The sequence below is a fragment of the Comamonas humi genome (genome assembly GCF_054782535.1).
Window position 1 is genome coordinate 222,292 of the sequence record NZ_BAAGSH010000008.1, and the last position, 56,243, is coordinate 278,534.

The 56,243-nt window shown below is 68.6% G+C and carries 46 protein-coding genes, 1 tRNA gene and 2 pseudogenes (2 of these 49 only partly in view); 26 read left to right on the top strand and 23 right to left on the bottom strand.

The genetic code is table 11. The annotated features are described in order from the left end of the window. Positions 1-156: the 3' end of a chromate transporter gene (locus tag ACYVKR_RS10965; RefSeq protein WP_460480927.1), read on the top strand. The gene continues 996 nt to the left of window position 1, outside the view; the window shows 156 of its 1,152 coding nt (coding positions 997-1,152); its start codon lies beyond the left edge, outside the window; the stop codon is at positions 154-156. A 55-nt stretch (positions 157-211) separates the two neighbouring features. Here ACYVKR_RS10965 and ACYVKR_RS10970 read toward each other — a convergent pair whose 3' ends face one another. The 5 genes from ACYVKR_RS10970 to ACYVKR_RS10990 all read right to left on the bottom strand — a co-directional run bounded on the left by ACYVKR_RS10970 (position 212) and on the right by ACYVKR_RS10990 (position 4,659). Further along, entirely contained in the window at positions 212-484 is a 273-nt protein-coding gene (locus tag ACYVKR_RS10970) for a PsiF family protein (protein ID WP_460480928.1), read from the bottom strand. 114 nt (positions 485-598) lie between these two features. Further along, positions 599-1,345 carry an SIMPL domain-containing protein gene (locus tag ACYVKR_RS10975; RefSeq protein ID WP_460480929.1) on the bottom strand — a complete coding sequence of 249 codons (747 nt, stop codon included), beginning with the start codon at positions 1,343-1,345 and terminating at the stop codon, positions 599-601. A 53-nt stretch (positions 1,346-1,398) separates the two neighbouring features. After that, a complete protein-coding gene (locus ACYVKR_RS10980; protein ID WP_460480930.1) occupies positions 1,399-2,391 on the bottom strand; it encodes a Bug family tripartite tricarboxylate transporter substrate binding protein in 993 nt (330 codons plus the stop codon). A gap of 75 nt (positions 2,392-2,466) precedes the next feature. Beyond that, positions 2,467-3,678, bottom strand: coding sequence for a CaiB/BaiF CoA transferase family protein (locus ACYVKR_RS10985; RefSeq protein WP_460480931.1), 1,212 nt, complete (start codon positions 3,676-3,678; stop codon positions 2,467-2,469). A 33-nt stretch (positions 3,679-3,711) separates the two neighbouring features. After that, entirely contained in the window at positions 3,712-4,659 is a 948-nt protein-coding gene (locus ACYVKR_RS10990; protein ID WP_460480932.1) for a hydroxymethylglutaryl-CoA lyase, read from the bottom strand. Between the two features lie 98 nt (positions 4,660-4,757). Between ACYVKR_RS10990 and ACYVKR_RS10995 the strand changes: the two genes are divergently transcribed. From ACYVKR_RS10995 to ACYVKR_RS11020, 6 genes are all read left to right on the top strand, one after another. Next, the gene (locus tag ACYVKR_RS10995) at positions 4,758-5,663 is read left to right on the top strand and encodes a LysR family transcriptional regulator (protein ID WP_460480933.1); all 906 of its coding nucleotides are present in this window, start codon (positions 4,758-4,760) and stop codon (positions 5,661-5,663) included. 291 nt (positions 5,664-5,954) lie between these two features. Then, on the top strand, positions 5,955-7,388 hold the full coding sequence (locus ACYVKR_RS11000; protein WP_460480934.1) for an MdtA/MuxA family multidrug efflux RND transporter periplasmic adaptor subunit: 1,434 nt from the start codon (positions 5,955-5,957) through the stop codon (positions 7,386-7,388). Positions 7,389-7,403: 15 nt separating this feature from the next. After that, positions 7,404-10,520, top strand: coding sequence for an MdtB/MuxB family multidrug efflux RND transporter permease subunit (locus tag ACYVKR_RS11005; protein WP_460480935.1), 3,117 nt, complete (start codon positions 7,404-7,406; stop codon positions 10,518-10,520). Continuing rightward, positions 10,517-13,696, top strand: a complete 3,180-nt coding sequence (locus ACYVKR_RS11010; RefSeq protein ID WP_460480936.1) for an efflux RND transporter permease subunit — start codon at positions 10,517-10,519, stop codon at positions 13,694-13,696. The genes ACYVKR_RS11005 and ACYVKR_RS11010 overlap by 4 nt, the downstream gene beginning before the upstream one ends. Then, positions 13,693-15,126 carry an efflux transporter outer membrane subunit gene (locus tag ACYVKR_RS11015; RefSeq protein ID WP_460480937.1) on the top strand — a complete coding sequence of 478 codons (1,434 nt, stop codon included), beginning with the start codon at positions 13,693-13,695 and terminating at the stop codon, positions 15,124-15,126. Before ACYVKR_RS11010 ends, ACYVKR_RS11015 begins: the two co-directional genes overlap by 4 nt. Positions 15,127-15,266: 140 nt before the next feature. Further along, the gene (locus tag ACYVKR_RS11020) at positions 15,267-15,671 is read left to right on the top strand and encodes a hypothetical protein (protein ID WP_460480998.1); all 405 of its coding nucleotides are present in this window, start codon (positions 15,267-15,269) and stop codon (positions 15,669-15,671) included. Here ACYVKR_RS11020 and ACYVKR_RS11025 read toward each other — a convergent pair. Further along, entirely contained in the window at positions 15,663-16,664 is a 1,002-nt protein-coding gene (locus ACYVKR_RS11025; protein WP_460480939.1) for a DNA/RNA non-specific endonuclease, read from the bottom strand. The genes ACYVKR_RS11020 and ACYVKR_RS11025 overlap by 9 nt on opposite strands. A 247-nt stretch (positions 16,665-16,911) precedes the next feature. Between ACYVKR_RS11025 and ACYVKR_RS11030 the strand changes: the two genes are divergently transcribed. After that, entirely contained in the window at positions 16,912-17,238 is a 327-nt protein-coding gene (locus tag ACYVKR_RS11030; protein ID WP_460480940.1) for a hypothetical protein, read from the top strand. A 221-nt stretch (positions 17,239-17,459) separates the two neighbouring features. Here the strand turns inward: ACYVKR_RS11030 and ACYVKR_RS11035 are convergent. Beyond that, positions 17,460-17,544: transfer RNA gene (locus ACYVKR_RS11035), tRNA-Leu, on the bottom strand. 40 nt (positions 17,545-17,584) lie between these two features. On the opposite strand from ACYVKR_RS11035, the gene cysM reads away from it, so the two are divergent. From cysM to ACYVKR_RS11050, 3 genes are all read left to right on the top strand, one after another. After that, on the top strand, positions 17,585-18,490 hold the full coding sequence (gene cysM, locus ACYVKR_RS11040; protein WP_460480942.1) for a cysteine synthase CysM: 906 nt from the start codon (positions 17,585-17,587) through the stop codon (positions 18,488-18,490). Between the two features lie 69 nt (positions 18,491-18,559). After that, a complete protein-coding gene (locus ACYVKR_RS11045; RefSeq protein WP_460480944.1) occupies positions 18,560-19,120 on the top strand; it encodes an NUDIX domain-containing protein in 561 nt (186 codons plus the stop codon). A 14-nt stretch (positions 19,121-19,134) separates the two neighbouring features. Then, positions 19,135-19,362, top strand: a complete 228-nt coding sequence (locus ACYVKR_RS11050) for a sulfurtransferase TusA family protein (protein ID WP_460480945.1) — start codon at positions 19,135-19,137, stop codon at positions 19,360-19,362. Positions 19,363-19,447: 85 nt separating this feature from the next. Here the strand turns inward: ACYVKR_RS11050 and galU are convergent, their stop codons facing one another. The 3 genes from galU to ACYVKR_RS11065 form a co-directional block, all read right to left on the bottom strand. Further along, positions 19,448-20,338, bottom strand: coding sequence for a UTP--glucose-1-phosphate uridylyltransferase (gene galU, locus ACYVKR_RS11055; protein ID WP_460480946.1), 891 nt, complete (start codon positions 20,336-20,338; stop codon positions 19,448-19,450). Between the two features lie 22 nt (positions 20,339-20,360). Continuing rightward, complete coding sequence (locus ACYVKR_RS11060) at positions 20,361-23,252, bottom strand: valine--tRNA ligase (RefSeq protein WP_460480947.1); 2,892 nt, start codon at positions 23,250-23,252, stop codon at positions 20,361-20,363. Positions 23,253-23,469: 217 nt separating this feature from the next. After that, positions 23,470-24,075, bottom strand: coding sequence for a LysE family translocator (locus tag ACYVKR_RS11065; RefSeq protein WP_460480948.1), 606 nt, complete (start codon positions 24,073-24,075; stop codon positions 23,470-23,472). Positions 24,076-24,211: 136 nt separating this feature from the next. Between ACYVKR_RS11065 and ACYVKR_RS11070 the strand changes: the two genes are divergently transcribed. Further along, positions 24,212-25,171 carry a LysR substrate-binding domain-containing protein gene (locus ACYVKR_RS11070; protein WP_460480949.1) on the top strand — a complete coding sequence of 320 codons (960 nt, stop codon included), beginning with the start codon at positions 24,212-24,214 and terminating at the stop codon, positions 25,169-25,171. Positions 25,172-25,219: 48 nt separating this feature from the next. Next, positions 25,220-25,948: an HAD family hydrolase gene (locus ACYVKR_RS11075; RefSeq protein ID WP_460480950.1), complete on the top strand. Its 729-nt coding sequence runs from the start codon at positions 25,220-25,222 to the stop codon at positions 25,946-25,948. Between the two features lie 9 nt (positions 25,949-25,957). Here ACYVKR_RS11075 and ACYVKR_RS11080 read toward each other — a convergent pair whose 3' ends face one another. Continuing rightward, positions 25,958-26,605 carry an IclR family transcriptional regulator gene (locus tag ACYVKR_RS11080; RefSeq protein ID WP_460480951.1) on the bottom strand — a complete coding sequence of 216 codons (648 nt, stop codon included), beginning with the start codon at positions 26,603-26,605 and terminating at the stop codon, positions 25,958-25,960. 66 nt (positions 26,606-26,671) lie between these two features. Between ACYVKR_RS11080 and ACYVKR_RS11085 the strand changes: the two genes are divergently transcribed. Together ACYVKR_RS11085 and ACYVKR_RS11090 are read left to right on the top strand one after the other, a co-directional pair. After that, a complete protein-coding gene (locus ACYVKR_RS11085) occupies positions 26,672-27,634 on the top strand; it encodes a Bug family tripartite tricarboxylate transporter substrate binding protein (RefSeq protein ID WP_460480952.1) in 963 nt (320 codons plus the stop codon). A 31-nt stretch (positions 27,635-27,665) separates the two neighbouring features. Further along, positions 27,666-28,535 (top strand): TauD/TfdA dioxygenase family protein, encoded by an 870-nt coding sequence (locus ACYVKR_RS11090; protein ID WP_460480953.1) that lies wholly within the window; start codon positions 27,666-27,668, stop codon positions 28,533-28,535. Positions 28,536-28,615: 80 nt separating this feature from the next. Here the strand turns inward: ACYVKR_RS11090 and ACYVKR_RS11095 are convergent, their stop codons facing one another. Then, complete coding sequence (locus ACYVKR_RS11095; protein ID WP_460480954.1) at positions 28,616-29,908, bottom strand: aminotransferase class V-fold PLP-dependent enzyme; 1,293 nt, start codon at positions 29,906-29,908, stop codon at positions 28,616-28,618. Positions 29,909-29,910: 2 nt separating this feature from the next. Next, positions 29,911-30,819, bottom strand: coding sequence for a transporter substrate-binding domain-containing protein (locus tag ACYVKR_RS11100; protein WP_460480955.1), 909 nt, complete (start codon positions 30,817-30,819; stop codon positions 29,911-29,913). 133 nt (positions 30,820-30,952) lie between these two features. Between ACYVKR_RS11100 and ACYVKR_RS11105 the strand changes: the two genes are divergently transcribed. Then, positions 30,953-31,867, top strand: coding sequence for a LysR family transcriptional regulator (locus ACYVKR_RS11105; RefSeq protein ID WP_460480999.1), 915 nt, complete (start codon positions 30,953-30,955; stop codon positions 31,865-31,867). Positions 31,868-31,934: 67 nt separating this feature from the next. Here the strand turns inward: ACYVKR_RS11105 and ACYVKR_RS11110 are convergent, their stop codons facing one another. The 7 genes from ACYVKR_RS11110 to hemC form a co-directional block, all read right to left on the bottom strand. Further along, positions 31,935-32,510, bottom strand: coding sequence for a YceI family protein (locus tag ACYVKR_RS11110; RefSeq protein ID WP_460480957.1), 576 nt, complete (start codon positions 32,508-32,510; stop codon positions 31,935-31,937). Positions 32,511-32,600: 90 nt separating this feature from the next. Further along, positions 32,601-33,164 (bottom strand): YceI family protein, encoded by a 564-nt coding sequence (locus tag ACYVKR_RS11115; protein ID WP_460480958.1) that lies wholly within the window; start codon positions 33,162-33,164, stop codon positions 32,601-32,603. A gap of 39 nt (positions 33,165-33,203) precedes the next feature. Continuing rightward, positions 33,204-33,752, bottom strand: a complete 549-nt coding sequence (locus tag ACYVKR_RS11120) for a cytochrome b (protein ID WP_460480960.1) — start codon at positions 33,750-33,752, stop codon at positions 33,204-33,206. 491 nt (positions 33,753-34,243) lie between these two features. Further along, complete coding sequence (locus ACYVKR_RS11125) at positions 34,244-35,518, bottom strand: heme biosynthesis protein HemY (RefSeq protein WP_460480962.1); 1,275 nt, start codon at positions 35,516-35,518, stop codon at positions 34,244-34,246. A gap of 13 nt (positions 35,519-35,531) precedes the next feature. Beyond that, on the bottom strand, positions 35,532-36,647 hold the full coding sequence (locus ACYVKR_RS11130; RefSeq protein ID WP_460480964.1) for a uroporphyrinogen-III C-methyltransferase: 1,116 nt from the start codon (positions 36,645-36,647) through the stop codon (positions 35,532-35,534). Further along, a complete protein-coding gene (locus ACYVKR_RS11135; protein ID WP_460480966.1) occupies positions 36,644-37,447 on the bottom strand; it encodes a uroporphyrinogen-III synthase in 804 nt (267 codons plus the stop codon). The genes ACYVKR_RS11130 and ACYVKR_RS11135 overlap by 4 nt, the downstream gene beginning before the upstream one ends. A gap of 389 nt (positions 37,448-37,836) precedes the next feature. After that, the gene (gene hemC, locus ACYVKR_RS11140) at positions 37,837-38,760 is read right to left on the bottom strand and encodes a hydroxymethylbilane synthase (protein ID WP_460480968.1); all 924 of its coding nucleotides are present in this window, start codon (positions 38,758-38,760) and stop codon (positions 37,837-37,839) included. Between the two features lie 160 nt (positions 38,761-38,920). Here hemC and ppc point away from each other — a divergent pair, with 160 nt between their 5' ends. From ppc to ACYVKR_RS11170, 6 genes are all read left to right on the top strand, one after another. Next, positions 38,921-41,803 (top strand): phosphoenolpyruvate carboxylase, encoded by a 2,883-nt coding sequence (gene ppc / locus ACYVKR_RS11145; protein WP_460480970.1) that lies wholly within the window; start codon positions 38,921-38,923, stop codon positions 41,801-41,803. Between the two features lie 259 nt (positions 41,804-42,062). Further along, positions 42,063-43,388, top strand: coding sequence for an MFS transporter (locus ACYVKR_RS11150; protein ID WP_460480971.1), 1,326 nt, complete (start codon positions 42,063-42,065; stop codon positions 43,386-43,388). A 16-nt stretch (positions 43,389-43,404) separates the two neighbouring features. Then, positions 43,405-45,954, top strand: a complete 2,550-nt coding sequence (gene nirB / locus ACYVKR_RS11155) for a nitrite reductase large subunit NirB (RefSeq protein ID WP_460480972.1) — start codon at positions 43,405-43,407, stop codon at positions 45,952-45,954. Between the two features lie 49 nt (positions 45,955-46,003). Beyond that, complete coding sequence (nirD, locus tag ACYVKR_RS11160; RefSeq protein WP_460480973.1) at positions 46,004-46,336, top strand: nitrite reductase (NAD(P)H) small subunit; 333 nt, start codon at positions 46,004-46,006, stop codon at positions 46,334-46,336. Then, positions 46,333-47,562, top strand: coding sequence for an NAD(P)/FAD-dependent oxidoreductase (locus ACYVKR_RS11165; RefSeq protein WP_460480974.1), 1,230 nt, complete (start codon positions 46,333-46,335; stop codon positions 47,560-47,562). The genes nirD and ACYVKR_RS11165 overlap by 4 nt, the downstream gene beginning before the upstream one ends. A 12-nt stretch (positions 47,563-47,574) precedes the next feature. Continuing rightward, positions 47,575-50,316 (top strand): molybdopterin-dependent oxidoreductase, encoded by a 2,742-nt coding sequence (locus tag ACYVKR_RS11170; RefSeq protein ID WP_460480975.1) that lies wholly within the window; start codon positions 47,575-47,577, stop codon positions 50,314-50,316. A 164-nt stretch (positions 50,317-50,480) separates the two neighbouring features. On the opposite strand, the gene ACYVKR_RS11175 is transcribed toward ACYVKR_RS11170, so the two are convergent. Together ACYVKR_RS11175 and ACYVKR_RS11180 are read right to left on the bottom strand one after the other, a co-directional pair. Continuing rightward, complete coding sequence (locus tag ACYVKR_RS11175; RefSeq protein WP_460480976.1) at positions 50,481-50,801, bottom strand: Rieske (2Fe-2S) protein; 321 nt, start codon at positions 50,799-50,801, stop codon at positions 50,481-50,483. Between the two features lie 282 nt (positions 50,802-51,083). Further along, the gene (locus tag ACYVKR_RS11180; protein WP_460480977.1) at positions 51,084-51,272 is read right to left on the bottom strand and encodes an acyl-CoA dehydrogenase C-terminal domain-containing protein; all 189 of its coding nucleotides are present in this window, start codon (positions 51,270-51,272) and stop codon (positions 51,084-51,086) included. A gap of 154 nt (positions 51,273-51,426) precedes the next feature. Here ACYVKR_RS11180 and ACYVKR_RS11185 point away from each other — a divergent pair. The 3 genes and pseudogenes from ACYVKR_RS11185 to ACYVKR_RS11195 all read left to right on the top strand — a co-directional run. Next, positions 51,427-51,531: pseudogene (locus ACYVKR_RS11185) on the top strand (FAD-linked oxidase C-terminal domain-containing protein); the annotation flags it as partial. Between the two features lie 522 nt (positions 51,532-52,053). Then, the gene (locus ACYVKR_RS11190; RefSeq protein WP_460480978.1) at positions 52,054-53,088 is read left to right on the top strand and encodes an ornithine cyclodeaminase family protein; all 1,035 of its coding nucleotides are present in this window, start codon (positions 52,054-52,056) and stop codon (positions 53,086-53,088) included. Positions 53,089-53,221: 133 nt separating this feature from the next. Further along, entirely contained in the window at positions 53,222-54,772 is a 1,551-nt protein-coding gene (locus ACYVKR_RS11195) for a SulP family inorganic anion transporter (protein WP_460480979.1), read from the top strand. A 73-nt stretch (positions 54,773-54,845) separates the two neighbouring features. Here ACYVKR_RS11195 and ACYVKR_RS11200 read toward each other — a convergent pair. Beyond that, positions 54,846-55,286, bottom strand: a pseudogene (locus ACYVKR_RS11200) (putative quinol monooxygenase); the annotation flags it as partial. Between the two features lie 254 nt (positions 55,287-55,540). On the opposite strand from ACYVKR_RS11200, the gene ACYVKR_RS11205 reads away from it, so the two are divergent. Beyond that, positions 55,541-56,243 carry the 5' portion of a D-alanine--D-alanine ligase family protein gene (locus ACYVKR_RS11205; RefSeq protein WP_460480980.1) on the top strand. The gene runs 323 nt beyond the window's last position, so the window shows 703 of its 1,026 coding nt (coding positions 1-703); the start codon lies at positions 55,541-55,543; its stop codon lies beyond the right edge, outside the window.

The following is a 56,243-nucleotide window of genomic DNA, read 5'->3' on the forward strand; positions in this document are numbered from 1 at the left end:
GTGGTCGTCATCGGCCAGCGGTCCATTTCGGATTGGATCACCGCAACCTTGGCTATTGCGACCGCTGCCATCCTGTGGCGCTTCAAGAAGCTGCCCGAACCGGTCATCGTGGCGGCGGCGGCCGTCATCGGGTTGCTCGTGCACCCGCTGGTGTAGGCGCAAAAAAAGCGCTGCGGATCGCGCAGCGCTTCGGGATGCGGGGGGCGAGGGATTACTTCTTCAGGCACTCGCTCATGAAGGACTTGCGCTCGTCGCCCTTTTTGCCGGTCGCGTCGGCGTTGCAGGCCTTCATGCGTTCCTGCTGGCGCTTCTTGCCGTCGGACAGGCAGGAGCTCATGAATTGTTTGCGCTCGTCGCCCTTCTTGCCGGTGGCCTCGGTGTTGCAGGTCTTCATCAGATTCTGCTGGGCAGACGGGGCCTTGTCGGCGGCAAACGACAGGCTGGTGGCGAAGGCCAGCGCGGTGACAGCAAGCAGTTTTTTCATGGTGATGCTATGGGTTGGCGCCGAAGACCAGCGCGAGCCGATTGAAGCATAGATTGCCCCCGATTTCCAGAGGATGCAATGCAAACGATGTGTGCGCTGGTGAAGCGGGATTCCTCACTTCAGCAGGCGCACCGAACCCGAGACGCTGACCGAGACCTCGGTCTTGCCGGGCTCGAGCGTGACGGGGGCCGGCGCGGACTTGCTGCTGATGCCGGCATCTGCGGCTGCGGAGTACATGGCCACGCGCGGCATGGCGTTGTTGCTCTGCTGCAGCGCCACGTTGTCGTAGCTGAAGCGTGCAAAGCCCATGGCCGCGGCGGTCACCTTGGCCTTGGCCTCGAACTCCTGCACGGCGGTGGCGATCAGCTGGTCCTGCGCCTTCTTGCGCGCGGCGGTGGACAGTGTGAAGCCCGAGCCCGACAGGCGCGCCTTGTCCATCAGGTCGGACATGGCCTGCGCGACCTGCGCGGTGTCGGTGGATTCGATGCGCATCGTGAAGTGCGTGCGCCAGTTGGTGATCTTGCCGTTCTTGTCGTAGCTGGGGCTGGTGAACAGGCTGTCGGTGCTCACCTGCAGCTGCGGGTACTTCTTGGCCACGGCGGTCAGCTCGGCCAGCGCGGCGCGGCCGGTCTGCTGGGCCTGGGCCTGGTCGCGCGATTCCTTCTCGACGCTGAAGGTGGCCCAGGCCGTGTCCTCGGGCACGCGCTGCGATGCGGCGGCCTCCAGGTTCAGCGTGGGGCCGTCCTTGCTGCGCGGGGCCTCGTTGGCGTTCTGCGCCAGCGCGGTGGCGGACAGCGCCAGCGCGGCGAAGCCGGTCAGGGCGGTGCGGGAAAGGCGAAAAGGCAGACGGGCCAGGGTCATGGGGATCACTCCAGATCAATCAAGCCCGCATGGTAGCCCTTAGAACCTGTTCTTCAATCGATCTCGATGTGGGCCGCCTTCACCAGGGCCTCCATGCGTTGCTTTTCGTTGCGCATGAAGCTCGCGGTTTCCGCCGGCGGGCTGACGCGGATCTCGTAGCCCTGGGCCTGCAGCGCGCTGCGCGCCTCGGGCATGGCGATGCCCTGCTGGAAGCCCTGGTACAGCCGCTGCAGCTCGGCGGCGGGCAGGCCCGCCGGGGCCACGGCGGCGATCCAGCCGTCGAGCAGGTACTGCGGCAGCCCCTGCTCGGCGATGGTGGGCACCTCGGGCAGTCCTGCGGCACGCTGGCCGCTGGTGACGCCCAGCGCGCGCAGCGCACCGGCCTTGATGTGGGCCTGCGCGGGCGCGACGGCCACCACGCCGAGCTGCACCTGGCCGCTGAGCAGGTCGTTCATCAGCTGGCCCATGCCGCGGTAGGGGATGTGGCGGATCTGCAGGCCGGCCTGCTCGACGAACATGGCCGCGCCCAGGTGCAGGATGGTGCCGTTGCCGGACGAGCCGTAGTTCAGCTCGCCGGGGTGCGCCCTGGCATAGGCGACCAGCTCCTGCACTGTGCGCGCCGGCACCTTGGGATGTGCGACCAGCACGAAGGGCGTGGTGCCGATCACGGTGATGGGCGTGATGTCCTTGAGCGCGTCGAACGGGATGTTCTTGTACAGGCTGGGGTTGACCACGTGGTTGTTGCTGACGATGGCGATGGTGGAGCCGTCGCGGGGCGCGCGCACCAGCTGGGCCGTGCCGGTGATGCCGCCGGCGCCGGGCAGGTTCTCGATCACCAGCGGCTGGCCCAGCGCCTTGCCCAGGCTGCTGCTGATGGCGCGGATGGCGCCATCGGCGCCCGAGCCGGCCGACAGCGGCAGGATCACGCGCAGCGGCTTGTCGTGCGCCGGCGCCTGGGCGAATGCCAATCCAGGCGGCAGCGCGCCCAGCGCCAGCGCGGAGCCCAGCAGGCGGCGGCGCGTGAGGGTGGTCGGATCGATTGGCATGGTTTTGTCTCCTTTTGGCTTGTGGCGCTTATGGGGTAAGCGCAAGCAGCTATTGATTTATGAGTGATCTGGCATTCAGCCGGCCACGGCCTGCTGCTCGCGCAGCTGCGCGATCTCGTCCGCGCCATAGCCCAGCGTGGCCAGCAGGGCCTCGGTGTGCTCGCCCAGGCGCGGCGGGTGCTGGCGCACGCCCAGGCGCTGGCCGTCCATGCGCAGCGGCAGCAGCGTGGTGCGGGCGGATGCGCCGGCGCGCTCGCCATCGGTGAGGGTGATGTCGGCCAGGCCGCCGGTGGCGTTCAGGTGCGGGTCGTCGAAGAGCTGCTCGGGCTTGTTGATCGGCGCGTAGGGCAGGCCGTTGTCCTCGAAGATCTTCGCCACCTTCTTGCTGCTGTAGTGCAGCAGGCGCTCGCGCAGCAGCGGCAGCAGCCGGGGGCGGGCGCGCACGCGGTCGTTGTTGGTGGCGAAGCCCGGGTCGTACTGCAGGTCGGCCCAGCCGAAGGCCAGGCACAGCGTGTTCCACTGCGCGTCGCTGACGGCGGCGAGGAACATCTGCTCGCCGTCCTTGAGCGTGAACACGTCGTACACCGCCCACGACGAGATGCGCTCGGGCATGGGCGCGGCGGCCTGGCCGGTCACGGCGTACTGCATCATGTGCTGGCCGACGAGGAAGACGTTGTTCTCGAACAGCGCCGAGTCCACCTCCTGGCCGCGGCCGGTGGCGGCGCGCTGCATCAGCGCGGCCATGGCACCGATGGCGCCGAACATGCCGCCCATGATGTCGTTGACGCTGGTGCCCGCGCGCAGCGGGTCGCCCGGCCGCCCGGTCATGTAGGCCAGGCCGCCCATCATCTGCACCACTTCGTCCAGCGCCGTGCGGTGCTCGTACGGGCCGGGCAGGAAGCCGGTGTGGTTCACATAGATCAGCCGCTCGTTGAGCTGCGACAGCGCCTCGTAGCCCAGGCCGTATTTCTTCATCACGCCGGGCTTGAAGTTCTGCGCCACCACGTCGGCGCTGCTGGCCAGGCGGATCGCGACCTCGAGCCCGCGCGGGTGCCGCAGGTCGAGCGCGATGCTTTTCTTGTTGCGGTTGAACATCGGGAAGAAGCCCGCGCCCGCGCCTAGCAGGTGGCGGGTGCGGTCGCCGTCGACCGGCTCGACCTTGATGACTTCGGCGCCCAGGTCGGCCAGCACCATGCCGCAGGTGGGGCCCATGACCATGTGGGTGAACTCGACGACGCGGATGCCGGCCAGCGGCAGCGGGGGGGAAGAGGATTCGGCAGTGCTCATGGGGTGTTCAGATCAAAGGAGATGGGTGATGGTTCAGGCGCAGGCGGCGGTGGCTGGGGCCTGGATGGGCCCGGCCTTCCACAGCGCGCCGTTCAGCGCCTCGCCGGGCAGCCAGCCCTGCAGGCGCTGGCGCAGCCGCAGCAGCGCGGGGATGTCGATGGCGGTGGCGGCGCCCATGCGCTCCAGCATATAGGCCAGGTCTTCGGTCGCCACGTTGCCGCTGGCGCCGGGCGCATGCGGGCAGCCGCCCATGCCGCCCAGGCAGGCGTCGAAGCCGCGCACGCCGGCCTGCCAGGCCGCATAGGCATTGGCCAGGCCCATGCCACGCGTGTCGTGGAAGTGTGCGTAGCGCAGCCGCTCGCCCACCAGGCGCAGCGCCTGCTCGAACAAACGGCTGACGCCGGCCGGATCGGCATGGCCCACGGTGTCAGCCAGGCTCACGCGGTCGGCGCCGGCGTCGAGCAGGGCTTGCAGCAGGCGCAGCACCTCGGCCGGCGCCACCGCGCCCTGCAAGGTGCAGCCGAAGGCCGTGCCCACGCCGCCCTCGATCAGCGTGCGGCTGCCGGCGGCGTCGCGCGCGGCGCGCATGCGCGCCACCTCGGCCACCACCTCGTCGGGCGTCTTGCGCAGGTTGGCCAGGCTGTGGGCGTGGCTGGCCGACAGCGGCACGACCATGGCGTGGGCCTGGGCGTCCAGCGCGCGCTCGGCGCCCTTGAGGTTGGGTACCAGCACCGAGGCCACCAGGCCCGGCAGGCGCCGCGCATGGGCCAGCACCTGCGCGGTGTCGGCCAGCTGGGGCAGCAGGCGGGCCGGCACCATCGAGCCGACCTCGATCTCGCGCATGCCGGCGGCGTAGGCGGCGTCGATCCAGGCGCACTTGGCCTCGGTGGGCAGCGTGGCGGCGATGCTCTGCAGGCCGTCGCGCAGGCCGACCTCGCGGACGGTGGCGTGGGGTGCACAGGGCGGTTGGTGGGGATTCATGGGGGCTCCGTGGTGCGATGGCTGGATTTTAGAATTTTCATTACGTCATCGATAATCAATCTGGGAAGCTATATCGTTCCAGATTGGAAATTCTTGCAATGCATGACCTGAGCCTGTTGAACCTGCGACTGTTCGCCGAGGTGTGCGAGCAGCGCAGCATTGCGCGGGTGGCGCAGTCCGAGGCGCTGGTGGCCTCGGCCATCAGCAAGCGCCTGGGGCAGCTGGAGCACCAGATGGGCGCGCCGCTGTTCGTGCGCGAGCGCCGCGGCCTGCGCCCGACGGCCGCCGGCGAGACCCTGCTGGAGCACGCCCGCACCATGCTGGCCGCGGCCCAGCGCATGCAGCAGGAGATGGCGGCCTATTCCAAGGGCGTGCAGGGCCAGGTGCGGGTGCTGGTGACGGCCTCGGTGATGGCCGAGTCGCTGGCCGAGGACGTGGCGCGCTTCCTGCAACTGCCGGCGCACGCCAACATCCGCGTGACGCTGGAGGAGTGCGTCAGCCCCGACGTGGTGCGCGGCGTGCGCGAGGGCCGCGCGGCCATGGGCATCTGCTGGGACGCGGCCGACCTCTCGGGCCTGCAGACCCGGCCCTACCGCAGCGACCACCTCGCGGTGGCCGCGCATGCCAGCCACCCGGTGGCGCAACTGGCCGAGGTGCACTTCGCCGACGTGCTGGAGTATGAGCATGTGAGCATGCCCGCGCTCAGCGCCGTGCAGATTTTGCTGACCCGCGCCGCGGCGCAGGAGGGTAAGAGCCTGCGCCACCGCGTGCACGTCAGCAACTTCGATGCGGCGCTGCGCGTGGTGCAGGCCAACCTGGCGATTAGCGTGGTGCCGCGCGAGGTGGCCAGCTCGTTCGCCGCGCAGGGCGAGGTGCGCGTGGTGCCGCTGGCCGACGCCTGGGCGCGGCGCCGCTTTGCGATCAGCTACCGCGACGAGTCGCTGCTGCCGCTGGCGGCAAAGGCGCTGCTGGCGCACCTGTCGGGGCCGTATGCGCAGGATTGAGATGCTATGGATTTGAGAGCTTCTGGCGCTTGATTGGCGGTTATCTTCAATAAAAACATATTGAATATCAATATCCAGAAAGCGCGAATAGCTCTTAAAACAGTAGCGGCAGGATGCCTCCAACCGGCGCCGTGATTTACTGTTTTTTTGCACAGCGGGCGATCAAGGGCAACATGCTTTGCATAGCATCCGTCAATCGACAGCCCGGCCGAGGGAGCTTTGCCGCAGCGCCGGCCGCATTGCGGCTACAGTGGCAGCAACCGGGCTCGCCGGACGCCAAGTGGATCGACCATGAACGAATCGAATAACAATCCTTCCCCGCCATCTCCTGCCACTTCCGCCACTCCAGGCCCTGCGGCCCTCTCGCGCCGCCGCCGCTGGCTGGGCTCGCTGGTGGCCGTGGCCGTGGTGGCCGCGCTCGCGGGCGGTGCCTGGTACCTGGTGCAGCGCGGCAAGGCGCCCGCCGGCGGCGCGGGCCGGCCGGCCGGCATGGCCGGTCCGGGCGGGCCTGGCGGCCCCGGCGCCATGCGCGGCGGCATGCAGGTCACCGTCGGCCAGGCGCTGGTGCGGCGCCAGACGCTGCCGCTCACGCTGAACGCCATGGGCACCGTGGTGCCGGTCACCACGGTGACGCTGACCTCGCAGGTCTCGGGCGTGCTCAGCGAGGTGCTGTTCACCGAAGGCCAGATGGTCAAGAAGGGCCAGAAGCTGGCGCAGATCGACCCGCGCCCCTTCGAGCAGGCGCTGATGCAGGCGCGCGGCACGCTGGCGCGCGACCAGGCCCAGCTCGACGCGGCGCGGGTCACGCTCAAGCGCTACCAGACGCTGTGGTCGCAGGACTCCATCGCCCGCCAGGACCTGGACACCCAGGCCGCGCTGGCCAAGCAGCTCGAAGGCACGGTGCTGAGCGACCAGGCGCAGGTCAAGAGCGCCGAGCTGAACCTGGGCTACACGCGCATCAGCGCGCCGGTGGACGGGCGCATCGGCCTGCGCACCATCGACCCGGGTAACTACGTCTCCACCGGCGGCACCACGGGCATCGCAGTCATCACCCAGGTGGTGCCGATCAACGTGAGCTTCACCGTGCCGCAGGACCAGATCCCGGCGGTGCTGGAGGCGCAGAAGGCCGAGAGCGCCGGCGGCGGACTGAAGGTGCAGGCGCTGGACCGCGCCGGCCTCAAGACCCTGGCCACCGGCGCCTTCAGCACGCTGGACAACCAGGTGGACACGACCACCGGCACCGTCAAGGCCAAGGCGCGCTTCGGCAATGCCGACGGTGCGCTGTTCCCCAACCAGTTCGTCAATGTGCGGCTCACGCTCAAGGACGAAAGCGCGCTGGTGGTGCCGGTCACCGCGATCCGCACCGGCGGCAACGGCGACTATGTCTACGTCATCAACGAGGACCGCACGGTGACGCAGCGCACCGTGATCCGCGGCCTGTCCACAGTGGAGTGGGTGACGATCGCCAGCGGCCTCAAGGAAGGCGAGCGCGTGGTGACCGAGGGCGCCGACCGCCTCAAGGACGGCGCCAGCGTGCAGCTGCAGGGCGAGACGCCGACCATGGGCGCCGCGCCCGGCGCGGGTGGCCGTGGCGGCCACGGCGGCAGGGGCCGCCGCGGGCAGGGCGGCGACGGCGCTGCGCCGGCTGCCGGGGCTGCTCCGGCAGCAACACCTGCCACGCCAGCCGCACCCGCCGCGCCCGCTGCCGCCGGCGCGGCGCAGTGATGCGGGGTTGACGCCATGAGTCCGTCCCGTCCGTTCATCGAGCGGCCCGTCGCCACCGCGCTGCTGATGCTGGCCATCGTGCTGGCCGGCCTGGTGGGTTTCCGGCTGCTGCCGCTGTCGGCGCTGCCCGAGGTCGACTACCCGACCATCCAGGTGCAGACCCTGTACCCCGGCGCCAGCCCCGAGGTGATGAGCCGCACCGTCAGCGCGCCGCTGGAGCGCCAGTTCGGCCAGATGGCCGGGCTCGACCGCATGGCCTCGACCAGCGCCTCGGGCGTGTCCATCGTCACGCTGCAGTTCCAGCTTGGCCTGTCGCTGGACGTGGCCGAACAGGAGGTGCAGGCTGCCATCAACGCCAGCAGCGCGCTGCTGCCCACCGACCTGCCGGCGCCGCCGGTCTACGCCAAGGTCAACCCGGCCGACGCGCCGGTGCTCACGCTCGCGGTCAGCTCCAAGGAGATGCCGCTGACCGAGGTGCAGAACATCGTCAACACCCGGCTGGCGCAGAAGATGAGCCAGGTCGGCGGCGTGGGCCTGGTCACGCTCGACGGCGGCCAGAAGCCCGCCATGCGCATCCAGGCCAACACGCAGGCGCTGGCGGCCAACGGCATCAGCCTAGGCACGCTGCGCACCGCGATCAGCGCGGCCAACGCCAACAGCGCCAAGGGCAGCTTCGACGGGCCCAAGCGTGCGTACTCCATCAACTCCAACGACCAGCTGCTGACGGTGGACGACTACCTGAACCTGATCGTGGCCTGGCGCAACGGCGCGCCCGTCAAGCTCTCGAACGTGGCCCGCGTGGTGGCCAGCGCCGAGAACAACCGCCTGGGCGCCTGGGCGAACGAGACGCCGGCGATCATCATCAACGTGCACCGCCAGCCCGGCGCCAACGTGATCGCCACGGTCGATGCGATCAAGGCGCGGCTGCCCGAGCTGCAGGCCTCGCTGCCGGCGTCCATCAGTGTGCAGGTGCTGACCGACCGCACCAGCGGCATCCGCGCCTCGGTCGAGCACGTGGGCATGGAGCTGGCGCTGGCCGTGGCGATGGTGGTGCTGGTGATCTTCTTCTTCCTGCACAGCCTGCGGGCCACGGTGATCGCCAGCCTGGCCGTGCCGATCTCGCTGATCGGCACCGTGGGCGCCATGTACCTGCTGGGCTACAGCCTGAACAACCTGAGCCTGATGGCGCTGACCATCGCCACCGGCTTCGTGGTGGACGACGCCATCGTGATGATCGAGAACATCGCCCGCTACATCGAGGAGGGCGAGACCCCGTTCGCCGCCGCCATCAAGGGCGCCACGCAGATCGGCTTCACCATCATCTCGCTGACGATCTCGCTGATCGCGGTGCTGATCCCGCTGCTGTTCATGGGCGACGTGGTGGGGCGGCTGTTCCGCGAGTTCGCGGTCACGCTGGCCATCACCATCCTGATCTCGGCCGTGGTCTCGCTCACGCTGGTGCCGATGATGTCGGCGCGCTGGCTCAAGCACGAGCCCAGCGCGCAGGAGGCGCGCGGCTGGGCCGGCGCGGTGCAGCGCGGCTTCGACAAGGTGATCCACCGCTACGACGGCAGCCTGCAATGGGTGCTGCGCCACCAGGGCCTGACGCTGCTCGTGGCGCTGGCCACGCTGGTGCTGACGGGGCTGCTGTACCTGGCCATCCCCAAGGGCCTGTTCCCCACGCAGGACACGGGCCAGCTGCAGGCGCAGATCGAGGCCGCGCAGGAAGTCTCGTTCGCCCGCATGAGCGTGCTGCAGCAGCAGGCGGCGCAGGCCATCCTGCAGGACAAGGACGTGGAGTCGCTCAGTTCGGTGGTGGGCGTGGACGCGGCCAACAACACCATGCTGAACATGGGCAGCATGCGCATCAACCTCAGGCGCCCGCACGACCCGCAGGACGAGGTGATGCAGCGCCTGCGCGAGCAGGTGGGCCAGGTGGCGGGCGTGACCCTCTACCTGCAGCCGGTGCAGGACCTGACCATCGATTCCGAGTCCGGCCCCACGGAGTACCGGCTCTCGCTGGGCGGCGTGAACACCGCCGAGGTCAACGGCTGGGCGCGCAAGCTGGCCGACAAGCTGCAGGAGGTGCCCGAGGTGCGCCACGCCACCACCGACGCCGGCCGCCAGGGCCTGTCGGCCTACGTGGACGTGAACCGCGACACCGCCTCGCGCCTGGGCGTGACGGCCAGCAGCATCGACGACACGCTCTACAGCGCCTTCGGCCAGCGCATCGTCTCCACCATCTTCACCGAGACCAACCAGTACCGCGTGATCCTGGAGGCGCAGCAGGAGCTGCTGTCCAGCGTGCAGACGCTGGGCGACCTGCCTGTTGCCAGTTCCTCGAGCACCGCCGGCTCCACGGCCACGCCGCTGTCGGCGCTGGCCACGGTGCGCGAGCAGATGGCGCCGCTGCAGATTACCCGCGTGGCGCAGTACCCGGCGGCCACGCTGGGCTTCGACACCGCGCCCGGCGTCTCGCTGGGCCGGGCGGTGGACGCGATCAAGCAGGCGGCGCAGGAGATCGACATGCCCAGGTCGCTGACCATGGAGTTCCTCGGCGCGGCCGGCGCCTACCAGAAGTCGCTCTCCAGCCAGCTGCTGCTCATCCTGGCGGCGCTGGTCTGCGTCTACATCGTGCTGGGCGTGCTGTACGAGAGCTACATCCACCCGATGACCATCCTGTCGACGCTGCCGTCGGCGGGCGTGGGCGCGCTGCTGGCGCTGATGGTCAGCGGCAACGACCTGGGGGTGATAGGCATCATCGGCATCATCCTTTTGATCGGCATCGTCAAGAAGAACGCGATCATGATGATCGACTTCGCCATCGACGCCGAGCGGCACCAGGGCATGGCGCCGCAGCCCGCCATCCACCAGGCGGCGCTGCTGCGGTTCCGCCCCATCCTGATGACCACGCTGGCCGCGCTGTTCGCCGCGCTGCCGCTGATGTTCGGCTGGGGCGAGGGCGCCGAGCTGCGCCGCCCGCTGGGCCTGGCCATCTTCGGCGGCCTGCTGCTGAGCCAGCTGCTCACGCTCTACACCACGCCGGTGATCTACCTGATGTTCGACCGCATGGGCCGGCGCCTGCGCCGTGACCGCGGCGCGGCCGGCACCGGCGCGGAGGCGGGCGCATGAACCTCTCGCGCCCCTTCGTCGAGCGGCCGGTGGCCACGGTGCTGCTGACCCTGGGCATCGCGTTGGCGGGCATCATGGCCTTCTTCGTGCTGCCGGTGGCGCCGCTGCCGCAGGTGGACTACCCGGTGATCTCGGTGCAGGCCAGCCTCTCGGGCGCGAGCCCGCAGAACATGGCCTCTAGCGTGGCCACGCCGCTGGAGCGGCACCTGGGGGTGATCGCCGGCGTCAACGAGATGACGTCGAACAGCTCCACCGGCTCGGCGCGGGTCACGCTGCAGTTCGACCTGAACCGCGACATCAACGGCGCCGCGCGCGAGGTGCAGGCGGCGATCAACGCCTCGCTCACCGACCTGCCGGGCAACCTGCGCACCAACCCCACCTACCGCAAGATCAACCCGTCGGACTCGCCGGTCATCATCCTCGCGCTGACCTCGCCGACGCGCTCGCCGGGCGAGATCTACGACGAGGTCTCGAACGTGGTGAGCCAGCGCATCTCGCAGGTGGACGGCGTGGGCGACGTGGAGATCGGCGGCGGTTCGCTGCCCGCGGTGCGGGTCGAGCTGCTGCCCCAGGCGCTCAGCCACTACGGCGTGGCCACCGAGGACGTGCGCGCCGCGATCCAGGCCGCCAACGCCAACCGGCCCAAGGGCGCGATCGAGAACCAGGGCAACCGGCTGCAGATCTACACGCCCGCGCCCGAGCGCCGCGCCGACTGGTACAACGGCCTGGTCGTGGCCTGGCGCAACAACGCCGCCGTGCGCCTGGGCGACGTGGCCCGGGTGATCGACGGCGCGGCCGACGTGCACACCATGGGCCTGTTCAACGGCCAGCCCGCCATCCTGGTGCTCATCACCCGGCAGCCGGGCGCGAACATCATCAAGACCGTGGACAACGTGCGCGCGCTATTGCCCGAGCTGCAGGCCCAGTTGCCCAAGGACGTGAAGGTCTCCGTCGCGTCGGACAGCACCAACTCCATCCGCTCGTCGCTGCACGAGATCGAGACCACGCTGATGATCTCGGTCGTGCTGGTGGTGCTGGTGGTGGGCGCCTTCATCCGCAAGGCGCGGGCCACGGTGATACCGGCCGTGGCCACGGTGGTGTCGCTGCTGGGCACCTTCGGCGTGATGTACCTGCTGGGCTTCTCGCTCAACAACCTGAGCCTGATGGCGCTCACCGTGGCCACCGGCTTCGTGGTGGACGACGCCATCGTGGTGCTGGAGAACACCAGCCGCCACATCGAGCAGGGCATGGACAAGATGGCCGCCGCGCTGCTGGGCGCGCGCGAGGTGGGCTTCACCGTGCTGTCGATCAGCCTGTCGCTGGTGGCGGTGTTCATCCCGCTGCTGTTCATGGACGGGCAGGTGGGCCGGCTGTTCAAGGAGTTCGCGGTCACGCTGTCGGTGGCGGTGCTGATCTCGCTGGTCATCTCGCTGACCACCACGCCGATGATGTGCGCCTGGTTCCTGCGCAGCGAGGACGCGCGCGAGACGGCGCCGCAGGGCCGGCTGGCGCGCGCGCTCGAAGGCAGCTTCGCCTGGACGCTCAAGGTCTACGAGGCCAGCCTCGACTGGGCGCTGCACAGCAAGGCCGTGGTGATGGCCGTGCTGCTGGCCGTGGTGGCGATGAACGTCTACCTCTTCGTGCACATCCCCAAGGGCTTCTTTCCGCAGCAGGACAACGGCCAGCTCATCGTCGGCATGCGCGCGGACCAGAGCATCTCGTCCACCGCCATGTCCGGCAAGCTGAAGGAGGCGCTGGCCATCGTGCAGAACGACCCGGCGGTGGACACGGTGGTCGGCTTCTCGGGCGGCAGCCGCTCGGGCGGGGGCTTTGCCTTCATCAACCTCAAGCCGGTGGGCCAGCGCACGGCCGGCACGCTGGAGGTGGTGGCGCGCCTGAGGCCCCAGCTGGCGCAGATCACCGGGCTGCGCGTGTTCCTCAACCCGGTGCAGGACCTGCGCATGGGCGGGCGCTCGTCCAACTCCACCTACCAGTACACGCTCAAGAGCGACAACACCGCCGACCTGAAGAAATGGGCGACCACGCTCGCCGAGCGACTGAAGACCGAGCCGCTGCTGCAGGACGTTGACACCGACCAGCAGGAGAACGGCGTGGAGACCTATGTCGAGGTCGACAAGCAGGCCGCCGCGCGGCTGGGCGTGTCGTCCGCCGCGATCGACAACGCGCTCTACAACGCCTTCGGCCAGCGCTCGGTGGCCACCATCTACAGCGACCTGAACCAGTACTCCGTCATCATGGAATGGGCGCCCGAATACACGCGCGGGCCGCCGGCGCTGGCCGACATCTTCGTGCCCGCCAACCTGGCCGGCACCGTGGGCACGGCCGCCAACCCGGGGCAGAAGAACTCGTCCACCGGCCAGGTCATCAGCACCACGGCCAGCACCATGGTGCCGCTGTCGGCCTTCGCCACCGTCAGGGAAAGGGCCGCGGCCACGTCGGTCAACCACCAGGGCGGCGAGCTGGCGACCACGATCTCGTTCAACCTCGACGAGGGCGTGTCGCTGGGCGATGCGCGCGAGGTCATTGCCCGGGCCGAGGCCGACATCGCCATGCCCATCAACGTGCGCGGCAGCTTCCAGGGCACGGCGCTGAGCTTCCAGCAGTCGCAGAACCAGCAGTTCTATTTGATCCTCGCGGCCATCGTGGTGATCTACATCGTGCTCGGCATCCTGTACGAGAGCCTGGTGCACCCCATCACCGTGCTGACCACGCTGCCATCGGCCGGCGTGGGCGCGGTGCTGGCGCTGCTGCTGTTCAACATGCAGTTCACCGTGATCGCGCTGATCGGCGTGTTCCTTCTGATCGGCATCGTCAAGAAGAACGCCATCCTCATCATCGACTTCGCGCTCGAGGCCGAGCGCGCGCGCGGCCTCACGGCCACCGAGGCGGTGCGCGAGGCCTGCGTGCTGCGCTTTCGTCCCATTCTGATGACCACGCTGGCCGCCGCCTTGGGCGCGCTGCCGCTGGCCATCGGCTTCGGCCAGGGCTCGGAGCTGCGCCAGCCGCTGGGCGTGGCCATCATTGGCGGCCTGCTGGCCAGCCAGGTGCTGACGCTGCTGACCACGCCGGTGGTCTATGTGCTGCTGGACAAGCTGCGCCGCCGCTCGCCCAACGAGCGTCTGCTGAGCCGCGCCGGCGAGGGATTGACGACATGAAGAAAAACGACCATCTGACATCGATGCGCACACAGTGCTCCGTACTATGTGCCGCGTTGGCCTGCGCCGGGCTGCTGGCCGCCTGCTCAGTGGCGCCGCCGTACCAGCCGCCGGCCATCGACGTGCCCGCGAGCTTCAAGGAAGCGGGCGCCTCGTGGAACGCGGCCCGGCCCGCCGATGCCATCGACCGCGGCGCCTGGTGGGAGATCTTCGGCGACGCCACGCTCAACGGCCTGGCGCAGCAGGTGCAGATCTCGAACCAGAACATCGCTGCCGCCGTGGCGGCAGTCGACCAGGCCCGGGCGCTGGTGCGCGTGCAGGCGGGCGGCCGGCTGCCCTCGCTGGGCCTGTCGGTGGGCGCGAGCCGCGAGGGCGGTGGCGACACGGCCCGCGGCACCAGCACCTCGCTGGGCCTGAACGCCGCCTGGGACGCCGACCTGTGGGGCCGGCTGCGCGAAGGCGTGAACAGCGCCGAGCGCAGCGCTCAGGTCAGCGAGGCCGACCTCGCCGCGGCGCGCCTGTCGGCCGTGGGCACGCTGGTGCAGAACTACTTCCGGCTGCGCGAGGCAGATGCCGAGCTGGGCGTGCTGGCCGCAACGGTGGAGGCCTACCAGCGCAGCCTGCAGATCACGCAGAACCGCTACGACTCGGGCATCGCCGCCAAGACCGACGTGCTGCAGGCCCAGACCCAGCTGGCCAGCACCCGGGCCAGCCTGGAGGCCATGCGCCAGACGCGCCGCACCTACGAGCATGCGATCGCCATGCTCACCGGCCAGCCGCCCGCCGGCTTTGCGCTGGCGGCCACGCCGTGGGCGGTGGCGGTGCCCGAGGTGCCGGCGGTGCTGCCGTCCACGCTGCTCGAGCGCCGGCCCGACATCGCCGGCGCCGAGCGCGCCGTGGCGGCGGCCAATGCGCAGATCGGCGTGGCGCGCGCCGCCTACTACCCCAGCCTGTCGCTCAGCGGCTCGCTGGGCCAATCGGGCAGCAACCTGGGCGATCTGTTCAGCGCCTCGGGCCTGCTGTGGTCGCTGGGCGCCTCGGTGGCGCAGACGCTGTTCAACGGCGGCGCGACCACGGCGCAGGTCGATGCCGCGCGGGCCGCGCATGCGCAGAAGACGGCCGTCTACCGCCAGACCGTGCTGGCCGCGTTCCAGGCCGTGGAGGACGCGCTGGGCCAGGTGCAGGCGCTGGGCGCCCAGCAGCCGCAGCTGCAGCAGGCGCTGGAGGCGGCCGACAAGGTGGAGCAGCAGATGCTCAACCGCTACAAGGAAGGCATCGTGCAATACACTGACGTGGTCACCGCCCAGGTCACCGCGCTCAACGCCCGGCGCTCGCTGCTGCAACTGCAGATGAACCAGCAGATCGCCGCGGCCAACCTGGTGCAGCAGATCGGCGGCGGCTGGCATGCGCCCTGGCTGGCTCAAAAATAGGAGCTTGCAGCGCTTGCCATGAAAGCATTTCAATATGATTTATATCTGAAATCCTTATGTGGAAAGCGCCAACAGCTCTCTTTTTGGAAGCGACTGCTTGGTACCGAGCTTGCCTAGAATGGGTGCTGCCCATGTCCGCTGTGTCCGCACCCTCCTTTCCCATCCGAACCGAATGCCCGCCCGGCGCCTGCGTCTGCGAGCGCGATGCGCTGATCGCCACGCCGGGCGGCGACACGCGCATCCTGCGCCTCACGCGCGAGGAGGAAAAGCGCCTGGTGCAGCGGCTCGAGAACATCGCCAGCCTGGCCGACCTGCGCCACATGGAGCAGCGCCTGTTCGAGCAGCTCGGTGTGCGCCTGACCATCCGCATGAGCCCGCACGAGGTGCGCAGCCTGCGCGGCATCACCATCCTCGTGCACGAGCAGCCCGGCCTGTGCCGCAAGACGCGCCAGGCCATCCCCGAGGCCATCAAGAAGGCCATGGCCGAGCACCCCGAGATCGCCTACGGGCTGCTCGACGAGAGCGGGCTGTTTTCCCTAGAGTGACGGCTGCAGCTGCGGCAGCAGGTTCCAGCCCGTACGCTTGACGAAGGCCGCATAGTCCAGCGGCTTGCCGAGCTGGGCGCCGGCGTCGTTGTTCAGCACCCAGCCCCAGGCGCGGCGCTGCTGCTCGTCATACACCAGCTTGAAGATGTGGCTGGGCACCCAGACGCGGTTGCTGCCGATGGTGCGCAGCGTGCCCTCGTGCAGCGGGCCGGTGTAGACATAGACATTGCCCGGCGCGCGGCGCGCGTACTTGCGCACGTCCGACTCCAGCTTGGCCCAGACGGTGCGGTTCTGCGTCGAGTCCTGCGGCACCATGTTCGACAGCGCGAACGACTGCGCCATGGCGTTGGGCGTGTGCTGGTCGGCCGCGGGCGCCATGTGGCCGCGGTCGTAGCCGCTGCGCTCGTAGTCGCTCAGCTCGGCCTTGTGCGCCGAGCGCAGCCGGGCGTCGGCATAGAAGAAATCGGTGCGGGCCAGGTTGCCGGCCTCGTCCAGCCGGCTGCGGTTGAGCCGCTCCACCACCACCATCGGCGTCTTGCTCAGGCCCGAGTACAGCACCGCAAAGCCTTCGGAGCACAGCGCGCTGGCCTGCCAGTCGTTGCCAACGTCGGCGAGGCGCAGCGGTTGGCCCGTGGGGAACTGCTGGGCGCACTGGCGGAAGTCGGGCGAGGCGGCGGCAGTGGCCGGCGGCGGCTTGCGGGCCGGCGCCTGCACGGTGCTGGCGGGCGGCGCGGCGGCGCCCGCATGCGGCGCCTTGCCGGCAGCCTGGCGCAGCTTGTCGAGCGACTGCCACACCGATGCGGTCTGCTTGTGCCACCAGTCCTGCACCTGGGTGGCGGGGCCCGACAGCGTGCCCGCGCCCAGCAGGGCGCCATAGACGAAGGTGGCCAGCTTGTGGGTGGCGATGCGCCCCAGGCGGGCGCCAAAGGCGCTGGAGGAAGAGGTTTTGCGGGAGGAGGATTTCGACGACTTGGAGGAGGGCCTGGTTGCCATGGATACGGGTCACACGAAAGCACGATGGGGCGAGCCCCGTTGCGGGGCCGCCAGGGCGGCACCATTGTCCGCGAGCGTAACCGTTGCTTTTCGTAAAAATCTCTTTTTTTATAGCATCAGGCAATGGCCGCTCATGAGCCGGCGCGCATATCGAGGGTGATACCGGTGGGAGCCTCGGTGCAAAGCTTTGAAACAGAGGCTGGCCGGATATGCGCTAGGCTCGGGCAATCCACCCCACACCATGCCCATGAAAATTCCCTCGCTTGCCTCCCTGCTGCTTTTCCCCCTGACCCTGTGCGTGCTGCCGCTGGCGGCCCATGCGGATGACGATGACCACCGGGGCCACCGCCGCCACAAGCACCACGGCCACAAGGAGGTCTACTGGGACGGCCAGTGCAAGGTCGAGCGCAAGTGGAAGGGCAATGGCGAGTACAAGGAAAAGCGCAAGTGCCGCGACCGGCCCGTGGGCTACTACCAGCCTGCGCCGGTCTACCACCAGCCGGCACCGGTCTACATGGTGCCCAGGCCCGATCCGGCGATCGTCATCAGCCCGCAGATCGTGATCCGGCCCTGATCCCTGCAAAACGGCCCGCGGATGCGGGCCGTTTTGGCGTGCGGGCGCGGTGCCAGTGGGGTTGTTTCGCCCGCGTCACGGCGCTGCGGCAATCGCCACTAGAATCCTGCCAATCGCCGGCAACGGGCTGGCGGCACGCAACCCGGCACGATGACAGCTTCCCTTCACCACCGCGCAAGAAAAAAGCCGTCAAGTCTTGGAAACTTGACGGCTTTGCACTTTGGTGCCCGGGGCCGGAATCGAACCGGCACGCCTTGCGGCGGCGGATTTTGAGTCCGCTGCGTCTACCAATTTCACCACCCGGGCAGGGTATCTCGCAAACAGCGATTATGGCACAGATTACTCTATGAAAAGTTACCCCCATATCGACGACGCCATCGGCAATACCCCGCTGGTCGCACTGCAGCGCATCGGCACCGACTACAACACCGCCCACGGCAACGTGGTGCTGGCCAAGCTCGAGGGCAACAACCCCGCGGGCTCGGTGAAGGACCGCCCGGCGCTGTCGATGATCGTGCGCGCCGAGGAGCGCGGCGAGATCAAGCCCGGCGACACGCTGATCGAGGCCACCTCGGGCAACACCGGCATCGCGCTGGCGATGGCCGCGGCCATCAAGGGCTACCGCATGGTGCTGATCATGCCCGAGGATCTGTCGATCGAGCGCGCCCAGACCATGAAGGCCTTCGGTGCCGAGCTGATCCTCACGCCCCGCAGCGGCGGCATGGAATACGCGCGCGACCTGGCCGACAAGATGGTGGCCGACGGCAAGGGCAAGGTGCTGGACCAGTTCGCCAACCCCGACAACCCGCGCATCCACTACGAGACCACCGGCCCCGAGCTGTGGGCGCAGACCGGCGGCGAGATCACGCACTTCGTCAGCGCCATGGGCACGACCGGCACCATCACCGGCGTGGCGCGCTTCCTCAAGGAGAAGAACCCGGCGGTGAAGATCATCGGCGCACAGCCCACCGAGGGCTCGCGCATTCCCGGCATCCGCAAGTGGCCCGAGGAATACCTGCCCAAGATCTACGAGCCCGCGCTGGTCGACGAGCTGGTCTACGTGGGCCAGGGCGACGCCGAGGACATGTGCCGCCGCATGGCGCGCGAGGAGGGCATCTTCGCCGGCATCTCCGCCGCCGGCGCCTGCTTTGTCGCGCAGGAGATTGCGCGCCGCGAGCGCAACGCCACCATCGTGTTCGTGGTCTGCGACCGGGGTGACCGCTACCTGTCCACCGGCGTGTTCCCACTTTGAAGATTTGAATGAAACCGGGCTGCAGCGCTTGTGTAGCAAGCGCTGATGGCTATTAAAAGGCGAGCATCCATGCATTATGAGACCCAGTTCTGCACCCACTGCGCCACGCCGCTGGCCTGGGTGACGGCGGCCGAGGACGGTGGCGACGTCGAGCGCCTGCGCTGCCCAGCCTGCGGCTGGACGCACTGGAACAACCCGACGCCGGTGCTGGCGGCCATCGTCGAGGTCGACGGCAAGGTGCTGCTGGCGCGCAATGCGGCCTGGCCGCCGACCATGTTCGCGCTGATCACCGGCTTCATGGAGGCGGGCGAGTCGCCCGTCGAGGGCATCGCCCGCGAGGTCAAGGAGGAGACCAACCTCGACGTGGTTTCCTGCGACATCGTCGGCGCCTACGAGTTCGTGCGCATGAACCAGGTCATCATCGCCTACCATGTGGTGGCGCAGGGCGAGGTGCGGCTGTCGCCCGAACTGCTGGACTGGCGGCTGTACGAGCTCGATGAGCTCAAGTGCTGGCCGGCCGGCACCGGCTATGCGCTGGCCGACTGGCTCAAGAGCCGCGGCCACGAGCCGGTGTTCTTCACCGCCGAGGAAAACGCCGCGCGCCGCGCGGGCCTGGGCCTGACCAACTGAAGCGGTATGCAAGCATGCAAGTAGACAAGGAAATCGACACCCGCGGCCTGAACTGCCCGCTGCCCATCCTGAAGGCCAAGAAGGCCCTGGCCGAGATGCAGAGCGGCCAGCTGCTGAAGGTGGTGGCCACCGACACCGGCTCGACGCGCGACTTCCAGGCCTTTGCCAAGCAGACCGGCAACGAGCTGGTGGCGCAGAGCACCGAGGGCGCGGAGTTCATCCACATCCTGCGCCGCCGCTGAATCTGCTATTGATTGGAGAGCTGTTAGCGCAAAAAAGGCCTGCATCTGCAGGCCTTTTGTATTGGAAATCCGCGCGGGATAAGCGCTAGATGCTCAGGTTTTTGAGGTACTCGCGGAAGCTGTCGCCCACGTCCGGGTGCTGCAGCGCGAGTTCGACCGTGGCTTGCAGGAAGCCTTCCTTGCTGCCGCAGTCGTAGCGCTTGCCGCTGTACTGGAAGGCGTAGACGGTCTCGTGGCGCAGCAGGCGCTCGATGCCGTCGGTGAGCTGGATCTCGCCGCCCACGCCGATGGGCTGGTTGCGGATCTCCTCGAAGATGCGCGGCGTGAGCACGTAGCGGCCGGCCACGCCCATGCGCGAGGGCGCCTTCTCGGGCGCGGGCTTTTCCACGATCTCGTCGATGCGCATCAGCGGGCCGCCGGCCGCCTCGCCCTTGACGATGCCGTAGCGCTTGGTCTGCTCCTGCGGCACTTCCTGCACGGCCAGCAGCGAGCGGCCTTGGCGGTGGAAGGCGTCGACCATCTGGCGCATGATGCCGGGGCCGCCGTTCTCGCCCACCATCAGGTCGTCGGCCAGCAGCACGGCGAAGGGCTCGTTGCCCACCAGCGGCTCGGCGCACAGCACCGCATGGCCCAGGCCCAGCGAGCGCGGCTGGCGGATGAAGGCGCAGTTCATGTCGATGGGTGCCACCGAGCGCACCAGGTCCAGCATGGCCTGCTTGCCGGCCTGCTCCAGCTCGTTCTCCAGCTCGTAGGCGGTGTCGAAATGGTCTTCGATGGCGCGCTTGCTGCGGCCGGTGACGAAGATCATGTCGCGGATGCCGGCCTCGTAGGCTTCTTCGACGGCGTACTGGATCAGCGGCTTGTCCACCACCGGCAGCATCTCCTTCGGAGACGCCTTGGTCGCGGGCAGGAAGCGCGTGCCGAGGCCGGCGACGGGGAAGACAGCTTTGCGGATGCGGGTGTTGGTGGTGCTCATGCGGTGGTTTTAACCCAAACGTTTACCCCAAACGGGCGAGTTGCTCCTGGATGCGGGACAGCGTGGCGCCGAACTCGGCGACGCGCTTCTTCTCCTGCTCGATCACGGCCGGCGGGGCCTTGGCCACGAAGGCTTCGTTCGAGAGCTTGGCATTCGCCTTGGTGATCTCGCCCGACAGGCGCGTGGCTTCCTTGCCCAGGCGCAGCTTCTCGGCGGCCACGTCGACCTCGACGAACAGCGCCAGGCGGATGTCGCCGACCACGTTCACCGGGGCGTTCTGCGCGGCGGCGGCCCAGGCGGCCTCGTCGTCGAAGACCTTGACCTCGCTGAGCTTGGCCAGGTTCTGCAGCACGGCGGCATTGGCGCGCAAGAAGTCGGCGTCGCCGGCGTTGCCGGCCACGGCCAGCAGCGGCAGGCGCTGGGCGGGCGAGACGCCCATCTCGCCGCGCAGCGTGCGGCAGGCGTCCACCATCTGCTTGATGCGGCCCACGTAGGCGATGGAGGCTTCGTCGATCTTGGCGGGCTGGGCCTCGGGGTAGCGGGCGATGGCGATGGACTCGCCCTTCAGTCCGGCCACCGGCGCCACCTGCTGCCACAGGGCTTCGGTCACGAACGGGATGATCGGATGGGCCAGGCGCAGGATGGCTTCCAGCGTGCGGATCAGCGTGCGGCGCGTGCCGCGCTGCTGCGCTTCGTTGCCGGTCTGGATCTGCACCTTGGCGATTTCCAGGTACCAGTCGCAGAACTCGTTCCAGACGAAGTCGTAGATGGCGTTGGCCACGTTGTCCAGGCGGTACTCGGCAAAGCCCTTGGCGACTTCGGCCTCGACCTTCTGCAGCTGCGAGGCGATCCAGCGGTCGGGCTGGCTGAAGTGCATGTAGCCCGCGAATTCGCCGCCGGGCTGGCACTGCTCCTTGGTGTGCTCCTTGAGGCCGCAGTCGTAGCCTTCGCAGTTCATCAGCACGAAGCGCGAGGCGTTCCAGAGCTTGTTGCAGAAGTTGCGGTAGCCCTCGCAGCGCTTGCTGTCGAAGTTGATGCTGCGGCCCAGCGACGCCAGCGCGGCAAAGGTGAAGCGCAGCGCATCGGCGCCGTAGGCGGGAATGCCTTCGGGGAATTCCTTTTGCGTGTTCTTGCGCACGGTGGGCGCGGTCTCGGGGCGGCGCAGGCCCTGGGTGCGCTTGTCGAGCAGCGGCTCGAGCGCAATGCCGTCGATCAGGTCCACGGGGTCGAGCACGTTGCCTTCGGACTTGGACATCTTCTTGCCCTGCGCATCGCGCACCAGGCCGTGGATGTATACGTGCTTGAACGGCACGCGGCCGGTGAAGTGCGTGGTCATCATGATCATCCGGGCGACCCAGAAGAAGATGATGTCGTAGCCCGTGACCAGCACCGAGGAGGGCAGGTAGAGGTTGTAGTCGTCGGCCGCGGCGTCGGTCTGGTTGGGCCAGCCCATGGTGCTGAAGGGCACTAGCGCCGACGAGTACCAGGTGTCGAGCACGTCCTCGTCGCGGCGCAACTGCTTGCCTGGAGCCTTGGCCTGGGCCTCGGCTTCGTTGCGGGCGACGATGCAGTTGCCGTCCTCGTCGTACCAGGCCGGGATCTGGTGGCCCCACCACAGCTGGCGCGAGATGCACCAGTCCTGGATGTTGTTCATCCACTGGTTGTAGGTGTTGACCCAGTTCTCGGGCACGAAGGTGACCTGGCCCGAGGCCACGGCGTCGATGGCCTTCTGCGCGATGGACTTGCCGGTGGCATCACCTTCGCCGACCTTGCTCATGGCCACGAACCACTGGTCGGTGAGCATGGGCTCGATCACCTGGCCGGTGCGGGTGCAGATGGGCACCATGAGCTTGTGCTTCTTGACCTCGACCAGCAGGCCCAGCGCCTCCAGGTCGGCCACGATGGCCTTGCGGGCCACGAAGCGGTCCATGCCGCGGTATTTCTCGGGCGCGTTGTCGCTGATGGTGGCGGTGAGCGTCAGCACCACCTCCAGCGGCAGCTTGTGGCGCTGGCCCACGGCGTAGTCGTTGTTGTCGTGCGCGGGCGTGACCTTGACCACGCCGGTGCCGAACTCGCGGTCCACATACTCGTCGGCAATGATGGGGATCTGGCGGCCCACCAGCGGCAGCGTCACGGTCTGGCCGATCAGGTGCTTGTAGCGCTCGTCCTCGGGGTGGACCATCACGGCCACGTCGCCCAGCATGGTCTCGGGGCGGGTGGTGGCCACGACCAGCTGGCCGGCGCCGCTGGTCAATGGGTAGGCGATGTGCCACAGCGAGCCGTCCTTTTCCTCGTTTTCCACTTCGAGGTCGGACACGGCGGACTGCAGCACCGGGTCCCAGTTCACCAGGCGCTTGCCGCGGTAGATCAGGCCCTGCTCGTAGAGCTTGACGAAGGTGTCGGTCACCACGGCGGACAGCTTGTCGTCCATGGTGAAGTATTCGCGGCTCCAGTCCACGGTGTCGCCCATGCGGCGCATCTGCGTGGTGATGGTGTTGCCGCTCTTTTCCTTCCACTCCCAGACCTTCTTCACGAAGTCGGGGCGGCCCAGGTCGTAGCGGCTCTGGCCCTGCTCCTGCAGCTGGCGCTCGACCACGATCTGCGTGGCGATGCCGGCGTGGTCGGTGCCGGGCACCCAGACCGTGTTGTTGCCCTTCATGCGGTGGTAGCGCGTGAGGGAGTCCATGATGGTCTGGTTGAACGCATGGCCCATGTGCAGCGTGCCGGTCACGTTGGGCGGCGGCAGCTGGATGCAGAAGCTGGGCTGGGCCGCATCGGGCTGGCCCGTGCCGCGCACGCCGGCGCGGCCGTAGCCGCGCTTTTCCCACTCGGGGCCCCAGTGGGCTTCGAGGGCGGCGGGTTCGAAGGATTTGGACAGGCTCTCCAGGCCGGGTTGTGCAGGGGTGTCGCTCATGGTGTTGTTGTCAATGAAAACGGCATCCCGCAGGATGCCGCCAATGATCGGTGTGTCGAGACGGATTGCACGATTTTAGCCCGGCGCCACTGCTGACCGGTGCGGGAGGGATTCATCAAAAATATAGCTGCTTCCGCTCGATTTATATGAATCTTGATGTGAAAACAGTCTGAAATCGTTATGGAGAAAGCGCGGGCAGCTCATTTTTTGATAACGGCTATCCCACGGCCAGCGCGCCGCCCAGCCCCACCAGCACCACGCCTATGCAGCGGTTGAGCAGCACCTGGCGCTGCAGCAGCCGGGTGCGCAGGCGCGCATCCGACAGGAACAGCGCCACCAGGCCGAACCACAGCCCGTGCGCGCCCGACATGAACAGGCCGTAGCCGATCTGCCGCGCCAACCCGGTGGCCGGGCCGACGACCTGGGCATAGACGCTGACGACGAACAGCGTGGTCTTCGGGTTCAGCGCATTGGTGAGCAGGCCGGCCCGGAAGGCCCGCGCCGCGGGCAGGGCGGCGGGCGCGCCCCCGCCCGTGCTCGGGTGCGGCCGGCTTTGGAAGGTCTGCCAGCCCACATAGACCAGGTAGGCCGCGCCCGCCAGCCGGATGGCGCCGAACCAGCCCGGCGAGCTGCGCAGCAGCAGCGCTACGCCGAGCATCGAATACAGCACATGCAGCTGCACGCCGGCGGCAATGCCCGCCGCGGTGAACAGGCCGGCCCGCCGGCCATGCAGCAGGCTGTTGCGCGTGACCATCGCAAAGTCCGCACCGGGGCTGATGACGGCCAGCACCGTGATCGCCGCCACCGCAAGGATTTCAAACATGGGAAAAGCTTTCTGAAAATTCACCGATCAACCTGCCGCCCCGGCATTCAGGGCAGCGCCGGGATGCATTCTTTCGAGAAAGCGCGCCGCTGAAAATCGATTTATGCTGCTCGCCATGCGTGAAGAAAACTCACTGATGGATGGGCCCGCCAGCCGGCGCCTGCCGCCGCTCAACGCGCTGCGCGCCTTCGAGGCCGCGGCCCGCCACGGCAGCCTGGTGCACGCCGCGGCCGAGCTGCACGTGACGCACGGCGCGGTGAGCCGGCAGGTGCGGCAGCTGGAGGCGCACCTGGGCCTGGCGCTGTTCGAGCGGCGCAACCGCGCCATCTTTTTGACGCGGCAGGGCTCGGAGCTGCTGGTCGCCTGCTCGGAGGCGCTGGCCCGGCTGGCCGAGGCCGTGGCGCGGCTGCGCGCGTCCGAGGCCGACGCGCCGCTGGTGCTGTCGTGCGAGCCGACGATCGCCATGCGCTGGCTGATCCCGCGGCTGCCGGCCTTCCATGCGCGCTTTGCCGGGCGGCAGCTGCACCTGCTCGCGGCCGGCGGCCCGGTGGACTTTGCGCGCGACCGCATCGACGTGGCGCTGCGGCGCAACGACTTCGCCTGGGCCGCGGACTGCCATGTGGAGCGCGTGGGCCCCGAGCTGATGGGGCCGGTGTGCCAGCCCGCCCTGGCCGCGCAGCTGCGCCCACCCCAGCGCGGCAAGGCCGCCGATGCGCCCCGGGCCCTGCATGCGCGCACCCGGCCGCTGGCCTGGAAACAATGGCTGGCGGCGCACCCGGCCGCGCTGCGCCTGGGCCCGCCCCAGCATTTCGAGCACTTCTACCTGTGCCTGCAGGCCGCGGGCGCCGGCCTGGGCGTGGCCCTGGGCTCGGCCTACATGGTGGAGGACGACTGCCGCGATGGCCGGCTCGCGGCGCCCTTCGGCTTTGCCGGCGACGGCTCGGAGTACGTGCTGCTGTCGCCCACGCCCATCGCGGCCGATGCGCGCCGCACGGCGCTGCTGGACTGGCTGCGGGACGAGATGGCGCAGACCCGGGCGCGGATGGCGGAGCAGGGTGCCGCCGTGGCGCTTGACCGGCCCGGCGTGGCTGATTAAAAACCCAGGACCTCGATCCGAGCTGCCCCGCTGAAGGAAGACCTCTCCATGACCGCACCCTCCGCCCTCGCGCAAGACATCGCCGCCACCGTGCAGGTGCTGGCCTTCGATACCTTCGGCACCGTGGTGGACTGGCACGGCTCCATCGTGCGCGAGATGCAAGCGCAGCATCCGGCCGTGGACGCAGACGCCTTCGCCCGCGCCTGGCGCGCCGGCTACCAGCCGGCGATGGCGCGGGTGCGCAGCGGCGCCCAGGGCTGGACGGCCATCGACGCGCTGCACCGCCAGATCCTCGACGAGATCCTGCCGCGCTTCGACCTGGGCCACCTGGGCGAGGCCGAGCGGGTGCAGCTCAACCGCGTGTGGCACCGGCTGGCGCCGTGGAGCGACAGCGTGCCGGGGCTGGCGCGGCTCAAGCGCCGCTTCACCATCACCACGCTGTCGAACGGCAACATCGGTTTGCTCACCAACATGGCCAAGCGCGCCGGCCTGCCGTGGGACTGCATCCTGAGCGCCGAGGTCTTCCGCGCCTACAAGCCCGACCCGGCGACCTACCTGGGCGTGGCGCGGGTGTTCGACCTGCCGCCCGCGCAGGCGATGCTGGTGGCCGCGCACCACGACGATCTGGAGGCCGCGCGGGCCTGCGGGCTGCGCACCGCCTACATCGAGCGGCCGCTGGAGTTCGGCAGCGCGCACCCCAAGGATGTGTCGCCGCGCGCGGGCAACGAGCTGCACGCGCGGGATTTCGAGGCGCTGGCTGACCAGCTCGGGTGCTGAAGGCGGAGCTCAGACCGCCGCGGCGTTCATGATGCGCGCGATGTCCTTCGCCGTGGCGTGCAGGTCGGCGATCAGCGCTTCTTCCTGCTCTGGCGTGGGAATGTCGGTGACGGTGCTGGAGATGCCCACCGTCATCTGGCGGCCGGCCATGTCGGGGATGGACACCGCCAGCGAGAGCTGCTGGCTTTCGGCGTAGGTGCGCCGGGCCGATGCGCCGGGCGCCAGGCCCAGCGCGCCGGCCAGGGCGCTGTCGGGCGGCAGCACGCTGCCTACGCGCAGGTTCATCACGACGAGGCGGCGGCGCTCGGCCGCCGCCATCGCGCGGCCCACGATGATCACGCCCTCGGGGTGGCGCTCGCCCAGGTTGGACGTGCCCGATACCTGGTCCGCCAGGGCCTGCAGGCGCTGCTGCACGATATCGGACACGCCCAGGCTTTCCATCGCGGCAAAGCCGATCTCCAGCACCGGCGGCGCGAGCTGCCAGCGCCCCTCCAGCTTGCGCACATAACCTTCCTCTTCCAGCGTCTGCAGAAAGCGCAGCACCGTCGGGTGCGGCAGGTCGACCGCGCGCGACAGCTCGGCCAGCGTGGGGCGCCCCTGGCTGCGGAAGGCCCGCAGGATGGCTAGACAGCGTTGGATGGATCGATTATTCTGCATATGTTCACTGTATGAAATATATGTTCACTAGATGAACATATCAAGAAAAACCTGACAGGAGACCCCATGAGACTGGCTGCAATGCTGCTGGCGCTGGCTGCGCTGGCGCCCCTCGCCACCCACGCGGAGACCTGGCCCGCCCGGCCGGTGCGCTGGGTGGTGCCGTACCCGCCGGGCGGCTCGACCGACATTCTCGCCCGCCTGGTGGGGCAAAAGCTCGGCGAGCGGCTGGGGCAGCCGGTGGTGGTCGAGAACAAGCCCGGCGCCGGCGGCAACATCGGCACCGAGTACGTGGCCAAGCAGCCGGCCGATGGCTACACCATCCTGATGGGCAACATCGGCCCGATCTCGATCAATCCCACGCTCTACGGCAACCTGCCGTACCAGCCGCTGCGCGACCTGGCGCCGGTGACGCTGCTGATGGAGGTGCCCAACCTGCTGGTGGCCAACCCGGCGCTGCCGGTGCGCACCGTCGGCGAGCTGACCGCGTACGCGAAAGCCAAATCCACGCTGAGCTACGCCACGCCGGGCGCGGGCACCTCGCTGCACCTGGCGGGCGAGCTGTTTGCGCACCGCGCGCAGCTCACGCTCACCCAGGTGGCCTACAAGGGCAGCGCGCCGGGCCTGAACGACACCATGGCGGGCCATGTGCCCATCATGTTCGACAACATGCCGTCGGCGCTGCCGCTGGTCAAGGCCGGCAAGCTGCGGGCCCTGGCCATCACCAGCGCGCAGCGCTCGGCCGAGCTGCCCGACGTGCCCACCATGCAGGAGGCGGGCGTGCCCGACTACCAGATCGCCGGCTGGTTCGGCGTGCTGGTGCCGGCGGCCACGCCGGCCCCGGTGGTCGAGCGGCTGAACCGCGAGCTGCAGCAGATCCTCCGCGAGCCTCATGTCAAGCAGCGCATCGCCGAGATGGGCGGCATGGTTTCCGAATCCGGCCCGCAGGCCTTCAAGGCCTTCATCCAGTCCGAAACCCTCAAGTGGAGCGCGCTGATCCAGAGCGCCCACATCACCTTGCAGCAGTGAGCGCTGCACCCCTACCTACCAGGAGAACCCCATGGAAAAAGCCAGTTTTCTGGAAATCCGCCCCATCGCCGGCGCGCTCGGCGCCGAGATCTTCGGGCTCGACCTGTCGCAGCCCCTGTCCGACGCCGACTTCGCCCAGGTGCAGCAGGCCCTGCACGACCACCAGGTCATCTTCTTCCGCGACCAGGCGCTGACGCCCGAGCAGCACAAGGCCTTCAGCCAGCGCTTCGGCGGGCTGCTCGAGGTGCCCTTCATCCGCGCGCTGGACGGCCACCCCGAGATACTGCCGGTGATGCGGGGCAAGGAGCAGAAGACCAAGCGCAACTTCGGCGGCCTGTGGCACACGGACATGAGCTACACCGCCGAGCCCCCGCTGGGCTCGGCGCTCTACGCCCGCGTGATCCCGCCCTATGGCGGCGACACGATGTGGGCCAGCATGTACGCGGCCTACGATGGCCTCTCCGACAAGCTCAAGGAGGTGCTGCAGAGCCTGCGCGCCATCCACAGCCCGGCGCGCTCCTACGGCGCCAACGGCGCGGTGGTCAACAACGGCGACCCGGCCCACAAGATGGACGTGCGCACCGACGAACGCGCCTCGGCCGAGATCTCGCACCCGGTGGTGCGGGTGCACCCCGCCACCGGGCGCAAGGCGCTGTATGTGAACCGCACCTACACGGTGCGCTTCGAGGGCATGACCGAGGAAGAGAGCGCCCCTTTGCTCGACTATTTGTTCGAGCAGGCCGCGCGGCCCGAGTACACCTGCCGCTTCCGCTGGCAGGCGGGCTCGCTGGCGCTGTGGGACAACCGCTGCACCCAGCACCTGGCGATGAACGACTACGACGATTTCGACCGCGAGCTGCACCGCACCACCATTGCAGGCGATGCGCCTATCGCCGCCTGATCTCGTGGCTTGATTGCTATAAAAATAATAGCTTCTAGCGCTTGATACATAAGCGCTAGAAGCTATTTTTATATAAATCGCTAGGCCGGCGCGAAAGCCTGGGCGATCTCCTGCGTCACGCGCAGGAAGCGCTCCATCTCGGCCGGCGTGTGGCAGTGCAGCGGCGACACCCGCACCGCGCCCTCGAGGCCGAAGGATTCGAGCATGCGCTTTGAATAGATGCTGCTGGCCACGCGCTCGTAGACCGTGACGCCGCGCTTGCCATACTCCACCACGGCCTGCGCGCAGTCCAGGTGCTCGAAGCCCATGGCCAGGATCAGGTCGCGCTTGGCGAGGTCGGGGTGGTCGAGGAACACCTTGACGCCCGGCATGGTGCGCAGGCCCGGCACCTGCGCCGTGCCGTCCAGCAGCGTGGCGAGCAGGGCGCGCTCGTGCAGCTCGATGTGCGTGATGCCGGCCTCGAACTGTGCGCGGCGCTCCGTGGCAGCGCTGAAATGGCCGCCCAGCCAGCACACGTAGTCCACGATGTCGCTCAGCACCGCGAACTGCCACGGCGCGGCGCTGCCCAGGTCCCAGTAGCCGGCGGGCTTGCCGGCCAGCTTGTGGTGCGGCAGCGCGGCGGCGCGCTCCGACATCCACGACAGGCCCGAGCCCCGGCAGCCGAAGAACTTGTAGGGCGCGAGGTTGATGCCGTCCACCGGCGTCTTCTGCAGGTCGATCAGGCCGTGCGGCGCGTGCTGCACCGCGTCCACCAGGATGTAGAGGTCGGGCTTGATGGCGCGGGCGCGGCGCACCACGGCCTCGATGTCGAGCTTGGCGCCCGAGATGTTCGACGCGTGGATCACGTTGAGCAGGCTGGTGTTCTCGTCGACCAGCGCCACGATGGCGTCCACGTCCACGCCGCCGGTGGCCGGGTTGCTCGGCGCCACGCGCAGCTCGCGGCCCAGGCGTTCGGCATACAGGCGCATGGCGTCGAAGGCCGAGGGGTGCTCCAGCACGGTGGTGACCATGTTGGTGCCCGGCACGTGCTCGGCCACCGCGCGCACCATGTCGAACATGGCGCCCGACGCGGTGAGCGAGGCATAGATGCTCCCGCCGCGCGTGTTCAGGATGGTTCGCAGGTCTTCGCAGCCGCGGGCCTGGATGCCCTGCAGCTCGACCGCGGTGGCGTGGATGCGCTCGGTGTTGTCGGGCACGGCATCGACCTGGGCGAAGCGCTCGACCGCCGACTTCAGGCGGAACGAGCCGCCCGCGTTGTCGAAATACAGCCGCTCGCGGCCGTGGTGGTCGTGCTCGACGCCGAGAAAGCGCGCGCGCACCTCGCGCATCAGCGCCTCGGGAAAGGCCAGGCCCTGCGGGTATTGCGATGCCATGCTCAGACGCCCTTGTTGTTGGGGTTCTTGAAGATCTCGCGCACCGCGTCCGTCATCGGGAAGTGCAGGTTCGCGTTCTTCGGCGGGATGGGCGACAGGAACCACTTGGCGTAGAGCTGCTCGATGGCGCCGGACTTCATCAGGCCGGTGACGGTCTCATCCACCAGCGCCTTGAACTCGGGGTCGTTCTTGCGCAGCATGATGCCGTAGGGCTCCTGGCGCAGCGACTCCTGCGTGAGGATCTGGTAGTCGCCCGGGTTGGGCGCGCTGGCGATCATGCCGGCGAGCTGCACGTCGTCGAGCACATAGGCGTCGGCGCGGCCGGTGGACAGCAGCAGGAAGCCGTCCGAGGTGTCCTTGCCCGCGAGCTCCTTGACCTCGATGGCGCCGCTCTTGCGCGCGCCGCGCAGCAGCTGGATCGAGGTGCTGCCTGAGACCGTGGCCACGGTCTTGCCGTTCAGGTCGGCGAAGGCGTGGATGCCGGCGTTCTTCTTCACCGCGGCGGTGATGTTGGCGACGAAGTGGCTGGGCGCGAAGTCGACCTGCTGCTGGCGCTGGGTGGTGTTGGTCGTGGTGGCGCAGTCGAGGTCCACGGTGCCGTTCTGCAGCAGCGGAATGCGGTTGGTCGAGTTGAGCATGGTGTAGCGCACCTCGATCTTGGGCAGGCCCAGCTTGGCCTTCACCGCGTCGACGATCTTCAGGCAGATGTCGGTGGTGAAGCCGATCGGCGCGCTGCTGGCGTCGAGCTTGTACGAGAACGGGATCTGGCTGTCGCGCGCGCCGATCTCGATGACGCCGCTGTCCTTGATCTTGCGCAGCGTGCCGCCATCCTGCGCGGCGGCGGTGCCGCACAGCGCGGCGAGGGCGAGTCCAATGCCAAGGGGGAGGGCGAGGGGCTTGGAGAAGTGCATGGTGGGATCCTCGAAAGCTGGGGTCTGGGAGGGGAGTGCAGGCCTATCTTCGGCGGCGCGACGAATTTCTAAAAGCGATTTTTTTCGATGGAATAAGATGAGGAAAAGTGTTTTGTAGCAAGATGAGGCCATGATGACCTTCAAGCAGCTCGAAGCGCTGTACTGGATCGCGCAGCTCGGCGGCTTTGCCCCCGCGGCCAACCACCTGCACACCTCGCAGTCCGCCATCTCCAAGCGGGTGCACGAGCTGGAGCAGCTGTTCGACACCGAGCTGTTCGACCGCAGCCTGCGCACGGCGCGCCTGACCGACAAGGGCGAGGAGATGTTCGTGCTGGCGAAGAAGCTGCTGGAGCAGCGCGACGCCGCCATCGAGCAGTTCGGCAAGCCCGGCGTGGTGGAGCGCCGCGTGCGCCTGGGCGTGACCGAGCTGACGGCGATGACCTGGCTGCCGCGGCTGGTCAGCCTGATCCGCCGCCACTACCCCAAGGTGATCCTGGAGCCCGACGTGGACGACAGCCTGCAGCTGCGCGACAAGCTGCTGGCCGACGCGCTGGACCTCGCCATCGTGCCCGAGACCTTCGCCGACGCGCGCATGCCGCACCGAGTGATCGGGCAGGTGCAGAGCGCGTGGATGTGCAAGCCCGGCGTGGTGCAGGGTGGGGCGCTGCGGCTGCATGAGCTGGCGCAGCACCGCATGCTGGTGCAGGGCGGCAACTCGGGCACGGGCCGCGCCTACGACGCGTGGATGAAGGAGCAGGGCGTGCAGCCCGCCGAGGTGATCGTGGTGAGCAACTTGGTGGCGCTGACGGGCTTCACCGTGTCGGGCCTGGGTGTGAGCTACCTGCCGCGCGACTGCCTGTCGCCGCTGGTGGCCGCCGGCATGCTCGAGGTGCTGCAGGTCACGCCGCCGCTGCCCGTGGTGCGCTACGTGGCCATGCACAAGGGCGAGCGGCGCAGCGCGCTCACCTCGTCGCTGGTGATGCTGGCGCAGGAGTGCTGCGACTTCAGCCGCATGTTCCAGGCCCAGCCTGCGGCGGGCGCGGAATGAAAAACGGCCGGTGCCTGCGGAACAGGCACCGGCCGCGGTTTTCTATCTCCGGGCGGGGGCGGAAGGCTTACTGCTTCACGGCCTCGATCTGCAGCACCAGGCGCACCTGCTTGGGGAAGCCATAGCCCGTGCCGTAGTCCACGCCCCACTGGGTGCGGTCGATGGTGGCCTCGAAGTCGCCGCCGCAGACTTCGCGCTTTTGCAGCATCGGGCTGTCGTAGCAGTTGAAGCGGTTGGCCTTGAAGCTCACGGGATGGGTCTGGTCCTTGATGGTCAGCTGGCCGGTCACTTCCTTGAGCTTGTCGCCGTCGAACACGAACTTGTCGGACACGAACTTGGACGCGGGGAATTTCTCGGCGTTGAAGATGTCCGCGCTCTGCAGGTGCTTGTTGAAGGCGGGCGTGCCCGAGTTCACCGAGGTCATGTCCAGCGACACTTCCACCTTGCCGGCCTTGCCGGCCTTGTCGAACTCGACGGTGCCGCTCTTCTTGTCGAAGCGGGCGCGGTTGGTCGTGGTGCCGAAGTGCTCGATCTCGAAGGTGGCGAAGGTGTGGGTCGGGTCGATCGCATAGGTCGCCGGGGCGGCGTGGGCGGCGGTGGCGAGCAGGCCGGCGGCGGCAAAGGCAAGAGCGGTGATGCGCATGGAAATCCTCCAGGGTTGGTTTGAATCAAAAATGAGAGCTTTCAGCGCTTGCTGTACAAGCGCTGGAGGCCAAAAACACTAAAACTTGGTTCAGAGCTTGCCCACGCCGGTCAGCGCGAGCTTGAAGGTCACGTTCACCTCGTCGGCGACCATCGAGGTGTCGCCCCAGTCGCCTTCGCCGATCTTGAACTGCAGGCGCTTGAGCGGCAGCGTGCCGGTGGCCGTGGTGGTGGCGCCCGATTGCGTCAGCTGCACGGGCAGGCTCACGTTCTGCGACTGGCCCTTGATGCTGAGCTTGCCATCGACCTGGTACTTGCCGCCGCCCAGCGCCTTGACGGCGGTGGAGTCGAACGTGGCCTGCGGGAACTTGGCGACGTTGAACCATTCGGCCTTGGGCAGCTCGGCGTCGGTCTCCTTCGAGCCCAGCGTGGCGCTGCCGGTATCGATGCTGAAGCGGATGCTGCTGGCCTCGGGCTTGGCCGTGTCGAAGTTCAGCTTGGCGTCGAACTTCTTGAACTGGCCCTGCAGCGGCACGCCCATCTGCTTGGCGGTGAAGCCGACGGTGCTTTGCGCCGGCACCAGGGCCTGGGCTGCGTGGGCGGTGCCGCCCGCGAAGGCGGCGGCGATCAGGGCGGAGGAGAGAAGGGCTTTCATGCGAGGACTCCAGAGAAAACAGGGAACAGGTGCGGCGGCTCAGCGGGGCAGCATGCGCGAGATCAGGCCGTCGCGGTCGATCAGCTGGTGCTTGAAGGCCGCGGCCACATGCAGCACCACCAGCGCGGCCAGCGCATAGGCCGCATAGCCGTGCCAGGGCTTGAGGGCCTCGGCCAGCTCGGGGCTCTTGGCCACGAAGTCGGGCAGCGGCAGCACGCCGAACAGCACGATGGGAAAGCCGGCCGCCGAGCTGTAGGCCCAGCCCAGCAGCGGGATGGCGAAGAACAGCGCGTACATCAGGTGGTGCACGCCGGCGTGCGCGGCCTGCTGCCAGCCGGGCATGGCCTGCAGCATCTTGGCCGGCAGCTCCGGCGGGCGGTGCGTGACGCGCCACAGCAGCCGCGCGACGGTGAGCAGCAGGATGGTCATGCCGGCCCACTTATGCCAGTTGAAGTACTTGAGGCGTGCCGGCGACAGCGGCAGCCCCGTCATGTACAGGCCAAAGAAGAAGATGCCCACCAGGGCCAGCGCCAGCACCCAGTGGAAGGCCATGGCCGTGCGCGTGTAGCGTTGCAATGCAGCTGTCATGAAGCTTGTTCTAAGAAGGATTGGGCCGCAGTGTAGGCAAGCCAGGCTGCGGCAGGTTTCAGCCGGGTTGACGGCTCTGTTCAAAGGAATTGAATGGAGAGGGCCTGCCTGGAAAAGTTCCACGCGCTTACAGCTATTGCAACCCGGGGCCGAGCGCAGCGACGGCCCGACCTGCCTCCCCACCCTTCTGGCTGTGCCTGTGGCGGGGCGTTTGCGGGGTGGGCATGCGCGTCGGAGCGCGCATGCTTCGTCATCTGACTCGCCGGGGTTGTCCGAGCGCAGCGCCTTCGGCGCGGAGTCGAGTTCCACGGCGCACCCCGCAAACGTCACGCCACAGGTTGCCCCGCTGCCGTGCAGCGGGGTCGCAGACAGTCGGGGCGTGTTCTTTGCCTACTTTCTTACACGAGTAAGAAAGTAGGTCGCCCGCCGGGGCGAGTCCCGGCCTCTGAACTCAAAAGAGGAAAGTAGCTAACCAGCCGGCTCGACGGGTTTCATGCGTCATGCGCCAACGCCGCCTGCTTCCACGCCCGAGCCGCCGCTTCCGCATCCCCCCGCTCCTCGGCCAGCTGCGCCAGCAGCCGCCAGGCATGGGCGCGCAGTTGCTCGTCCTGCAGCGCCGGCGCCGCCTCGCCCAGCCAGTGGCTGGCCTTGCCCCAGAGCTGGTGGCGCAGGCAGGCCACGCCCGCGAGGTACTGCAGGCTCACATCGTTCGGGCGCTTGTGCTGGGCGGCCTCGATGCGGGCCAGCCATTCGGCGTCGGGCGTGTGGAAGCTCTCCGCCAGCGCCTGCAGCAGGCGCCGCAGCTGCAGCGCCGGCAGGTTGCCGCTGCCGGTGTAGCGCTCCCACGCGGGTAGCAGCCATTCGCGCGCGGTGGTGGCCGAGCCCTGGAGCGCCAGCAGGCGCCGCGCCGCGTGGATGCCCACTTCCGGCATCTGACGCTCGCCGGCATCGAGCTGGCGCCAGGCCTGCTGCAGTTGCTCGGGATCGTGCGCGTCGTCGATCAGCGCGGTGGCCATGCTGCGCACGATGCTCTGCGCGGCCGAGGCCGAGAAGGCGCGGTGCTTGGCCAGCAGGCGCGCGGTGTCGAGCGCCGCCTTGGTGCTCTTCATCGCCTGGGCGGCCTTGAGCTTGAGGCGCAGCGCCAGCGTGCGCCGCGCCGCACCCTGGGGGAGCTGGCCGAGGTGGTCCAGCGCGGCGGCGGCGTCGCGGTCATCCAGCGCCCATTGCGCGGCCACCAGCTGGGCGCCTTCGCGCAGCTCGGGCTGGCCTTTGGCCTGCTGGGCTTCCTGCAGGGCCAACTGCCAGTGCTCGTCGCGCTGGGCCTGGTCCTGCAGCGCCTGCGAGCTGTGGGCGGCCAGCACATGGGCCAGCACGCGCAATTCCAGCCCGTGGGGAATGTCGTCGCCGGCTTCGCGCAGGGCCTTTTCCTGCGCCAGCGCCGACAGCGCGGCCTTGCGGGCGCGCACGAAGCGGCCGGCCTGCAGCTGCGTCATGCCCTGCAGCGCGGCGGCGTGCATGGCGCGCTCCTTCTGCAGCATGCGCCAGCGCCGCGCCTGGCGCGGCAGCTCGAACATGGCCGAGAGCCCGCGCAGCCCGCCATACACCAGCGCAAAGCCGAGCAGCAGCAGCAGCGCCACCAGGTTCAGCGACAGATCGATGCGGTAGGGCGGCCAGTACAGCGTGACCGTGCCCTGGTTGCTGCCGGCAAACAGGGCGGCGGCCACCGCGATGGCGAAGAGGGCTATCAACCACAGGGCTGCGCGCATGCTGTCGGGCCCCTTATCTGCCGGCGGCGGCGGTGGTCAGCGCCGCCAGGGTGTCGTCGGCGCGGGGCGGGTCCACGTCGCGCATGGCGAGCTGCACCTGCTGCAGCAGCGAGGCCACGTTCTGCGTGCGGCGCGAGGTGGCGTCGAAGTAGCGGTTGACCAGCTGGGTCGCGGCCGAGAGGTCGTTGCGCGAGGCCTGGGTCTGCCGCGCCAGCAGGCCCAGGCGCGCATTCAGCAGCGTGAGCTTGAGGTTCTCGCGCAGGAAGAAGGCCTGGTCGGGCGAGACCAGCGCGGCGTCGGGGTAGTCGATGCGGCGCACGCGCACCAGCCGGCGGGCCTCGTCGCGCGTGGCTTCCCAGGTGGTGGCCAGCGCGGACTGCCACCACGGCCGGGAGGCCTCGGCTTCGCTGCTCTCGCCGTCCTTGGCGGGCGCGGCGGTGCGCCGGGCGTTGACGCGGCGGGTGGCGCTGGCCTGGGCCACGTCGTTTTGCAGCGGCAGCTCGTCGGCCTGGCGGATCAGGTCGTCCAGCCGCGCCAGGATGCCGGAGGTGTCCAGCGTCTTGGTGGTGGCGATGCGGTCCAGGTCGCGGGCGATGGCGTGCGACAGCGGCGCCAGGCTGGGCTGGGAGGCGCGGCTGATGCGCAGCTGCGCGGCCTTGAGGCTGCTGACCAGCGGATCGGCGCTGCCGGTGAGCTGGGCCTGCTGCAGCGCAAAGCGCACGGCGCTCTCGGTCTCGACGACGAGGTTGTCGTCGCGGCTGCGCGACAGGCTCTGCAGCAGGGCATCGAGCTGGCCGCGCTGCAGCGCGACCTCGCCCACGCGGGCTTCCATCACCGACATGCGCGAGGACATGTCGCGCGCCACGTCTTCGGCCTGGCGCGCGATGGTGCGCGCCTCGACGGCCTGGCCGTGCGAATCGGCGCTCTGGCGCGCCAGTTGCTGCTGGATGTTGTTCAGGCGCTGCCACAGCAGCGCGCTGCTGACGATGGCCACCGTGGTGGCCACGCCGAGCACCAGCGAGGTCCACAACCAGGGGGATCGGTTGGCGGTCGCCGCGGCATCCGTGGCGGGGACGGATTCGGTAGGGGGAGGTGGTGGAGCAGTGTGGGATTGCTCGGGCGGCGTCATGCCATGGATTCTAGCGACGCCAGGACGTCCGCCAGCGCTGGCCGGCATGGCTGTACAGAGTGGAATCCCGCATCCAGGGCCGCCTGCACAATGCGCGGATGGGTGGCGAGCGCCTGGGCGCGGGCCAGTTGCGCGGCATCGAATCTGTGGCGTAAATGCATCACTGCCTCGGAGCTGCTGAAAATCCAGCAGCAGTCCGGTGCCAGGGCCGAAGCCGCCTGCGCGTGCAGCGCCTCGGTCCAGGTGGGGCCGGCGCGCTCGTAGGCGACGACGAAATCCACCGTGGCGCCGGCCTGGCGCAACTGGTCGGCCAGCCACTCGCGGCCCCGGCCCTGGGCGCTGCCGGCCGATTCGGCATCGGTGCCGCGCACGATCAGCACGCGGCTGCCGGGCACCACCTGCGGGCGCACGCGTTGCCACAGGGTTTCGGACTCGAACTGCGCGGCGCCGGCATCGGGCATGTCGATCAGGGCCGGCGGCACGCCGAGGCGCTGCAGCGTGGCGGCCGTGCCGGGGCCGGGTGCCCATACTCTGGTTTTGATAGCTGCTGGCGCTTGTGCAGCAAGCGCTGGATGCCAATTTTGATCAAAGAAATGCGCCGCGGCATTGCCGCTGACCACCATGATGGCGCTGTACTGCTGCCATCGGGCCTGCGCCTGCCGCAGCGCGGGCGACGGCGCGGCGCGGATGCCGATCAGCGGCAGCGCCTCGGCACCCAGGCCGTGCGCGCGCAGGTCGCCGACCCAGCGGTCGGCTTCGGGCTGGGGGCGGGTGACGAGGATGCGGCGGGGAGGGGTCATGGTTCGTATTTAAAGCAGCCTGCCCGTATTGGCAAGGCCGAGCGCAGCGATGGCCCGGCCGGTCTCCACCCCTTCTGGCTGCGCCTGGGGCGTGGCGTTTGCGGGGTGGCATGCGCGTCGGAGCGCGCATGCTTCGTGAACTGACTCGCCGGGGATGTCCGAGCGGAGCGCCTTGGCGCGGAGTCGAGTTCCACGGCGCACCCCGCAAACGTCACGACACAGGTTGCCCCAACGCCTTGGCGTTGGGGTCGCAGACAGTTGGGGCGCCTTTTCTTTGCTTACTTTCTTTTGGCGAAGCAAAAGAAAGTAAGTGCGCCGCCGGGCGCATATCCCGGCCTCTGTCCATCAAGCAAGCGCAGCTTGGAAAAAGAAGCACCTCCAAGCCAACGCTAGTTACCCCGCACCTGTGCCCCCCGGCCCTGCAGCAACTGCGCCACCCGCTGCCCCAGCAGGTCCGCGCTTTCCAGATCGGTGACCACCGCTGCCAGCTCGGCGCGGATCAGCGGCGCCTGTGGCGCGTTCTCGTCGCCCCAGGCAGCCTGCAGGTGCAGCTCGCCGCCCTGCCAGACGCCGTGCGCGGCCAGCGGCATCGAGCAGCTGCCGCCCATGCAGCGGCTGATGGCGCGCTCGGCCGTTACCGTCTGCCAGGTGCGGGCGTGGGCCAGCGGGGCCAGGATCTGCACCAAGTCGGGGCGGTCGGCGCGGATCTCGATGCCCAACGCGCCCTGGCCGGCGGCGGGCAGCATGGTGTCGGCGGGGAAGACGTGGCGGATGCGGTCCTGCAGCCCCAAGCGTTTCAGGCCCGCGGCCGCCAGCACGATGCCGTCGTACTGGCCTTCGTCGAGCTTGCGCAGCCGGGTGTTGACGTTGCCGCGTAGCGGCTCGATCTTCAGGTCGGGGCGCAGCGCCTGCAGCAGCACCTGGCGGCGCAGGCTGGAGGTGCCCACCACCGCGCCCGGGGGCAGGTCGGCCAGCGAGGCGTAGCGCGGCGACACCCAGGCGTCATGCGGGTCCTCGCGCTCCATCACGCAGGCCAGCGCAAAGCCTTCGGGTAGTTCCATCGGCACGTCCTTGAGCGAATGCACGGCCAGGTCGGCCCGGCCGTCCTCCAGCGCGGCCTCCAGCTCCTTCACGAACAGGCCCTTGCCGCCCACCTTGGACAGCGTGCGGTCCAGGATCTGGTCGCCGCGCGTCGTCATGCCCAGGATGCTGACCGCATGGCCGCGCGCCTGCAGCAGCGCCTGGACGTGTTCGGCCTGCCACATGGCAAGACTGCTTTCGCGCGTGGCGATGACGATGGGGCGTGCGGACATGGAATGGGATACCGATAGTGATATGAAGAATAGATAACTGGCCACATGAAAAGGCCGGCGCCGATGCTAGCATGTGCGGCTTGCCACCGTGCCCATGCCTGCTGCAGCGCCGTGGGGCACGCGCCCGGCATCGCATTCACCATCCAGCGGAGTTTTGTTGATGAAGACAGCCCAGCGCAAGCCTGCCAGCAACCGAGCCAAGGCGGCGGATTCGAGCGAGCCCCCGGTGGCTCCCGCCACGCCGCGCAAGGGGAGCAAAGAGGACAAGGACCAGCCCCTGATCGACGATATCCGCCTGCTGGGCCGCATCCTGGGCGACGTGATCCGCGAGCAGGAGGGCCAGGCTGCGTTCGACCTGATTGAGCAGGTGCGCACGCTGTCGGTGGCCTTCCGCCGCAACGACGACCAGGACGCCGACAAGTCGCTCAAGAAGCTGCTCAAGGGCCTGTCGGGCGACCAGACGGTGAGCGTGATCCGCGCCTTCACCTATTTCTCGCACCTCGCCAACCTCGCCGAGGACCGCCACCACATCCGCCGCCGCGAAGTGCACGACCGTGCCGGCAACACGCAGGAGGGCAGCATCGAGGTGGCGCTGGCCCGGCTGCGCTGGGCGGGCATCCCGACCAAGACCGTGGTCGACACGCTGACCCATGCCTGGCTGTCGCCGGTGCTCACCGCCCACCCCACCGAGGTGCAGCGCAAGAGCATCCTCGACGCCGAGCGCAACATCGCCCAGCTGCTGACCGTGCGCGACGACCTGCTGCAGCGCGCGCAGCTCTTCAAGGCGGCCCGCGACACGCTCACGCCCCGGCAACTGGCCGACAACGAGGCCCACCTGCGCGCCCATGTCACCCAGCTGTGGCAGACGCGGCTGCTGCGCTTCTCCAAGCTGAAGGTGGAGGACGAGATCGACAACGCGCTGTCGTACTACGAGGCCACCTTCCTCACCGAGATTCCCAAGCTCTACGCGGCGCTGGAGCGCGACCTGGGCGAGCGCGACCTGGCCAGCTTCCTGCGCATGGGCCAGTGGATCGGCGGCGACCGCGACGGCAACCCCAACGTCACCGCCGCCAGCCTGCAGACCGCGATGCGCAGCCAGGCCGACCTGGTGCTGCGCTACTACCTCAAGCAGGTGCACTACCTGGGCGGCGAGCTGTCCATGTCGCAGCGGCTGGCGGGCGTGACGCCCGAGCTGCAGGCGCTGGCCGCGCGCTCGCCCGACACCAGCGAGCACCGCGAGGACGAGCCCTACCGCCGCGCGCTGGTGGGCATCTACGCCCGGCTGGCCGCCACCCTCAAGCAACTGACCGGTGGCGACGCGGCGCGCCACGCGGTGGCGCCGCAGAACCCCTACGGCGGCGCCGGCGAGCTGCTGGCCGACCTGCGGGTGATCGAGGATTCGCTGCGCGACAACCACGGCAAGGTGCTGCTGGACCAGCGCCTGTCGGCGCTGATCCGTGCGGTGCAGGTGTTCGGCTTCCACCTGGCGACCATCGATCTGCGCCAGAACTCCGATGCGCACGAGGCCGTGGTGGCCGAGCTGCTGGCCACGGCCGGCGTCGAGGCCGACTACAGCGCGCAGACCGAGGAGGCCAAGCGCGCGCTGCTGCTGCGCCAGCTGTGCGATGCCCGGCCGCTGCGCGTGCCCGGCGTGGCCTACAGCGCGCTGGCGCAGAGCGAGATCGCGATCTTCGAGGAGGCGCGCCGCGTGGTGCAGACCTACGGCCGCGACGCGATCCGCCACTACATCATCAGCCACACCGAGGCGGTGAGCGACCTGCTCGAGGTGCTGCTGCTGCAAAAGGAAGTGGGCCTGCTGGGCGGCCACATCGACGACGGCAAGTCCACCGCCGCGCTCATCGTCAGCCCGCTGTTCGAGACCATCGAGGACTTGGCGCAGTCCGCGGCCATCATGCGCGACTACTACGGCCTGCCGCACATCGCGGCGCTGGTGGCGCGCAGCGGCGGCGAGCAGGACATCATGCTCGGCTACAGCGACAGCAACAAGGACGGCGGCATCTTCACCAGCAACTGGGAGCTGTACCAGGCCGAGATCGCGCTGGTGGAGCTGTTCGACAAGCTCAGCATCAAGCAGCCCGTGCGCCTGCGCCTGTTCCACGGCCGCGGCGGCACGGTGGGCCGTGGCGGCGGCCCGAGCTACCAGGCCATCCTGGCGCAGCCGCCGGGCACGGTGCGCGGCCAGATCCGCCTGACCGAGCAGGGCGAGGTCATCGCCTCCAAGTACGCCAACCCCGAGATCGGCCGCCGCAACCTCGAGACCCTGGTGGCCGCCACGCTCGAGGCCACGCTGCTGCAGCCCACCAAGCCGGCCACGCCGGCCTTCCTGGCGGCGGCGGCCACGCTGTCGCAGGCCAGCATGGCCGCGTACCGCGAGTTGGTGTACGAGACCAAGGGCTTCGAGGAGTACTTCTTCAGCTCCACGCCGATCCGCGAGATTGCCGAGCTGAACATCGGCTCGCGCCCGGCCTCGCGCAAGGCCAACCAGCGCATCGAGGACCTGCGCGCCATCCCCTGGGGCTTCAGCTGGGGCCAGTGCCGGCTCACGCTGCCGGGCTGGTACGGCTTCGGCACGGCGGTGCAGGCCTTCGTGCAGGCCGAGGGCAAGACGCCCGGCACGCAGTGGGCGCTGCTGCAGCGCATGTACCGCCAGTGGCCGTTCTTCCGCACGCTGCTGTCCAACATGGACATGGTGCTGGCCAAGAGCGACCTGGCCCTGGCCTCGCGCTACAGCGAGCTGGTGGCCGACACCCGGCTGCGCAAGCGGGTGTTCCAGTCCATCGAGGAAGAGTGGCAGCGCACCGCCGATGCGCTGTCCCAGATCACCGGCGAGGCCCAGCGCCTGGCGCACAACCCGGCGCTGGAGCGCTCGATGCGCCACCGCTTCCCCTACATCGACCCGCTGCACCACCTGCAGGTCGAGCTGATCCGTCGCTGGCGCAGCGGCCAGGCCGATGAGCGGGTGAAGACCGGCATCCACATCACCATCAACGGCATCGCCGCCGCGCTGCGCAACACCGGCTGATCCGGCCGCTGCCTCGCCACAGAACGCCTCGCCCCCGCGAGGCGTTTTTATTTGGTGCGTTGCACCATCGTTGGACATCCCGCGCCATCCCGGTGCCGGCCGCGTGCCGGCGCAGTGCGCGGCCAGGGCTGGCGAAAGCCCAGCCGATGATGGTATTTGATTGATTAATTTGAAAAAAATGAATTGGCACATGTTTTGCTTTTGACGGCTTGCCATGGTGAATGGCCCTTTCGGGCCCGCCGCAACCACAGAGGCAGACATGACCGGCAAAGCCACCCGTATCGACCTGTTCAGCCTGCGCACGCCGCAGATGCGCGCCTTCCACCTCACGTGGCTGGCGTTCTTCGTTTGTTTCTACGCCTGGTTCGCCTGCGCGCCGCTGATGCCGGTGCTCAAGGGCGAGTTCCATCTCACGCCGGCGCAGATCGCCAACATCAACATCGCCGCGGTGGCGGTGACCATCCTGGTGCGGCTCATCGTCGGCCCGCTGTGCGACCGCTACGGTCCGCGCAAGACCTACACCGGCCTGCTGGTGCTGGGCGCCATTCCCGTGCTGGGCGTGGCGCTGGCGCAGAGCTACGAGGCCTTTTTGTTCTTCCGCCTGGCGATCGGCGCCATCGGCGCGAGCTTCGTCATCACGCAGTACCACACCTCGGTGATGTTCGCGCCCAACGTGGTCGGCACCGCCAACGCCACCACGGCGGGCTGGGGCAATGCGGGCGGCGGCGTCGCGCAGGGCACCATGCCGCTGCTGCTGACGGCCATCGTGATGGTGGGCGTGAGCCAGAGCATGGGCTGGCGCATCGCCATGGTGGTGCCGGGCCTGGCCATGCTGGTCGTGGCCTTCCTCTACTGGCGCTATACGCAGGACTGTCCCGAGGGCAACTACGCCGAGCTGCGCGCGGCCGGTAAATCGGTGGACAGCGGCAAGAAGGGCGGCTGGGCCAGCTTTGCCACCGCGGCGCGCAACCACCGCGTGTGGCTGCTGTTCATCACCTACGGCGCCTGCTTCGGCGTGGAGATCTTCATCCACAACGTGGCCGCCATCTACTACGTAGACCGCTTCGGCCTGTCGCTGGCCTCGGCCGGCATGGCGGCGGCGAGCTTCGGGCTGCTGGCGCTGTTCGCCCGGGCGCTGGGCGGCATCGTGTCGGACCGCATGGCGCGCCGCCGCGGGCTCGATGGCCGCACCCTGCTGCTGTGCGTGCTGATGCTGGGCGAGGGCCTGGGCCTGCTGGCCTTTGCCCATGCCGACGGCGTGCTGCTGGCTGTGGCGGCGATGCTGGTGTTCGGGCTGTTCACCCACATGGCCTGCGGTGCGACCTATGCGCTCGTGCCCTTCATCGACCGCAACGCGCTGGGCGGCGTGGCCGGGATCATCGGCGCCGGCGGCAACGTGGGCGCGGTGGCCGCGGGTTTTCTGATGAAGGGGCTGGGCGACACGCAGCACACGCTGTCGGTGCTGGGCGTGCTGGTGGCGCTGTCGGCGGTGTGCGCCATCGCGGTGCGCTTCTCGGCCGAGCACAAGGCGCGCGAACAGGCGCTGTACGACAACACGCTGGCGGCTGCAACCGCTGGCGCCTGAGGAGCGGACCATGGGTATGAAGATCGTTGTAGTGGGCCACGGCATGGTGGGCCACAAGTTTCTCGAAAGCCTGGCCGAGACCGGCCTGCAGGGTGCCGAAGTGACGGTGCTGTGCGAGGAGCCGCGCCCGGCCTACGACCGCGTGCACCTGTCCGAGTTCTTCAGCGGCCGTAGCGCCGAAGACCTGTCGCTGGTGGAGCCGGGCTTCTTCGAGCGCACCGGCTTCACGCTGCGGCTGGCGGCGCGTGCGGTGGCCGTCGAGCGCCGCGAAAACACCGTGACCACGGCCGACGGCGAGGTGCTGCCCTACGACAAGCTGGTGCTGGCCACCGGCTCCAGCCCCTTCGTGCCTGGCGTGGCGGGGCGCGACCGGCCGCACTGCTTCGTCTACCGCACCATCGAGGACCTGGAGGCCATGCAGGCCTCGGGCCGCAAGTCCAGGACCGGCGTGGTCGTGGGCGGCGGCCTGCTGGGGCTGGAATGCGCCAAGGCGCTGCGCGACCTGGGGCTCGAGACGCATGTGGTCGAGTTCTCGCCGCGGCTGATGGCCGTGCAGGTGGACGAGGGCGGCGGCCGCATGCTGCGCCACAAGATCGAGGCGCTGGGCGTGCAGGTGCACACCGGCTGCAACACGGTGGAGATCACCGACGGCGCCATGGCGCGCCACCGCATGGTGTTTGCTGATGGCTCGCGGCTGGAGACCGACATGATCGTCTTCTCCGCCGGCATCCGCCCGCGCGACGAGCTAGCGCGCCAGTGCGTGCTGGCCATAGGCCCGCGCGGCGGCGTGGTGGTGGACGACTTCTGCCGCACCAGCGACCACGATGTCTACGCCATCGGCGAGTGCGCGTCGTGGAAGGAGCAGGTCTTCGGCCTGGTCGCGCCCGGCTACGACATGGCCCGCGTGGCGGCCCGCCACATCGCCGGCGAGGCCGGCGCCGGCTTTACCGGCGCCGACATGAGCACCAAGCTCAAGCTGATGGGCGTGGACGTGGCCAGCATCGGCGACGCCCAGGGCAAGACGGCCGGCAGCCGCAACTACCAGTACGTGGACGAGCGCAAGCAGGTCTACAAGAAGATCGTCGTCAGCGAGGACGGCAAGCAGTTGCTGGGCGCGGTGCTGGTGGGCAATGCCGACGAGTACGGCACGCTGCTGCAGACGGCGCTGAACGGCATCGCGCTGCCGGCGGACCCGGAGTTCCTGATCCTGCCTTCGAGCGACGGCAAAGCCAGGCCCGGCCTGGGCGTGGATGCTCTGCCCGACAGTGCGCAGATCTGCTCGTGCAACAGCGTGAGCAAGGGCCAGATCTGCGCGGCCGTGGGCGAGGGCGCCTGCAGCATCGCCGACCTCAAGGCCTGCACCAAGGCGGGCGCCACCTGCGGCGGCTGCGTGCCGCTGGTCACGCAGGTGATGAAGGCCGAGATGACCCGGCGCGGCATGGCCGTCAGCAACCATTTGTGCGAGCACTTCCCGTACTCGCGCCAGGAGCTGTACCACCTGGTGCGCGTGGGCGGCATCAAGAGCTTTGCCGACCTGCTGCACAAGCACGGCAAGGGCCTGGGCTGCGACATCTGCAAGCCGGTGGCGGCGAGCGTGCTGGCCTCGTGCTGGAACGAGTTCGTGCTGAAGGCGCCGCTGGCCAGCCTGCAGGACAGCAACGACTACTACCTCGGCAACATCCAGAAGGACGGCAGTTACTCGGTGGTGCCGCGCATGCCGGGCGGCGAGGTCACGCCCGAGGGCCTGATCGCCGTCGGCCAGGTGGCCAAGAAGTACGGCCTCTACACCAAGATCACCGGCGGCCAGCGCGTGGACCTGTTCGGCGCGCGCGTGGAGCAGCTGCCGCTGATCTGGGAAGAGCTGATCGCCGCCGGCTTCGAGTCGGGCCACGCCTACGGCAAGTCGCTGCGCACGGTCAAGAGCTGCGTGGGATCGACCTGGTGCCGATACGGCGTGGGCGACTCGGTGGGCTTCGCCATCGCGCTGGAGAACCGCTACAAGGGCCTGCGCTCGCCGCACAAGCTCAAGTTCGGCGTCTCGGGCTGCACGCGCGAATGCGCCGAGGCCCAGGGCAAGGACGTGGGCATCATCGCCACCGAGAAGGGCTGGAACCTCTACGTCTGCGGCAACGGCGGCATGAAGCCGCGCCATGCCGAACTGCTGGCCGCCGACCTGGACCAGGCCACGCTGGTGAAGTACGTGGACCGCTTTCTGATGTTCTACGTGCGCACGGCCGACCGCCTGCAGCGCACCAGCACCTGGCGCGACAACCTGGAGGGAGGCCTGGCCTACCTGCAGGACGTGGTGGTGAACGACCGCCTCGGCATCGCCGCCGAGCTGGAGGCCGAGATGCAGCATGTGGTCGACACCTACCAGGACGAATGGAAGACCGCGGTGACCAACCCCGAGGTGCGCCAGCGCTTTCGCAGCTTCGTCAACAGCGAGCGGCCCGACGAGCACATCGTCTTCGTCGCCGAGCGCGGCCAGATCCGCCCGGCGCTGCCGCAGGAGCGCTCTTCGCCAGAGCGCAGTACAACCGAAGTTTTGGATGAAATTGGCGTCTAGCCCTTATGCAGAAAGCGCGAACAGCTATCAAAAAATGAGGATCGCCACCATGACACATCCCGACGCAAGCTGGACGGCCGTGTGCGCCGTGCAGGAGATAGCGCCCGACACCGGCGTCTGCGCCCTGGTGGGCGGCCAGCACGTGGCGGTGTTCCGCGTGCAGGACCGGCTCTTCGCCATCGGCAACGTTGACCCGAAAAGCGGCGCCAGCGTGCTGGCGCGCGGCCTGGTGGGCAGCCTGGGCGAGCGCATCGTCGTCGCCTCGCCGCTGTACAAGCAGCACTTCGACCTGGCGACCGGCGAATGCCTGGAAGACCCCGGCCACTCGGTGCCCGCCTACGCCGCCAAGATCGAGGACGGGCGGGTCTGGGTGGCGGCATGACCACCACCCCACGCCCCAGCCTGGTCGTGATCGGCAACGGCATGGCCGGCATGCGCACGGTAGAGGAGCTGCTGCAGCTCGCGCCTGGGCTGTACGACATCACCGTGTTCGGCGAAGAGCCGCACGGCAACTACAACCGCATCCTGCTGTCGCCGCTGCTGGCGGGCGAGAAGAGCGTCGATGACATCATGCTCAACCCGCGCGAATGGTATGCGCAGCACGGCATCGCGCTGCATGCGGGCGACCCGGTGGTCGATATCGACCGCGCGCGCCGCGTCGTGCGCTCGCAGGGCGGCGTGGAGGCGCGCTACGACCGGCTGCTGATCGCCACCGGCTCGCGCCCCTTCATCCCGCCGGTGCCGGGCAGCACGCTGCCAGGCGTGATCGCCTTCCGCGACATCCAGCACGTCGAGGCCATGGTCGAGGCCGCGCGCAAGCACCGCCACGCCGTGGTCATCGGCGGCGGCCTGCTGGGGCTGGAGGCCGCCAACGGCCTGCTGCGCCAGGGCATGGAGGTGACCGTGGTGCACCTGCACCACAGCCTGATGGAGCGCCAGCTCGACGCGCCCGCGTCGGCGCTGCTGCAGCAGGCGCTCGAATCCACCGGCCTGCGCTTCTTGCTGGGCGCAGAGACGGCCGAGCTGGTGGGCGAAGACCGCGTGACGGCCGTGCGCTTCAAGAGCGGCTGCGAGATCCAGGCCGACCTGGTGGTGATGGCCGCGGGCGTGCGCCCCAACGTGGAGCTGGCCCGCGCTGCCGGCCTGCACTGCGAGCGCGCCATCGTCGTGGACGACACGCTGCAGAGCTACGACCCGCGCATCTACGCCGTGGGCGAATGCGTGCAGCACCGCAGCAGCACCTTTGGCCTGGTGGCGCCGATCTGGGAGCAGGCCCGCGTCTGCGCCGCGCACCTGGCCGGTGCCGGCCACCGCCGCTACGTGCAGCAGGCCACAGCCACCAAGCTCAAGGTCACCGGCGTGGACCTGTACTCGGCCGGCAACATCATCGGCGGCCCGGGCACCGAGGACATCGTGCTGCGCGACCCACGCCGCGGCATCTACAAGCGCCTGGTGCTGCAGGGCGAGCGCATCGTCGGCGCGGTGCTGTATGGCGACGTGGCCGACGGGCCCTGGTATTTCGACCTGATCCAGCGGCAGGCGCCTATCGCCGCGATGCGCCAGCGCCTGCTGTTCGGCCGCGCCCTTTGTGAAGCGCAGGCCGCCTGAAGAGAGTTCTCGATGACGACGATCCCCATGGCCTCCATCCCCGCGCCGGTGCGCACCACCTGTCCCTACTGCGGCGTGGGCTGCGGCGTGATCGCCACGCCGCAGGCGGACGGCCAGGTGCTGGTGGCCGGCGACCCGCAGCACCCTGCGAACGCCGGCCGCCTGTGCGTGAAAGGCTCGGCGCTGGGCGAGACCCTGGGGCTGGACGGCCGCTTGCTGCACCCCGCGATGCGCGACCGCGCACCGGAGGAGGGCGCGCCGCTGTCCCGCGTATCGTGGGACGTGGCGCTCGATGCCGTGGCCCAGGGCTTTCGCCGCATCATCGACGAGCACGGGCCCGACGCCGTGGCCTTCTACGTCTCGGGCCAGTTGCTGACCGAGGACTACTACCTGGCCAACAAGCTGATGAAGGGTTTCATCGGCAGCGCCAACATCGACACCAACTCGCGGCTGTGCATGTCGTCGGCCGTGGCCGGCCACAAGCGCGCCTTCGGCGAAGACCTGGTGCCCGTGTGCTACGACGACCTGGAGCTGGCCGACCTGGTCGTGCTGGTGGGCTCGAACACCGCCTGGTGCCATCCCATCCTGTTCCAGCGCATCGCGCGCGCCAAGGAGGCGCGGCCCGCGATGAAGCTGGTGGTGATCGACCCGCGCCACACCGCCACCTGCGAGCTGGCCGACCTGCACCTGCCCCTCAAGCCCGGCACCGACGTGTGGCTGTTCAACGGCCTGCTGGCGCACCTGGCGCGGGAGGGCAGGGCAGACAGCGGCTTTGTTGCGCAGCACACCCAGGGCCTGGAGCCGGCGCTGCAGGTGGCCGAGGCGGATGCCGGCAGCATCGCGGCCGTGGCCCGCGCGTGCCGGCTCAGCGAGGAGGCGGTGCGCACCTTCTACCAATGGTTTGCCGAAACGCCGCGCACCATCACCGCCTTCTCGCAGGGTGTGAACCAGTCGTCGGCCGGCACCGACAAGGTCAACAGCATCATCAACTGCCACCTGCTCACCGGCCGCATCGGCCAGCCGGGCATGGGGCCGTTTTCCGTCACCGGACAACCGAATGCCATGGGAGGGCGCGAGGTGGGCGGCCTGGCCAATATGCTGGCCGCCCACCTGGAGCTGCACGAGCCCGCGCACCGCGAGCTGGTGCAGGGCTTCTGGAACGCACCGCGCATGGCCGACAGGCCGGGCCTCAAGGCCGTCGAGCTGTTCCAGGCCATGGAGGCCGGGCGCGTGAAGGCCGTGTGGATCATGGGCACCAACCCGGTCGTCAGCCTGCCCGATGCCGACCAGGCGCGGCGCGCGCTGGCCGCCTGCGAGCTGGTGGTGGCCAGCGACATCGTGCTGGATACCGACACGCTGCGGCATGCCGACATCGCGCTGCCCGCGCTGGGCTGGGGCGAGAAGGACGGCACCGTCACCAATTCGGAGCGCCGCATCTCGCGCCAGCGCGCCTTTGCGCCCGCGCCGGGCGAGGCCCGCGCCGACTGGGCCATCATCGCCGAGGTGGCGCGGCGCATGGGCTACGATGGCTTTGGCTACGGCCACCAGCGCGAGGTGTTCGACGAACATGCGCGCCTGTCGGCGCAGGCCAACGGCCCCGAAGGCAGTCTGCCCCGCGCCTTCCATATCGGCGGCCTGGCGGGGCTGTCCGCCACGGCCTACGACGGGCTGGCGCCAGTGCAGTGGCCGTTGCCATCCAACAGCGGAGGGGGAGCCGCGCGCCTGTTCGGCGATGGGCGCTTTGCCCACGCCGACGGGCGCGCGCGCTTCGTGCCCACGCCGGCGCGCGCACCGGTGCATTCGGTGGATGGCGACTACCCGCTGGTGCTCAACACCGGCCGCGTGCGCGACCAGTGGCACACCATGACGCGCACCGGCCGCGCGCCCAAGCTGGCCGACCATGTGCCCGAGCCCTTCATCGACCTGCACCCGCACGACGCGCTGCTCGCCGGCGTGCGCGAGGGCGCGCTGGCGCGCGTGCGCTCGCGCTGGGGCAGCATGGTGGCGCGGGTGCGCATGGGCGGCGGCATTGCGCGCGGCAGCGTGTTCGCACCCATCCACTGGAGCGGGCCTTTCGCCTCTGACGCGCGCGTGGGCGCGGTCGTCAACCCGGTGGTCGATCCCGTCTCGGGCGAGCCCGAGTTCAAGCACACGCCGGTCATCGTCGAGCCCTTCGAGGTCGCCTGGCATGGCTTTGTGCTCACGCGCCGCGCGCTCGATGTGGAAGAGGGCGGCGATGCCGCCTGGTGGACGCGCATCCAGGGCCGCCAGTTCGTGCGCTACGAGCTGGCAGGCCGCAAGCCCGTGGCCGCGCCCCACGACTGGGCGCGCGCACTGCTGGGTGTGCAGGACGCCCAGGCCGATTGGCTGGAATATGAAGACGCCACCGCGCGCATCTACCGCGCCGTGCATGTGGTCGATGACCGCATCGAGTCCTGCATCTACCTGTCGCCACGGCCCGACCTGCCATCGCGCCAGTGGCTGGCCGGCCTGTTCGTGCAGCAGCGGCTCGAGGACATCGACCGCGCCGGCGTGCTGCTGGGCCAGCCCATCGAGGCGGGCGCCGACACCGGCCCCACCGTCTGCTCCTGCTTTGGCGTGGGCCGCAACACCATCTGCGACGCCATCCGCAGCCAGGGCCTGCAGTCGACCGCCGAGATCACCGCCTGCCTCAAGGCCGGCGGCAACTGCGGCTCGTGCGTGCCGGAGCTCAAGCGGCTGCTGGTGGAGGCGAGGGTGCAGTTGGCGGCTTGAGGGTGCGGCTTGGCTGGAAGGCGCTAGTGATCGTCGCGAAACTCGTCCTCTTGGCGGGCTGCTTCTGGCGGATGGCGGAGCGATTCAGCCGGCCTCCCGTGTCACTCTCAACCCGCCCCGAATACGGAATTTCTGACACCCCCGCGCGACTGAGCATCCATGGATCAAACGACGGGCGGCACTTGCACTTGGACCGCATCTCCTTCAACACGCACGGAATACGTACGAGCCTGGAGGCCATCCTGGCAGCCAGCCAGTCCCCCGGTACGCAGATCAAAGCGCAAACCATGAGCCGGGCACTGCACCAGGTGCCCATTCAATGCACCCCGGCACAGCGCTGCGCCCGCATGCGGGCAACTGTCCTCAATGGCATAAGGCTGTCCATCAACCACAAAGACCGCGATCTCATGACCCGCTACGCGAACCAGAGCGCGATGCGTGGTCGAGACATTCGCCCACGAAGCAACCGTTATCCATTCATCCATGGAAATGCATCTCCACCATAGTCTGCTGTCCTCCCACTATCCATCGTAAAACCAAAGAGATGGGGCGGCCCCCGGATGACAGCGATGTATTGTGATCGAGAGATCGCAAGACAACCCTGATTGGCTGCACCTGCTGGGAAGGCGCCTTTTAGGCTGAATCCGGTCATCCGTGACCGTCGGCCTGAGTGACTGCTGTAACCATGAGCAGACAGCCAACGGCTTGTGCCTCATGGTCCTGCCACATCGGCTTCCTCGGTCCCTTGCTCTCACAGCCTGGACAGGCTAACTGCTCAGAAATCCTCGAGCGCCATCACCGATGGTCCCACCGTGCAGCACCGCATCGCGCAGCGCCTGGGTGCGCACCAGCACATGGTCGCCATAAAAACGAGCGGTGGCGATCTTCGCGCGCCCGAAGGCCTCGTCCTGTCCCGTCTGCAACAGCCCCTGGGCCGCCAGCAGCGCGTCCCCCATCTGCCAGCCGCGACCACGCTGCCCGCGTAGGCCTGATTCGGCTCGCCCTTGCCGTGCGCGGCGACGAAGTCCACGACCTCGAGGTAGGCCTGGCGTGCGGCCTGCAGGCGCTCGGCCAGGGCCTGGCCGTCGCTGTCGGTAGCGCGACTTCGGTCTGCTCGACGAAACCGGCGCGGGCGCAGTGGAGATGATGCGGGCCATCAAACGAGCGCTGGACCCGCAGAACATCCTCAATCCGGGGAAGATTTTCGCGCTCTGACTACAGCCTTAGCGCTTCACCCTCGGGCCGGAGTGACGCGCAGAGGCAGCAGCCCGACGCCTCGGCGCGGCAGAGCCTGCTGCATCGTTCGGCACAGGCATACCACAGACGCCCTTGAGCGTGTGAGCTTGGCGCTCTCCTTCAGTATTTGGCCCAGCTGCGCCAGGTGCAAGGCCCATGCCCGGGGCTTCTTCACTGGGAGCAGGCCGGCCTGCGGATACCGGGCTTCCTGCACGCTTCGCCGGCTTTCGCCCCCCCATTCACCGCCTTGAGTATGCCTCCCCTCGACCATAACACCCTGTTTATGAGCGGAATAAGCTATCAAATAAAGAGCAATAGCTGAATTTCACGCAGCTCTCCGCAAGGATAGAGCATCCATATGAATACAAAAATTATTGACAATGTATTCTTGCTCGCATACAAAATATGACAACATTGCATGCAGGTATGGCGCAAAGCGATGTACAGAATGCTTTCCGGATGCCGAAATTCCCAACCTACATGGAGACTGTGAGTTGCACGATGGATACCCACAAGACAACCGATAGCCAGCCGTTTCCCCGCACCACCCTGGTGTTGTCGCGAACACAATGCGAAGGGCTGGTGACCCAGGCCGAAGTCATCGCGGCAGTGGAAGCCGCGCATGCCGACATGTCCAATGGCACGGCCGCGCAGCCGGCGGCGACGGCCATGAAGCTGCCCTCCGGCTCGGCGACCTTCCTGGCCATGCCGTCGCTGGCCGACCGCCAGGGGCTGGCCGCGGTCAAGCTGCTGGCCGACATCCCCGACAACGCGGCGCGCAAGCTGCCAACGCAGCGCTCGGTGGCCTTGCTGGTCTCGCAGGAGACCGGCGCGCCGGTCGCGATCTTCCACGGCCAGATCCCGACCCGCATCCGCACCGCGTCGGCCAGTGCCGTGGCCACCAAGCACCTGTCGCGCGCCGACAGCCGTGTGCTGGGGCTGATCGGCGCAGGTGCGCTGGCCATCGAGCACGTGCGTGCCATCCGCGAGGTCCGCGCGATCGAACGCGTGGTGGTGTGGTCGCGCTCGGCCGCCACCGTCGCTAGCTTCATCGAGCAGGTCGGGCCGCAGTTCCCGGGCCTTGTGCTGGAAGGCGCGGCCACGCCGCAGGAGGTCTTCGCCCAGGCCGACATCGTGTGCACGCTGACGCCGTCGCGCGACGCCTACGTCGAGGGCGCCTGGTTCAGGCCGGGCCAGCACATCAACGCGGTCGGCGCGCCGCCGCGCCCGGACCACCGCGAGATCGATTCCGCCGGCATGGCCAAGGCCCGGGTGTTCCTCGACAGCACGGCCATGGCCATGCACGACTCCGGCGACCTGTTGCTGGCGATCGCCGAGGGCGCGGTCTCCAAGGACCGGCTCATGCCCGAAATCGGCGATGTCATCACCGGCAAGGCCGCAGGGCGCAACTCGGACGAAGACATCACCCTGTTCAATTCCACGGGCCTGGGCATCCAGGATCTGGCCATCGGCCGCCTCATTGTGGCCAGAGCGCGTGAAAAGGGCGTAGGCACAGAGATCGACCTCGCCGCCTGAGCCCAGGAAGTTTCATCGCAATTCGGCGTCGGTTCCAGCGGCAACGGGCGCATGGCGTGTCCTGATCGCAGGAACCGGAGAGTGGCCGTGCCCGGCACGGCTACGGGTCCCATTCATTTCCGGAGAAAAAAACATGGAGACAGGATTCTTTTGGCGCAAGGGCGACTGGGGCGGCTACTTCGGCCTGCTGTCGAACAATCTGACCAACCTGTTGACGATGACGGGGCTGCTGCTCTTCGTCGTCGGCATTCCCAAGGACGTGGTTTTCGGCCAGGTCGTGCCGGCCTTCGGCCTGGCCATCTTCGTGGCCAGCCTGAGCTACACCTACTTCGCCTGGCGGCTCACCAAGTCCAGCGGGCGGTCGGACGTCACGGCCCTGCCGTCGGGGCCGAGCGCGCCGTCGATCTTCACGGTGACCTTCCTGGTCATCCTGCCGCTGTACATCCAGACCAAGAACCACGTGTTCGCGCTCCAGGTGGGCATGGTCTGGTGCTTCGCCGAGGCGATGATCCTGGTCGTGGGCTCCTTTCTGGGCGACGCCATCCGGCGCGCCATCCCGCGCACCGTGCTGCTGTCGTGCCTGGCCGGCCTGGGTCTGCTGCTGCTGGCCATGAACCCGATCCTGCAGTCCTTCCAGGCGCCGACGGTCGCCTTCGTCGTGCTGCTGCTGATCTTCCTGAACTGGTTCGGCAAGCGGCCGATCCTGCCGAAGATCCCGACCGGCTTCCTGCTGCTGGCCGTGGGCACGGTGCTGGCGTGGGCCTTCGGGCTGCAGAGCGCGGCCGCGGTGCAGGAATCGCTCAGCACCTTCGGCTTCAATCCGCCGCAGCTGCACGTGAGCGGCTTCATCGACGGCCTGCCGCATGCGCTGCCGCACCTGGCTTCGGCGATTCCGCTGGGCCTGGCCAACTACGTGTTCGACCTGGAGAACATCGAGAGCGCGCATGCTGCCGGCGACCCCTATCCGACCCGCCAGGTCATGCTGATGAACGGCGTGTCCTCGACGATCGGCGCCATGTTCGGCAACCCGTACCCGGTGACGGTCTACATCGGCCACTCTGGCTGGAAGTCCATCGGCGCCGGTACGGGCTACACCCTGTTCAGCGGCGCGACCATGTTCCTGGTCTCGCTGTTCGGCCTGGGCGCTTTCCTGCTGGCCCTGATCCCCATGGTCGCGGTGGTGCCGATCCTGGTCTACATCGGTGTCGTGACCTGCAACCAGGTCGTGCGCGAGTCGCCCAAGGACGAGGTGCCGGTGATCTTCATCACCATGTTCCCGTGGATCGCCAACTGGGCCCTGTCCGTCGTCAACAACACGTTGGCCGCCGCTGGCACGGCCGCCAAGACGGTGGGCGTCGACAAGCTGGCTGCGAAGGGCGTCTACTACCAAGGCCTGGCGAACCTGGGCAACGGCGCGCCGCTCAGCAGCATGACCTGGGGCTGCATCGCGATCTTCGCGATCACCGACCGCCCCCTGGCCGGCGCGGCGGCCGCGCTGTTCGGGGCCGTGCTGACCTTCCTGGGCGTGATCCATTCCCCTGCGGTCGGCATTGCGCAGGCCCACGCCATGCCGCTGGTCTACGGCTACAGCATGATGGCCGCCATCTTCGTCCTCAAGCACTTCCTCAACCAGCGTGACGGCGGCGCGCATGGAGCCGCCAAGCCCCTGCCTGGCATGAAGTAGTGAAATTGGCCTCCAGCCCCCGTGTATCAGGGGCTGGGCGCTATTCAATCGGAAGCGTCCGGCGCAGAGGCCGTCACCTCGCCCGCTGCAGGCTATGGATCATGCGCGCCGCCGTCAGCGCCTTGGTCTTGGCCGTGTAGTCCGTCATGTGTGCGGATGCGCCGTGGACTTGCAGATCGGCCAGGGTGGCCCACTTTTCGATGACCGTAAAGGTGTCCGCGCCCAGGCTGCCTTTGGGGGGCGGTAGGCCCTCGGCGTCGACCGCGGCAGCGTATTCGAGGCAGCCCTGCTCGGCCAGCATGCCGCTGGCCGCGCCGCTGAGCGTGGCCGGGGCTGAGGTGACGATAGTGTGGTTGTTGGGCGACTGGAACAGCCCGAAGCCCATACCGCACAGCACCATGCGCGAGACGATGTCCATGTCGGCGGGCTGCGCGGGCAGTAGGGCCATCAACCCCAGGCCGATGCCGCCCAGCAGTCCGTCGGCCACGCGGCCGATCAGGCGCCCGACGATGGGGCCCTCATATAGGAAGGAAGTTCGAGGCGAGTGGATGACGATCTCGACTTAGTTGTGATCGATAGGTCTCGATGCAGCCATGAGCAGCAGCAATCGCTGCAAGGCCAACTTCCAAGTCAATTCCGTCAACGGGAACTTTAGGTCATCCGTAGCGCCACAAAGTGCGCCAGAGCCCCGGCCGGCGGTAAGCGGCATCTCGGCTATTCTTCGGCCAAGTCAACCATGCAAAGCACCCCGTCCAGGGGGCCATGAATATGCCGAACAACAAACTCAAGATCGCCGTGCTCTTCGGCGGCACCAGCGAAGAACGCGAAGTCTCGATCGCCAGCGGCGCCCAGGTTGTCAAGGCGCTGCGCAGCATCGGCCACGAAGTGCTGGCCGTGGAAACCTCGCGCGGGCTGTTGACGGCCGAGGAAGAGCGCCATTTGCTGACCTCGCAGGTCGGCAAGATGCCACCTGCATCCGATGCGCTGGCGGTGCTCCGGTCGGGCGAAGCGAGCCTGGTCCGCTCGCCGGCGCTTGCCGATGTCGATGTGGTGTTCCTGGCCCTGCATGGCGGGACCGGCGAGGACGGCACGGTGCAGGCCATGCTCGACCTGGCCGGCGTGGCCTACACGGGCAGCGGCCACTTGGGAAGCGCCGTTGCCATGGACAAGGACCTGTCCAAGCGCCTGTTTGTCGCCGCAGGAGTCCAGACGCCGCGATGGTTGATGGCGCCATGTACGCAAGAGGCTGTGGCGCAGCAGCTCGGCTATCCGCTGGTGGTGAAGCCGAACCGGCAGGGCTCGACGGTGGGCCTGTCGGTGGTCCGGAATCCGGATGCGCTGGAGGCCGCCATCCAGCATGCGGCGCGTTTCGACGACGAGGTCATGCTGGAGCAATTCATTGCGGGCCGCGAGCTGACGGTGGGCGTGCTGGGTGGGCAGGCCTTGACGGTGGGGGAGATCATGGTCGAGC

What these genes read in the sequence shown, in the direction of transcription:
- ACYVKR_RS10970 (WP_460480928.1), bottom strand. Translation starts at nt 484, where the DNA reads ATGAAAAAACTGCTTGCTGTCACCGCGCTGGCCTTCGCCACCAGCCTG.
- ACYVKR_RS10975 (WP_460480929.1), bottom strand. Translation starts at nt 1,345, where the DNA reads ATGACCCTGGCCCGTCTGCCTTTTCGCCTTTCCCGCACCGCCCTGACC.
- ACYVKR_RS10980 (WP_460480930.1), bottom strand. Translation starts at nt 2,391, where the DNA reads ATGCCAATCGATCCGACCACCCTCACGCGCCGCCGCCTGCTGGGCTCC.
- ACYVKR_RS10985 (WP_460480931.1), bottom strand. Translation starts at nt 3,678, where the DNA reads ATGAGCACTGCCGAATCCTCTTCCCCCCCGCTGCCGCTGGCCGGCATC.
- ACYVKR_RS10990 (WP_460480932.1), bottom strand. Translation starts at nt 4,659, where the DNA reads ATGAATCCCCACCAACCGCCCTGTGCACCCCACGCCACCGTCCGCGAG.
- ACYVKR_RS10995 (WP_460480933.1), top strand. Translation starts at nt 4,758, where the DNA reads ATGCATGACCTGAGCCTGTTGAACCTGCGACTGTTCGCCGAGGTGTGC.
- ACYVKR_RS11000 (WP_460480934.1), top strand. Translation starts at nt 5,955, where the DNA reads ATGAACGAATCGAATAACAATCCTTCCCCGCCATCTCCTGCCACTTCC.
- ACYVKR_RS11005 (WP_460480935.1), top strand. Translation starts at nt 7,404, where the DNA reads ATGAGTCCGTCCCGTCCGTTCATCGAGCGGCCCGTCGCCACCGCGCTG.
- ACYVKR_RS11010 (WP_460480936.1), top strand. Translation starts at nt 10,517, where the DNA reads ATGAACCTCTCGCGCCCCTTCGTCGAGCGGCCGGTGGCCACGGTGCTG.
- ACYVKR_RS11015 (WP_460480937.1), top strand. Translation starts at nt 13,693, where the DNA reads ATGAAGAAAAACGACCATCTGACATCGATGCGCACACAGTGCTCCGTA.
- ACYVKR_RS11025 (WP_460480939.1), bottom strand. Translation starts at nt 16,664, where the DNA reads ATGGCAACCAGGCCCTCCTCCAAGTCGTCGAAATCCTCCTCCCGCAAA.
- ACYVKR_RS11030 (WP_460480940.1), top strand. Translation starts at nt 16,912, where the DNA reads ATGAAAATTCCCTCGCTTGCCTCCCTGCTGCTTTTCCCCCTGACCCTG.
- cysM (WP_460480942.1), top strand. Translation starts at nt 17,585, where the DNA reads ATGAAAAGTTACCCCCATATCGACGACGCCATCGGCAATACCCCGCTG.
- ACYVKR_RS11045 (WP_460480944.1), top strand. Translation starts at nt 18,560, where the DNA reads ATGCATTATGAGACCCAGTTCTGCACCCACTGCGCCACGCCGCTGGCC.
- ACYVKR_RS11050 (WP_460480945.1), top strand. Translation starts at nt 19,135, where the DNA reads ATGCAAGTAGACAAGGAAATCGACACCCGCGGCCTGAACTGCCCGCTG.
- galU (WP_460480946.1), bottom strand. Translation starts at nt 20,338, where the DNA reads ATGAGCACCACCAACACCCGCATCCGCAAAGCTGTCTTCCCCGTCGCC.
- ACYVKR_RS11060 (WP_460480947.1), bottom strand. Translation starts at nt 23,252, where the DNA reads ATGAGCGACACCCCTGCACAACCCGGCCTGGAGAGCCTGTCCAAATCC.
- ACYVKR_RS11065 (WP_460480948.1), bottom strand. Translation starts at nt 24,075, where the DNA reads ATGTTTGAAATCCTTGCGGTGGCGGCGATCACGGTGCTGGCCGTCATC.
- ACYVKR_RS11070 (WP_460480949.1), top strand. Translation starts at nt 24,212, where the DNA reads ATGGATGGGCCCGCCAGCCGGCGCCTGCCGCCGCTCAACGCGCTGCGC.
- ACYVKR_RS11075 (WP_460480950.1), top strand. Translation starts at nt 25,220, where the DNA reads ATGACCGCACCCTCCGCCCTCGCGCAAGACATCGCCGCCACCGTGCAG.
- ACYVKR_RS11080 (WP_460480951.1), bottom strand. Translation starts at nt 26,605, where the DNA reads ATGCAGAATAATCGATCCATCCAACGCTGTCTAGCCATCCTGCGGGCC.
- ACYVKR_RS11085 (WP_460480952.1), top strand. Translation starts at nt 26,672, where the DNA reads ATGAGACTGGCTGCAATGCTGCTGGCGCTGGCTGCGCTGGCGCCCCTC.
- ACYVKR_RS11090 (WP_460480953.1), top strand. Translation starts at nt 27,666, where the DNA reads ATGGAAAAAGCCAGTTTTCTGGAAATCCGCCCCATCGCCGGCGCGCTC.
- ACYVKR_RS11095 (WP_460480954.1), bottom strand. Translation starts at nt 29,908, where the DNA reads ATGGCATCGCAATACCCGCAGGGCCTGGCCTTTCCCGAGGCGCTGATG.
- ACYVKR_RS11100 (WP_460480955.1), bottom strand. Translation starts at nt 30,819, where the DNA reads ATGCACTTCTCCAAGCCCCTCGCCCTCCCCCTTGGCATTGGACTCGCC.
- ACYVKR_RS11105 (WP_460480999.1), top strand. Translation starts at nt 30,953, where the DNA reads ATGACCTTCAAGCAGCTCGAAGCGCTGTACTGGATCGCGCAGCTCGGC.
- ACYVKR_RS11110 (WP_460480957.1), bottom strand. Translation starts at nt 32,510, where the DNA reads ATGCGCATCACCGCTCTTGCCTTTGCCGCCGCCGGCCTGCTCGCCACC.
- ACYVKR_RS11115 (WP_460480958.1), bottom strand. Translation starts at nt 33,164, where the DNA reads ATGAAAGCCCTTCTCTCCTCCGCCCTGATCGCCGCCGCCTTCGCGGGC.
- ACYVKR_RS11120 (WP_460480960.1), bottom strand. Translation starts at nt 33,752, where the DNA reads ATGACAGCTGCATTGCAACGCTACACGCGCACGGCCATGGCCTTCCAC.
- ACYVKR_RS11125 (WP_460480962.1), bottom strand. Translation starts at nt 35,518, where the DNA reads ATGCGCGCAGCCCTGTGGTTGATAGCCCTCTTCGCCATCGCGGTGGCC.
- ACYVKR_RS11130 (WP_460480964.1), bottom strand. Translation starts at nt 36,647, where the DNA reads ATGACGCCGCCCGAGCAATCCCACACTGCTCCACCACCTCCCCCTACC.
- ACYVKR_RS11135 (WP_460480966.1), bottom strand. Translation starts at nt 37,447, where the DNA reads ATGACCCCTCCCCGCCGCATCCTCGTCACCCGCCCCCAGCCCGAAGCC.
- hemC (WP_460480968.1), bottom strand. Translation starts at nt 38,760, where the DNA reads ATGTCCGCACGCCCCATCGTCATCGCCACGCGCGAAAGCAGTCTTGCC.
- ppc (WP_460480970.1), top strand. Translation starts at nt 38,921, where the DNA reads ATGAAGACAGCCCAGCGCAAGCCTGCCAGCAACCGAGCCAAGGCGGCG.
- ACYVKR_RS11150 (WP_460480971.1), top strand. Translation starts at nt 42,063, where the DNA reads ATGACCGGCAAAGCCACCCGTATCGACCTGTTCAGCCTGCGCACGCCG.
- nirB (WP_460480972.1), top strand. Translation starts at nt 43,405, where the DNA reads ATGAAGATCGTTGTAGTGGGCCACGGCATGGTGGGCCACAAGTTTCTC.
- nirD (WP_460480973.1), top strand. Translation starts at nt 46,004, where the DNA reads ATGACACATCCCGACGCAAGCTGGACGGCCGTGTGCGCCGTGCAGGAG.
- ACYVKR_RS11165 (WP_460480974.1), top strand. Translation starts at nt 46,333, where the DNA reads ATGACCACCACCCCACGCCCCAGCCTGGTCGTGATCGGCAACGGCATG.
- ACYVKR_RS11170 (WP_460480975.1), top strand. Translation starts at nt 47,575, where the DNA reads ATGACGACGATCCCCATGGCCTCCATCCCCGCGCCGGTGCGCACCACC.
- ACYVKR_RS11175 (WP_460480976.1), bottom strand. Translation starts at nt 50,801, where the DNA reads ATGGATGAATGGATAACGGTTGCTTCGTGGGCGAATGTCTCGACCACG.
- ACYVKR_RS11180 (WP_460480977.1), bottom strand. Translation starts at nt 51,272, where the DNA reads ATGGGGGACGCGCTGCTGGCGGCCCAGGGGCTGTTGCAGACGGGACAG.
- ACYVKR_RS11190 (WP_460480978.1), top strand. Translation starts at nt 52,054, where the DNA reads ATGGATACCCACAAGACAACCGATAGCCAGCCGTTTCCCCGCACCACC.
- ACYVKR_RS11195 (WP_460480979.1), top strand. Translation starts at nt 53,222, where the DNA reads ATGGAGACAGGATTCTTTTGGCGCAAGGGCGACTGGGGCGGCTACTTC.